Below are 41,383 nucleotides of genomic sequence, written 5' to 3' on the forward strand. Positions count from 1 at the left end.
GTCTCCCACCGGGTAGCATCCCACGCCAAGTGTCCGGTACTGGTGGTCTAAGAGCGCTCGTTGCTCCATGCACTGAAAAGCGGAGGCCGTGGCCTCCGCTTTTTAGTCAACCCGGACAATCACCGGCCGGACTTGAGCATTTCCCAATACCTGGCATAGATTTGCAATGCGTCGTCACCAATGTCTTCCTGGAACTCGGCGTTGACCATATCCTCTGCTGTCGGGTAACTGGACCGGTCGCTGGCTACCGCCTCGTCCAGAAGGTCACGACCGGCCAGATTCGGCGTTGCATAGCCGATATCCTCACTGATCAAGGCTGAAATTTCCGGCTGCAGTACAAAACGGATGAACTTGTGAGCCGCTTCCGGATTTCGGGCGTTTTTGGGGATCACAAAACTGTCGAGCCAGGCAATAACGCCTTCCTCTGGATACACATACTCAAGGCTTGGCATGCTGTCTTTGCCCATCACTGCCTCGCCGTTCCAGATCATGCCTACGTCGGTCTCACCTTCCAGGTACGGCATACGTGGCGCATCGGAATTGAACGTACGCACCGACGGCATCAATTCAGTCAGCTTTTCGTAGGCCTGTTCGATCTCCTGAGGATCGGTGCTGTTACCGGAGTATCCCAACACGCGCAGGCCCACATGGAACACTTCGCGCATGTCGTTGGTTAGCATGACACGGCCCACAAAGCGCTCGTCCCACAAATCTGCCCAGGCCGTCACTTCGCCTTCCACATCATCGGTGTCGACCGCCAGGCCGGTAGTGCCCCAAAGATACGGCACGCTGTACTGGTTACCGGGGTCGATGTCCAGGTTGACCAACTCAGGGTCCAGATTGTCGAAGCCTTCGATCTTGCTGCGATCAATCGGCATCAGCAGGTCTTCCTGGCGCATCTTGCTGACGTAATAAGTCGACGGCACCGCCAGGTCGTAGGCGGCACTTTCATCCAGCAACTTCAGGCGGGCATACATGGCCTCGTTGCTGTCGTACGTGGTGTAGACCACCCTAATGCCGGTTTCTTCGGTAAATCTGTCCAGAACTTCCTGGGGCATGTATTCAGACCAGTTATACAGGCTGAGAACCTGAGCGTCGTCTGAGCTGCAGCCGGTCAGGCCAATCGCCAGCAAGCCGGCCAGTGCCAGTTTTTTCATCGTTTGCTCCTTAACAATATCCATTGAGACAACATCAGCATGACCAGTGAGAACACCAGTAACAGTGTACCCAAGGCGTTTACCTCGGGCTTCAGACCCACCCGTACCATCGAATAGATACGCAGGGGCAGGATTTCATAACTTGGGCCACTGACGAAGGTGCTGACCACCACATCGTCCAGTGACAGGGTAAACCCCAGCAGCCATCCGGCCAGCAAGGCCGGCATGATCACCGGAAGCAGCACGGTACGGGTCATGATGAAATCGCTGGCACCCAAATCCCGCGCGGCTTCCGGTAAGGCTTCATCGAACCCGTTCAGCCGAGCCATCACGGTAATGACCACGAACGGCAGGCAAAACGTTACGTGGGCCAGCAACAACGAGACATAGCCCAATTGCAGCCCCACAAGCAGAAACAATCCAAGCAACGAAATGGCCAGTACGATCTCCGGCGACATCATCACCACGAACAGCATACCGTTCAGCACTCTTTTGCCACGAAACCGGTAACGATGCAGGGCCAACGCTGTGAGTGCGCCAATCACCGTAGACACGGTGGCCGCAGACAACGCCAGCCAGAGTGAATTCCACATCGCCTGCACCATAGCACGATTGTTGAACAGGGCTTCGTACCAGCGAAGACTAAAACCGCCCCACTCATAACCGGTGCGCGATTCGTTGAAGGAGAATACCACCAGCACCATTATGGGCACATACAGCAGCATATAGACCAGGGTCAGGTAAGTGCGCGGCAGCCAACGGCTCATACGCCGTCCTCCCCGATCCGGCGCTTACTGAGCCGGTGGGCCAACATCAAAAACGCCATCGCAAGGGTCAGCATGATGCTGGCCGCCGCACCGAACGGCCAATTACGGGCATCCAGGAACTGGTTCTTGATGACATTGCCGACCAGCAGATTGCGGGAACCGCCAAGAATATCCGGCACAAAAAACAGCCCCATGGCCGGCAGCAGCACCAGCATAATGCCGGCCAACACGCCCGGCAGGGTCAGTGGCACAATAACGTGGATAAAGGTAGACAGCCGGCCGGCCCCCAAATCATGGGAGGCCCGCAGCAAATCCTCACGAAGACCATCAAAGACGGCATACAGCGGAAGAATCATGAAGGGCAGTAACAGGTACACCAAGCCGATAATCACCGCGCCCTCGGTGTAGAGCATCTGCATGGGCGTATCAATAACACCCAACGACATCAAGGCATTGTTAAGTAGGCCATTAGTGGCCAGGATCAGCTTGAGCGCGTAGGTGCGTACCAGGGAGTTGGTCCAGAACGGCACAATCAACAAAAAAATCAGCAGCATCTGGCGCTGTTTGGGCACTTTCGATAACGCCCACGCAAACGGATAGCCGATCAACAGGCAAACCAGTGTGGTCATCGCCGCCATGTACAAGGAATGCAGAAACACATCGAGGTACAACGGGTTGAACAGCTGCCGGTAGGCATCCAGATTCAACGGCAAAGAAATGAACGTAGCCGAATCCCGGGTCATCACACTGGCACCCACGACCAACAGGTTTGGTGCCAGCACCAGCAACAACAGCCAGCCCCACACGAGCACCAGCACAGCGGTCCGGAAGGGCTGCTGCATGGTGCTACGCATCCGCCAGCGCTTCTTTTTCGGCTTTTGCGGCCTCTTGCGGCAACAGCCATTCCCAGCCGTCCACCCAGCTGACCTTGACCGGCTCGCCCAGGCGATAATCGAACGCGGGATCGTCTTCGTCAAAAAACTCCGAAGCCAGTACTTCGGTGCCGTCATCCAGGTGGATCACCGAATCCAGGGTACTGCCTTTGTAGTTCCGCTCCACCACTCTGCCGGCAACGCCGTCTTCGTCATCCGGCGCCAGCACGCGGATGTCTTCCGGGCGCAGCAATACATGCAATGGCTGACCTTCGAACACCTGAAAATCCGGTTTACGAAAGGTGCGCTTCAGGCCGAACACATCCACGGTAATGGTGTCGTCACCATTAACGGCATCGACACAACCCGCAAAGAAATTGGCCTCACCCACAAACTGTGCCGTAAAGAGGTTGGCGGGGCGTTCGTAGACTTCGCGCGGCGTGCCCAGCTGTTGAATGCGGCCATCTTTGAGCACCACCACGCGGTCTGACATAGACAAGGCTTCTTCCTGATCGTGGGTCACAAACACAAAAGTAATGCCCAGCTCACGCTGCAGACGCTTCAATTCCACCTGCATGGTGCGGCGCAGCTTGTAATCGAGTGCAGACAGCGGCTCATCCAGCAACAGCATTTTTGGCCGCTTGATCACCGCCCGGGCAATCGCAACCCGCTGCTGTTGACCACCGGATAACTGGTGAGGTTTACGCCTGGCATAATCGTCTAGCTGCACCATCGCCAAGGCGGCGTTCACCCGCTGCCGGATTTCATCCTTTGGGCGTTTTTCCATTTTCAATCCGTAAGCCACGTTGTCGAACACCGACATATGAGGAAACAGCGCGTAGTTCTGAAATACCGTATTAAGCGGGCGTCTTTCTGGCGGGGTGTGGGTCAGGTCCTGGCCACTTAGTGTGATGGTGCCCTGGTCAGGGTGCTCAAAACCGGCCATCAAACGCAGCAACGTGGTTTTGCCGCAACCCGAAGGCCCCAACAGAGTAATAAATTCGCCGTCGAGGATCTCAAGATCCAGCGAATCCAGTACCGTTTTGCCGTCAAATTGCTTGGAGAGATCGCTGAGGGATAGCAGTGTCTGTTTCATCGGCCCTGCCCAAAGAATGAGCGGCCTATTTTTCCAGAAACCGGGGTAAACAGAAAGGGGCGTCGGGATAATCCACAATCCCTGAGGCCCCCTGGTTTACAACCCGCTATGCATAGCGCAGGCGGGTGATCACGACAACCAAGGCAGGCTACACCTTAAACTGGCCTACCAGCTCTCTGAGCGTTTCACCCAGTCTGGCCAGTTCGTGACTGGCTTCATTGGTCTGGGTAACACCAGTGTGACTGCGTTGAGCGGCATCAACGATGCGCACCACGTTCTGATTGATTTCCTCAGCAACCTGGCTTTGCTGCTCTGCCGCTGTTGCAATCTGGGTCACCTGATCATGAATCTGAGTAATCGACGTTACGATGGTATTGAGTGCGCCGGTAGCATGATTGATGCGTTCAACGGTGGCCTCAGAACTCCTGCGCGAGTGATTCATTCGCTCAACCGACGCCTTCGATTCTGTGACAAAGCCATCAATCATCACACGAATCTGATCCGCAGACTCCGCCGAACGCTTGGCTAACTGACGAACTTCGTCGGCCACCACGGAGAATCCACGGCCATGCTCTCCGGCTCTCGCCGCTTCTATTGCGGCGTTCAGGGCCAACAAGTTGGTTTGTTCGGTGACAGCGTGAATCACGTCCAGTACCTGCTGGATGTCATCCGATTTTTCAGCCAAGGCGTTGATGCTGACCGCGGTTTCTTCCATTTCCCGAGACAGTTGGTTGACCGAACCCTGAGCATTCGTGATGGTCTCGCCACCCTCACGGGCCATACGGTCGGCATCCGATGCGGCACCCTCCACTTCGTTGGCGTTGCCGGAAATCTGCTGGATGGTTGCAGCCATTTCATTGATGGCAGAGGCAATTTGATCAGTCTCTGAACCCTGATCCTGCACCGATTGTCGGGTTTCGTTGGCGACACGACTCAGTTCTTCAGCGGCCGAGGCCACCTGATCGGTGGTGGCGCCCACTTCGCGCATGGTGTCCTGAATTTTAACCACAAAGTGATTGAACCGGCGGCCAAGTTCCGCCAGCTCATCCTTGCCATCCTCGGGCAGCCTCTGGCGCAGGTCGCCATCGCCATCCGCGATTTCCTGCATCATGTCGCTGACCTGGCGCAACGGCACGGTAACCGTTCGACCGATAACCAGGCCAATGACCAATGCAATCACCACCACAATCAGGGTGACCAGCAAAATAAACCCCATGGCAGCGGACATGGTATCGTCAATCTCTTGCCTGACCTCCGCCACGACTGCCTCAATGTCGGTCACGTAGACGCCGGCTCCAATCATCCAGTCCCAACCAGCAATGATGGTAGAGTAGGATATTTTCGGCTCCACCTTACCGGTGGCCGGGTTTGCCCAATCATAGCCATGAAAACCATCTTTCCCCGCTGCGGCAAACAGATCCCGCAACAGTTTCTGGGTACCCGCGTTTGTTGTCGGGCCTTCTCGGGAGGGATCCGGGGCGTAGGCCAGATTGTCCAGATTACGAGCATAGGCAAAGACATAGTTGTTCTGCCCGAAAGTAATCGAACGCAGGCGCTGGCGTGCCTCTTCCTGCGCCGCAGGGCTCGCCAGCCCTGCATTATCTTTAGCTTCCAGCACCACGGAGCGAGCGGTTTCTACAAGATCCTTCAAGCCCTGTTTACGGGCATCAAGCAACTCCTCCTGCAACCGCTCCAGTTCAGCCTCGCCATTAGCCTGAATCTGGCTGGCGGTGATCCACGCGATTGTTGCAGCCGTTATCAGTACCGGCACCAACACACCGATCAGCAGCCGGGTTCGAATTGTAAGATTACTCATAAATGACATGGTTCCGGCTCCGCAGCGGTTTATTAGCTGGCTCATTATCCAGAATTTCAGAACGCAGGCTGTTCCAGTTTGTAAACACCCATATACCTTTCCAATGGCCCTGTGATGTAAAAGAACAATAAAGTTCGATTAATCAGGCGCCTCACTTACATCAAGTAACGGCCGTCATGTAAACGACTTAAGTCTGTGTCAGACTAAAGTTTTATGTCCGCAAGGCTCAAAGGAAACAACATGAAAGACCTGTTTCTTATCCGCCACGCCAAATCCAGCTGGCAGGACGATCGGCTAAGTGACCAGGCTCGCCCTCTGAACCCAAGGGGCGAGCAGCAGCTGCAGCCACTCGCCCGCGCGCTGCAGCGTTACGGCGCCCTCACTGGGGAGATTTATGCCAGCCCTGCCGTGCGCGCCCAGCAAACGCTGCAAGGCATTTTGCCTACCACGTTCCCGAATGACAGGGTCCATACCGATCCTGAACTTTACACCTTTGATCACCAGCGCCTGATCCAATGGCTGCAGAGTCAGGACAATGAAGTACAGACACTGGCCATCGTCGGGCACAATCCGGCTTTACTGGAATTCGCCGCCAAACTGGCAAAGCAGGCCCCATTTGAACTGCCCACAGCCAGCTTTATCCACCTTCGCCTGCCAATCCAGCACTGGTGCAAGGTTGAAACATCCAAGGGGCGACTGGAGACTTTCCTGACGCCAAGAGATTTCAGCTTCGAGGCCTTCAATCGCAAAAGCCCGAAACGGCTGGACACCTCCCGCAAGGGTAGCAAAGAGCCTGGCCCAGACATTCCAACGGAGCTATTACACCAGACCGAACGCCTGAGGCATCTTGAACGAGGAGTCATGCTGGGGTTGGATGACGAGTTTTTGCATCAATACCGCATCGCCCTTCGGCGCAGCCGTGCCATCGTGGAGTCGGTTGCCGACGTTACCGGGAACACATCGCTCAAACACCACCTGTCGCAACTGAAGCGCCATGCCCAAGCCACCAGCCGCTTGCGTGACCTGCACGTCTTCCGGCAGGATCTTCCGGTGTTGTGCTGTGACAACACTGAGCTCCACCTGCAACTGCAACACTGGACCGAAAGGCGAACAGCAAAAGAACAGGCGCGCCTGGCCAAGCGGCTAGGCAGTCGGCGCTACCGTAACAGCCTGAGTGGCTGGGAGGATGAACTTCAGTCCCGACACTTCCGGAAACTGATCGAGCAACTCAGCCGCAAAGACATCCGTAACCGTGTTGAACGCCAATTGAGAGCCTTCAATCGTAAAACCGCCGAGCTGCTGCACAATGCCCCTGACGAGTCTATTCACCGGCTTCGCAAGCATCTCAAACGTATTCGATACCTGATGGAGCTGGACGCAAAAAACTGGAATTCTGCAATCAAGGTTCTCCGCCAACGTCAGGATCTTTACGGCCGCTTCCAGGATCTGCATGTTCAGATTGAACTGGTACAGAGCTTTACCCTAAATAATCCGGGGGTTGCCTCCACCGGTGCCCGGGAGCTGCTTGATAAACTGGCTCAGGACAAATCCGATGCCCGCCGGCTGATACTGTCTATCGGCGGCCTGAAATCCAGCTAGCAACGCTTCCCGCTCCAAGATCATCAGATCCTGACCAGCCTGGCTTCCAGCAACAAGTTAGGGCCTAACTTGGCCACTTTCACCCGATCGGGATTCAAGCCCAGGTCTTCCAGGGTTTCCTGGATGCCATTCATGGCATCGTCGCTGGGGGCTGCCAGCAACAGCTCTTTGACAGAATCCGTCACCATGCGCACCGGCACGGTCATGAAGTACACAGAAATCACCATCATCATCACTGGGTCGGCATAAACCGCCAACGATGACCACTGACTCCGCTCCAGCATCCAGGCACCGGCAAAACCCACCATGACCGCGGCACTCAAGGCGCTGTCCATCAACCATTGGCGCTGTTCCGCCAGCACCAGACCGGAGCTGTTGCGAACGCTGGACCAACGCAGATACCCCCACACCAGCAAGCAGCCGATCACGTTAACAGCGCCGAACAGCATGGCCATATCCGCTGCAACCGGCCGGCCGCCCTGCCACAGCGACACCACCGCAGAGGCCAGAGAAAGTACACACACCAAAGCAATCACCAGTCCCTTGACGGCAATGACCAGCGGTTCCACAGCACCAAGGCCAAACGGATAGTCCGCGTTAGCCGGCCGGCGTACAAGACGGGCCGCATAGAGTGACAACAGCGACAACCCCAGACTGACCAGCGAATAGGCGCCATCGAAAAGGATAACCATGGAGTCGACCCAAAGGCCCCAGCCAATGCCAGCCACCGCAAACAAGCCGGCACCGGCAGCAGATAATGTCAGCGCCATATTTTCCCGCGCCAGAGAAGTAAACATTTTGACCTCCTGAGAATTGCCGGCCATATTATCGGCACCATTCTGGAAGGGCGAGTCACTGAGCGACGGAAAACCCGGCGCAAAGAGTATCCAATGAAAACTTCGCAAATTAAAATGTTTCTATCTGTCGTACGCAACGGCAGCGTCGCAGCCGCCGCCAGAGAGCTGAACCGCAGCCGCACCACGGTCAGCACCGTGTTGGCGTCACTGGAAGATGAACTGGGTGTGGCGCTGTTTGAGCGTAGCGGTAACCAGCTGCATCTGACCTCCATTGGCCAGTCCATTCTCACCGACTGCCGCCGCTTCGATCAGGTGGCCGGGCAAATCCAGGCCCGCTGCCAGCACCATCTCAGTGGTGTGGTGCCGAGTCGGTACTAAGAATCGCCCGGGACGACGCCATACCGGAAGATGTGTGGCGGGAAATTCTAAAGCGCCTGAAAGAACGCTTTCCGCAAACCAGCCTGTCGATCTACCTGGCACCCCCGCGAGAACTGCCGTCGCTGGTGCGTAATCAATCGGTGGATGTCGCTTACGGGCTAATGCCGGAGCTGATGAACGAAGGCTACCAATGGTTCCGCGAACTGGCGGACGTACGCATGCTGACCGTTGCCGCGCCGGAACATCCACTTAGCCAACTCAAGCGGGTAACCCAGGACGATCTGATTAGCCATACCGAAATCACCATTGCCTACATGCAGGATTCGGTGTTGGTGGCCGACTCACCGGAAACCGCCAACTACCTGGCATTCACCCAATACGAGCTGATACGGGATGCGGTGATGGACGGCGCCGGCTGGGCTGATCTGCCGTTACCGTTAATTGCCGAGGCACTGCGAAAGGAACAACTGAAAACCATCCACCACCGCAGTGCACGCTGGTGGAAGGTGTTCAGCGCCCTGGAGTCGGAGCAAGCCCAGGGCGGCGCCGTGGTGGGCTGGCTGGCTGACGAACTTGAGGCCTATCTGGAAACCATGGCCTGAGACCAGTCGGTTGCACCGTTTTACAAAGATTTTTCGTGGTGGATAACAGAGCACACGTGACGGGTACACGTGAAATGACTTAACCTGACGTAGGCAAAGGATAACTCAAGGAGACACCATGAAAACTGCACACGACCTGGTCGCCGCAGCCAAGAAAGAAATTCAGGAAGTCGCACTCACCGAAGCAGACACAGCGATCAAAGCCGCGGATCTGCTACTGGATGTAAGGGATGCCGATGAATATCGCAACAGCCACATCCCCGGCGCGGTGAACGTGTCGCGCGGCATGCTGGAATTCAAGTTCACCAACGATCCGGCGTTCGAAAACCGGCAAATGAACATCGTGCTCTACTGCAAGAACTCCGGGCGTTCAGCCCTAAGCGCCAAGGCTCTGAAAGAGATGGGGTATCTACACGTGCAGTCGATTGAGGGCGGTTTCGACGCCTGGGTTGAAGCCGGCAAAGACATCGCTAAACCCGAGTTGCCAACTTTCGAGTAAAGGCATTCACTCGGTACTGAACAGCCGATGGCCGGCGGTCAGGCTTGCTTACAAACAACAGGCCTTGAACTTTCGGCCACTGCCACAGGGGCAGGGTTCATTGCGGCCAGGCTTAAGCATCCCTTCAGTTATCTCGCCCTCCAGGTAAAACCACCGGCCACGGTCTTTCACAAACTGCGAAACCTCCTCCAGATAACCCCAACCCGACCCTGCGCGATAGATCGCCCGGAAGTGGACCTTGCCCCGCCCCCCTTCATCCGTCGTGCTGATGATCCTCAAAGATACCCAAGAGGGTGAGCCATCAAGGTCCAGCTCTTTCGGTCGGGTGCTGGTGTGCCAGGTATCAAGCAGATAACCTTCATTTTTAAGCACAAACGCTGCGTAGCGTGAGCGCATCAACGCCTCGGGATCAGATGCGGGCGTACCGGAATGCCATCGCTGGCAACAAGTCGAATAGGCAATATTGCTGCCGCAGGGGCACTGCTCGGGGTGGCGCTCTGTGATCATGCAGGGGTCGTCTCTCTGGCGTTGCGAAGCCCGAATATATCAAGCATCCCCGGGTCGTGTCCCGGGATCAGGCCTACTGCGCCCACAGTCTCGCCCGAAAATCCCTGCGCCGCCACAGCAGTGCCAGCCACGGTGCGTGCAGGTTGATCAGCAAAGCCAACACCCACTCGAAAGCATCATCCTTCTGGCTGTACCAGTCAGGCACCAGAGCCGTCATCTGGCAGCGCACACCAAATCCGGACAGGTCGCCCGAGCCTAATGGCTCCCCCATGCTGATCATAGGCCTCGGCAGGCGCTTCTGGGGGCTAAGCCTTTAGCCTCGCTTGGTCACCGCCATGGTCAGCCGTGAAATACACGTAAGCTTACCTTGCTCATTCTCCAAACGGATTTCCCATACTTGCGTGGTGCCACCAATGTGCTGGGGGCGCGCTGTGCCGTATACCCATCCGCCGGTCACCGGCCGAATATGGTTGGCGTTGATGTCGAGGCCGACAGCCACAGTATTTTTGTCTCGCAGACAGCAGTTAGCCGCCATGCTGCCTAAGGTTTCTGCCAGCAATACCGAAGATCCGCCGTGCAGAATGCCAAAAGGCTGAACCGTACGCTGGTCTACAGGCATACGGCCTTTCACGTAATCGTCACCGATTTCAAGGTATTCGATGCCCATGTGGCCCACAGCTGTATTCTTGCTGGCTTCAGTCATTTGTTCGAGATTGGGGGTAACCGTCCAGATCGACATTTTGGAATTCTCCGAGTTTAGCTTTAGTCTGTTATAGCTATTTGCAACGAGTCTATACAGGTAGGATGCTCATAACCATGCCTTTATAGAACATATTGGTTACCAAACCAATTCGACCTAATGAGAGGGACCTGAAATGAAAAAAATCACTGTACTGACCGCTGCCCTGCTGGCCACCACTTTCACTCTACCCGCCGCCGCACAATTGAGCGTGGAAGACCAGATCACAGCCCGTAAAGCCGCCTATCAGTTCATGTCGTGGAACATGGGCAAGATCAAAGCGCAGGCGGTTGATGGCGATGTTGAGTTCAACGTGGATCAGATGAAAGCCGCAGCGAACGCCATTGCCGCCGTGGCCAACTCAGGCATGGGTGCGCTTTACAGCCCGGATTCCAGCCTGGATAAGGCCGACAATACCCGCTTGAAGCCGGACTTTTTTCAGAACCCGGACAGAGCCAGGGAAGTGGGCATGAACTTTGGCCGTGAAGCCAACAAGCTACAAGACGTTGCCGCCAGCGGTGACCGAGCCGCACTGGCGCGCCAGTTCTCCGCGTTAGGACAAGCGTGTAAGGCCTGCCACGACGACTTTCGCGCTGAAAAATAGGTATAGAGGCTACCAGCCCAAATCCTGAGGGGCGGGTTCGGGCGCCGGCGGTGGAGAAATCAGCTCACCGCTGGCAGCCCAGACCACCACCAGGGCCAGCACCAGCGACACCACAAAGGCCAACGCTCCGCCGCCTTCGGCGTCTTTCGCCTGACCGCTTTCAACCTTCTTGTTGCCGGTGACCATCGGCTTTAACAGATTGTCTTTCTTGACCCAGGTGTGAAAAAGAACTGCCGCCACATGTAAGGCCACCAGGCCATACAGATACCACTCTGTTTGCCGGTGCCAACCGCTCAGAGTGCCGCTCAGGCCTGATGATACCAACGGATACAGCGGGCCATAAAAGGCGATTTCATCGTTGGCAAACAAACCGGACACCGCCTGAAACCCGAACAGTCCAATCAAGGCCAGCACAGACAAAGCGCCCAGCGGATTGTGCCCAACGCCCTGCCAATGTCCTTTAAGGTAGGCAACGACCGCTCCCGGGCCACGCACGAACTGGCTGAATCTGGCATAACTGGAGCCCAAAAACCCCCAGATAATGCGAAACGAAAGCAGGCCAATGATCACCAGGCCAAAGCGCTCATGCCAAGCCATCCAACTTCCGCCAACCTTAATCGTTACCATGGATCCGATCACCGCCAGCACCAGCAGCCAGTGGAAAACTCTGACGGGCAAATCCCACAGTCGAATGGTTGTCATATCCATCCTCACTCTACACGCACCAGCGCCTGCTTTTGCCACCCCAACCGGCCGGTTTCGACCACCTGACGACGAATACCCGGTATCGGCTTCACCATAAACAAGTCCCCGTTGCGCCCCACCATGGCTCTGGGCACCCCGGTAGCCTTGGCCAGTTCGCCATGCACCTGCATATGCTCTTCTTCACCATGAACCGGTATCGCAATTCTCGGACGAACCCAACGATACATTGCCTTTAACTCGTCCTGAGCCGGATGACCCGAGGCATGAATCGGAGCGCCGGCCTGCTCGGCGGTCACCACGATCACGCCAAGGTTACGCAGTTGGGCAATCAGCGCATCAATAGACTCTTCGTTCCCCGGTATCGCCCGGGCACTGAAAATGACCGTATCGCCTGCTTCAAGTTCAAAATCGGGATGACTGCCCTGGGCCAGGCGACGCAAAGCGGTTCTGGGTTCGCCCTGACTGCCGGTCGCTACCGCAAGCACGTCCCGGCGAGGCAAGTAACCTAGATGGGAGGGGCTGATCAATTTATCCGACCCGGGCCAAAGGCCCGCAGCCTTGGCGGCGCCGCTCATATTGACCAGTGAGCGGCCCAGCAGGCCCATGTAACGACCGGTCTCCCGGGCGATCATTGCCAAGGTGTGTAACCGGGCGATGTTACTACCAAAACACGTCACCACCACCCGGCCCTGGGCGGCGCTGATCAGATCCAGCAAGCCCTGGTGCAGACTGCCCTCCGACAACGAATGCCCCGGGACAGTCGCATTGGTCGAGTCACACACCATGGCGTCCACCCCTTCGCCGGCCAGGTTCGTGAAAGTGGAAGCAGAATAGCCATGGCCTACCAGAGGCTCGTCGTCCAGCTTCCAGTCACCACTGTGAAAAACCTGCCCCACCGGGGTGCGGATCATCAACGCATTGGGGTCTGGAATGGAGTGTGTCAGCGCCAGCCACTGTACATTGAAAGGGCCTATCTGCCGACGTTCGCCGGTGCCCACTTCAATGATCGGCACCCGATGCAGCAGATCAAACTCCGCCAGTTTCCGGCGCAGGATCTCGGCGGTAAACCGGCTGGTGTAGATAGGGCACTGCAGCAGTGGCCACAGATATGGCACGGCCCCGACATGATCTTCATGGGCGTGGGTGATGATCAAACCGGCTAACCGATCCCGACGGTCCGCTATAAAGGCCGGATCGGCCATCTGCACCGGCGGCTCACCCCGATGATGCACGGTGCCGTCAGCCGAAATCCGGCCCGGTTTAGGGAAGGTAACGCCACAATCCACCATCAACCAATGACCATCGTGGCCATACAGGTTGAGGTTCATGCCAATTTCGCCGGTGCCACCCAATGGCAGAAACCATAAATCGTTATGTTCGGGGGTCATTTAAACGGTTGTTCCAGGTACAGGCCTGTTTCTCGGTCCCTGAGCATTCATGGGATTAGCCTTATCAGTATAGTCATACTGGGCATCCATAACGCCCGGTTCCCCGTAATCTCTGTTGAAATTTAGCCGAGTCGCCACAACCTCCATGAGTGAAGCGTCAAAAACTCTCCCGATTCCCGACAGGAGGATCGACCGATATGAAAATTTTAATGGTACTCACTTCCCATGACCAGATGGGTGACACTGGACACAAGACCGGCTTCTGGCTGGAAGAGTTCACCGCGCCGTTTTTCGTTTTCAAAGACGCTGGCGCAGACATTACGCTGGCATCCCCGAAAGGCGGACAACCGCCGGTCGACCCGAACAGCGAAACAGAAGACGCACTGACCGACTCCACTCGCCGTTTTATGGAAGACGCCCGCGCAAAAGAAATGCTGGCCAGCACCAAAAAACTGGCCGACGTGAACATGAACGAGTTTGACGCTATTTTCTACCCTGGCGGTCACGGCCCGCTATGGGATCTGACCAACGATGAGACATCGGTTGCACTGATCAAAGCCGCGTATGAACAGGACAAAGTGATCGGCGCCGTGTGCCACGCTCCGGCCGTGTTCAAGAACGTGTTTGTAAAACCGGACCAGAACATTGTTGGCGGGCGCAACGTCACCGGCTTTAGCAACTCCGAGGAAGATGCAGTACAACTCACTGACATCGTGCCTTTCCTGCTGGAAGACATGCTGAAGCAGAACAACGGTCGCTACAGCCGTGGTGACGACTGGGCCCCGCATATCGTCGTAGACGGCAACCTGATCACCGGTCAGAACCCGGCCTCATCCGAAGGCGCGGCGAAAGCCGTGTTACAAGCGCTACAGGACGACTGACTTTGCCGCGCAGTGGTCGGACACAAAAAAGGGGAGGCTGACAGCCTTCCCTTTTTTGTTTTTATTCTGGTTCGGTGCGTTTACCACATCTCAGAAGTGAATCACGGTCCGGATACTCTTGCCTTCGTGCATCAGATCAAACGCCTTGTTGATGTCTTCCAACGGCATTTCATGGGTGATGAACACATCCAGCGGAATCTCACCGGTTTTGGCTTTTTCGACATAAGACGGCAGCTCTGTGCGGCCTTTCACACCGCCGAACGCTGAGCCTTTCCAGACCCGGCCGGTCACCAGCTGGAACGGACGGGTGCTGATTTCCTCACCGGCACCGGCCACGCCGATGATGATGGATTCACCCCAGCCCTTGTGACAGCACTCCAGCGCGGCACGCATTACCTTGACGTTACCGATGCACTCGAACGAATAGTCCACACCGCCGTCGGTCATCTCAACAATGACTTCCTGAATGGGATTGTCGTAATCGTTTGGATTGACCACATCGGTAGCACCCAGCTGCTTGGCAATGTCGAACTTGCCGGGATTGATGTCAACGGCAATAATCCGGCTGGCCCTGGCCATGGTGGCGCCGATGATCGCGGCAAGCCCGATACCACCCAGACCAAACACGGCCACGGTAGCGCCCTCTTCAACCTTGGCGGTATTCAGCACCGCACCGATACCGGTGGTGACGCCGCAGCCCAACAGGCACACCTTGTCCAGAGGCGCTTCCTTGGGGATTTTGGCCAGGGAGATTTCCGGCAGCACCGTGTACTCGGAGAACGTAGAGCAGCCCATGTAGTGGTACAGCGGCTCGCCCTTGTATGAGAACCGGGAGGTACCATCAGGCATCACGCCCTTGCCCTGAGTGGCGCGCACCGCACCGCACAGGTTGGTCTTGCCCGAGGTACAGAACTTACACTCGCCACACTCGGCGGTATAAAGCGGAATCACGTGATCGCCCACTTGCAGATTCTTAACGCCAGGGCCCACGGCTTCAACAATGCCGCCGCCTTCGTGGCCAAGAATCGTGGGGAACAGGCCTTCGGGATCGGCGCCAGACAGGGTGTAAGCGTCGGTGTGACAAACGCCGGTAGCCACGATTTTGACCAGAACTTCGCCTTCCTGAGGCGGAGCCACATCCACTTCAACGATTTCCAGTGGCTTGTTGGCTGCAAAAGCCACGGCTGCGCGGGATTTAATCAACTTGAGTCTCCTCGTATCCGGTTGAGTCAATTTGCCAGAAGGCATTAGTCTTGAACTTTAGCACGTCATCGCTTCACAGATCCGAACAACCTACGATCCCATGAAGGATTACTCACGTATGTCAGAAAGCCAATATCCAGAAGGTTTGATACTTTGAAAACGCTTTACTGGTTTACCCGAGACCTCCGACTGCACGATAACGCTGCCCTGCTGGCCGCCGCCCGATCCGATATGCTGCTGTGCGTGTACGTGGTCGACCCCCGCTGGTTTGCCAACGGGCCCTTTCAGTGCCGTGGCATGGGAGAGCATCGGTGGCGGTTTCTTTGGCAAAGCCTGACGGATCTTGAGCGAAGTCTTCGCAACATTGGCCAGAGATTACACATTGCTTTTGGCGAGCCGGAACGAAAAATCCCGGAGCTCGTTCACCAGTACGGCATCAACCGGATGATACGTTCACGCTTACCGGGGACCATCGAAGCCCAACAGTGGCGAACAGTGCAACAAACCTTGCCGGACATTGTGATGCAGGAATTCGAAACATTGAGCCTGTTCACCGAGGGCACCTTACCGATGCCGCTGAGCGACTTGCCGGCAACCTTTTCCCAGTTTCGCAAACAGGTTGAGAAACTGGGCGAGCGTGGCCCGGACATGCTGCGCATCCGCACTCTGACCGCCCTGCCGCCACCCCCCGGTTTCCCGGAGGACAACCGTGGCGACTGTCCGCCCATCCCGGAACCGGCCTGCGCCATGAGCTTCCAGGGCGGAGAAGAGGCAGGCCTCCAGCGTGTTCGGGCATTCTCTTTTGGCAATCACGCCATTGCCACCTATAAAGAGACTCGAAACGCACTGGACGATTGGGAGTCATCCTCCAAGTTTTCGCCCTGGCTGGCCAACGGCAGCCTGTCGGCACGGGAGGTGGCCGCCACCATTGACGACTACGAGCAAAAAGAAACCAAAAACGAATCCACTTACTGGCTCTGGTTCGAGCTGCTCTGGCGAGAGTATTTTTACTGGTACGCCATGAAACACGCCGGCCGCCTGTTCTGCCGGGACGGCGTTCAACGCAAGCATCGGCAAGTGACGTTTTACGGCCACCGTTTCAAGGCCTGGTGTGAAGGCAACACTCATTATCCCATCGTCAACGCCGCCATGAACCAGCTCCGCGAAACCGGCTACATCAGCAACCGGGCCAGACAACTGGTGGCCAGCTGCCTGGTGCACGAGCTGGAACTGGACTGGCGCTACGGCGCTGCCTGGTTTGAGCAACAGCTGGTGGATTACGACGTGGCCAGCAACTACGGCAACTGGCAGTATCTGGCCGGGGTCGGCGCAGATCCCAGAGGACTCAGGCAATTCAATCTGGACAAGCAGGCACAACAGTACGATCCTGAAGGTCACTATATAGAGCGATGGCGGGGCACTTCCGGGCAACCGGTTGGCCTGCATACCGTAGACGCAGCAGACTGGCCTATTCTATGACCACACCGACCGACACGCCCGCCAAGGTTCTGGCCCGGATTATTGACATCAGCCAACCGGAAACACTGCTTTGCTGCGGTCAAACGGCCAATACAGTGGCCGGAGTCTGGAAGCAGCAGGCTGGCAGACAGTTGATGACGCTCGACACCACCGATCCGAATGCCCACATGCCGCCGGAAAAAGTTGCAGACCTGGCGCTCATCAGCGAGACCCTGGAGCATCTACCCTTTGCAGAGGGCGTCCTGTTGCTGGGCCAGCTTCGCAATTACGGCACCGGCCGGATCGCCGCGCTGGTCCCGCAGATGCCAGACTGGAGGTTTACTGACTTTATTGGCCTTGGCTTTCAACGCCACGCAGAACTGGAAACGGAGACCAACCCGCTCACGCTGTATACCTATAATCTGGACACTTACAACCACAAGCGGGCATGGAATAATCCCGATAACTGGGCCAATCCACATATGTGGGGGAAATCATGGTGGTAAAGGCAGCAGCTTCCAACGCACTGAAACCGAGCACCCTGCGCATCGGCACCCGTTACCGGGCGAACCGCCTGAACGGTCCCTATGATGCCATCGTGATCGGCTCTGGCATCGGCGGTCTTACCACGGCCGCCTGCCTGTCCAAAGCCGGCAAAAAAGTGCTGGTTCTGGAACAACATTATACCGCCGGCGGTTACACCCACAGCTACGCCCGCAACGGCTACGAATGGGATGTAGGCGTTCACTACATTGGCGATATGGGTGCACGCCGCACACTCGGCCGCCGGCTGTTCGATTACATCACCGACGGCCAGCTTGAATGGGCACCGATGGACGAAATTTACGACCGCTTTTATCTGGGTGACAAGGTCGTCAATCTGCGCGCAGGCAAAGAAGGCCTTCGGCACTCCCTGCTCGCATCGTTTCCTGATGAAGGCGAGGCCATCGACCGCTACCTGGCCCTGCTCGGCAAGGTAGCCGGTGGCATGCAGTGGTACACGCTCTCCAAGTTATCCCCCGCCCTGGTCAGCCCACTGATCAGCCGCGGGCTGAAAACGGTTTTGCCGGATTGCTTCAACCGCACCACCCGGGAAGTGCTGAGCGAATTAACAGACAACGAAGAACTGATCGGAGCGATTACCGGCCAGTGGGGTGATTGTGGCGTCACCCCGAAGCACTCCAGCTTTATGGTGCATGCGCTGATTGCCAAGCACTATATCTATGGCGGTTTCTATCCCGTGGGCGGCGCCTCCGAGATCGCCAAGACCATCATTCCAGTGATTCAGGCCGGCGGCGGTGATGTCTTCACTTACGCCGACGTCACTGACATCCTGATTGAAAAAGGCAAAGCCGTTGGCGTGCGCATGGCCGACGGCGAAGAAATCCGGGCAGCCAAGGTGATCAGCAATGCCGGCGTGATCAACACCTTTGAGCGACTGCTGCCAAAGGAGGTAACTGACAAGATTGGCTACCGCCAAGAGCGCGAGCACATCCGCCCCTCCATGCCTCACATTGGCCTTTACCTGGGCCTCAAGGGCACGCCCGAACAGCTGGGCCTGCCCCGCACCAACTTCTGGGTCTACCCCGGCGCCAATCACGACAGCAACGTTGAGAACTTTCTGAAAGACCCGCACAACGCGCCCTTCCCGGTGGTGTATATCTCCTTTCCGGCAGCCAAAGATCCGGACTACCAGAATCGTTGGCCCGGCACCTCGACCATCGAAGTTGTCGCGCCCACAACCTGGGAGATGTTCGAACCCTGGCAAGGCACCACCTGGGGCAAGCGCGGTGAAGACTATGAAGCGTTAAAGGCCCGGATCACCGAACAGCTTATGGAGGTGCTTTACGAAAAGCTGCCCCAGCTCCGTGATCAGGTGGACTATGTGGAAACCTCCACACCACTATCAACCGCCTGGTTCTGCCGGTACGAGCAGGGCGAATTGTATGGCCTTGACCACACCCCGGAGCGATTCGAGCAGCGCTGGCTGAGACCGAAAACCGATATTCCCGGCCTGTACCTCACCGGTCAGGATATCCTGACCTGCGGTGTGGTCGGCGCCATGATTGGCGGACTGGTTACCACACTGGCCATCCAGGGCCTTCGGGGTGCAGGCCTGGCCAAGCGTATTTTTGTTGGCTGAGGACGTTACATGAGTGATGACCTGACCCTTGAAGACGTATCCCGCATCATCGAAATGGCCTGGGAAGACCGCACACCCTTTGAGGCCATTGAAACCGGCTATGGCTTGCAGGAAAAAGACGTGATCGGCCTGATGCGCCGGCAGCTGAAGCCCGGCAGTTTCAGACTCTGGCGCAAACGTGTGACCGGCCGGACCACCAAACATGCCCGGTTACGACCGGAAGGGGTAACCCGGGCCTATTGCCCAACCCAGTACAAACACAGATAACTCAGTTACAACGTCTGGATACCTTTAACCGCCTCTGAACGACAATGGATAGCGTTATGGCCCTGTTTTCGGAAAAAGCTGCCAAGGCACAACTGAAGCGTGAAGCAGAAAACGTCCGCAAAGACGATTTGAAAGATTTGCTGGACCATCAGAAAACCGTAGAACAAAAAGTGAAAGGCAGCGGCCACTTGCGCCGTTTTACTACAGACATCCGGTTGATGTTTTCGCTGATTCGGGACTACTGGCGCGGCGATTACCGGGACATCCCGTGGAAATCAATCGCGGCGATCGCGGGGGCTCTGCTTTATGTACTGAACCCGATCGACCTGATTCCCGATTTCATTTTTATCATCGGCTTTCTGGACGACGCCGGTGTGGTCGCGCTCTGCCTGAAACTGGTGGAATCTGACCTGCATCGTTATGCCGCCTGGAAAGAACGCCGGCAGGCAGCTGGCACCGCCACCACGATTGATTAAAGAATACCCAACGGGTATTCTCACGCACCCTGACTTCAACCCTGAGCAGCTATCGGAGTTTTTGTGGATTTTGCCACCCTGATTGGCCTTGTCGGCGCCCTGATGCTCATCGCGTCGGCGGTCATACTGGGCGTATCGCCTGATGTATTCCTCAACCCCGCATCCCTGCTGATTGTGGTCGGCGGCAGCCTGCTGGTGGTGTTGGCCAAGTTCAGTTTTCCCCAGTTTCTCGACGCCTTCAAAGTGGCGGCCAGGGCGTTCAAATTCAAACTGCCCGAGACCCAGGCCAGCATTGAAGAGCTGGTCGAGATTGCACAGATCGCCCGTAAAGAGGGCGTACTGGGCCTGGAAGGCAGAGAACTCAGTTCGCCCTTTCTGGCTCAGGGCATCCAGATGCTGGTGGATGGCCAGACCGCCGATACCATCAAACAACTGCTCAACAAAGAGCGATTGATGACCCTGGACCATAACCGCTCTGGCGCCAAAGTGTTCAGCGCTCTGGCGGATGTGGCGCCAGCCATGGGCATGATCGGCACCCTGATTGGTCTGGTGCAGATGCTGTCCAACATGGAAGACCCGAAATCCATAGGGCCGGCCATGGCGGTGGCTCTGCTCACAACGCTCTATGGAGCCATGATTGCTACCATGATTGCCTCGCCGATTGCCGACAAACTGTCGTTGCGGATGACCGAAGAAGCCCGCATGCAGTCACTCTATATTGATGCCCTGGTGGCCATTCAGGAAGGCACCAACCCACGTATCATCGAACAGATGCTGTCCAGCTACCTGCCGCCAAAGGAACGCGCTAAAAACGGAGAGGCGGAAGCCGCCGGCGGATAATCATGGACGAGTTACCGGAAGAGGAAAAACGGGCAATCCCCGCCTGGGTCGTCACCTTCGCCGACCTGATGTCGTTGCTGATGTGCTTTTTTGTGCTGCTGCTGTCGTTCTCGGAAATCGACGCCCAGAAGTTCAAGCAGATCGCCGGTGAACTGTCCCAGGCATTCGGGGTGCAACGAGACATCCCTGCCCTGGAAATCCCCATGGGCACCAGCCCTGTTTTCGACCAGTTCTCGCCGGCACCGCCAGAACCAACCGTCATCAACGAAGTAAAACAAACCACCACCGATCAGCAGCCGCAGCTGCAAACTCTGAAGAGCCCCACTGACATTGCGGTGGAGTCGGCCATTCAGGAAGAAATGCAGGAAACCCTCGACCAGATACTGCAGGTTCTGGAGCCGGCCATTGCCGACGGACGCATCAACGTGAGCCAGGACCAGCGGCGCATTGTGATTCGCGTTGAGGAGAAAGGTTCGTTCCCATCGGGCTCGGCCCAGCTGACCTGGGAGTTCGAAGGCCTGCTACTGGACATGGCGAAGGTGCTCGCCGAGATTCCCGGCCGGCTGACCGTCGAAGGCCACACCGACAACCTGCCCATCCGTACCGAGCGCTTTTACAGCAACTGGGACCTGTCGGCGGCCCGGGCGGCAGCCGTCGCCAATGTCTTGCTGGCTCACGATCATGTTCAGCCCACCCGGCTCTCCGTGACTGGGCTGGCGGATACCGAACCCCGAGTCCCCAACACCTCGCCTGACAACCGGGCCAAAAACCGCCGGGTAGAAATCATCATTGATCTTTCCGAGCCCATGCAGGAGCAGGAAATTCGCCTGCGGGAGCTCATCGAGGCCCGTTCAGGCAACCGGGAAGCCATTATCGGCATTGAGTCGGACAGCCTTCCATCCGGTGAACTCACCTGGTAAACGCACCAGCATTGCCCACCATCACACCCTTCGCTTTATTTTGGTGCATTGCACCCGCAATGTCAGCTCACCACCCCAGCCTATAGACGCCAGAAACCTTGCAATAACAGGCTCTGCCAGCGAATTCAGCCCCTTCGTTGACGAGCATAGCGCTGACGGCCCGCGTTTTGCAGTTACTCCGTTTATTCCGCGCTGCTCTGAGCGCGCGTCTCAGGGAGTTGAACAACACCATGCTGATTCAAACGCCGGCCGAAGGCCTGTACGACGAGCTCTTTGACAAGAACAACCGGGTGAGACCCCAGTGCCGGATGCTGGAGCAATGGCTACTCAACTCCAACGAGGAGCTGATTGCCGAGAAACGCCGCGAGGCCGACGTGCTGTTCCAGCGATTGGGCATTACCTTCAACGTCTATGGCGAGGACCAGGGCACCGACCGGCTGATTCCATTCGACCTGATCCCCCGGGTGATCTCCGCCAGCGACTGGCACACCCTGCAAACCGGTTTGCGCCAACGGGTCCAGGCGCTGAACCGCTTCCTGTACGACATCTACCATGACTACGACATCGTCAAGGCCGGCGTGATCAGTGCCGAACAGGTGTTTGCCAACCCCCAGTACCAGCCGGGCATGCAAAACCTGAAGCTGCCCCGCAATCTGTATTGCCATATTGCCGGCATCGACCTGATACGCCACAACGACGGCAATTTCTATGTACTGGAAGACAACCTGCGTTGCCCGAGCGGGGTGTCCTACATGCTGGAAAACCGACGGATGATGATGCGGCTGTTCCCCGAGCTGTTTGCCCACTCCGCCGTGGCGCCGGTGGAACACTACCCCAACCTGCTGGGCGAGACCCTGCGGGCGGCGTCCCTGAAACCCGATCCGACGGTGGTGCTGCTAACCCCGGGCCGGTTCAACAGCGCCTACTTCGAACATGCCTTTCTGGCCCGGCAAATGGGCATTGAACTGGTCGAAGGCGCGGATCTGTTCGTGGCCCACAACAAGGTATACATGAAGACCACCACCGGCCCGCAGCAGGTGGACGTCATATACCGGCGAATTGATGATGACTTCCTCGACCCACTGGCCGGCAATCCGGACTCCATGCTGGGCGTGGCCGGACTCTATGCCGCCTATCGGACCGGCAACGTGGTGCTGACCAATGCCGTTGGTAACGGCGTGGCCGACGACAAATCTATCTATCCCTATGTGCCGGACATGATCCGGTTCTACCTGGACGAAGAACCCATCCTGAAAAACGTGCCCACCTGGCAATGCCGCAACCCCAAAGATCTCCGGTACGTGCTGGAACATCTGCAGGAGCTGGTGGTTAAAGAGGCACAGGGCGCCGGCGGTTACGGCATGCTGATTGGCCCCAAAGCCAGCAAGAAAGAACTCGACCTGTTCCGCAGCCTGCTCAAGGCAAGGCCTCAGGACTACATCGCCCAACCCACGCTGAGCCTGTCCACCTGCCCGACCTTTGTCGACGAAGGCGTTGCGCCCCGGCACCTGGACCTTCGCCCCTTTGTGTTGTCTGGCAAAAAAATCCAGATGGTGCCTGGTGGCCTGACCCGCGTTGCCCTCGAAAAAGGCTCGCTGGTGGTCAACTCGTCCCAGGGCGGCGGCACCAAAGATACCTGGGTACTGGAGGATGGCCAATGCTAAGCAGCGCCGCCTCAAGCCTTTTCTGGATGGCCCGTTATCTGGAGCGGGCCGAAAGCCAGGCCCGCCTCCTGGATGTCAGCCTGACCATGGCCCTGATCGACGTACCGGAGGATCGAATCGAACAGCTTTCCGTGCCCCTGCTGGTATCTGGAACCCGGGAGATTTTCTTCGATTACTATACCGAGATTACGCCCCAGAACCTGATCAACTTTTTGCTGCTGGACAGTCGGCATCCGACCAGTGTGTTCAACATTATTCAGAGCGCCCGGGACAATGCCCTGCACGTGCGGGGCAACCTGTCGTCGGATGTCTGGGAAAGCATTAACCAGGCCTGGCTGGAAATGCGAGAACTGCAGCACCGGGGCGTGACCGAATCCAATGCCAGCTCTGTGTTTGACTGGGTACGGGAGCGCTCCCACCTGTTCCGCGGGGCGGCTTACGGCACTCTGCTGCGAAACGATGCCTTCCATTTTCTGCGCCTGGGCACCTTTATCGAGCGTGCCGAAACCACCGCCCGGGTGCTCGATATTCGCCATGTCATGGCCATGAAAGCCGAGCAGGATCATGCCACCCAGGTGTTTTTCGAGTGGACCGCCGTCCTGCACTCGCTGGCCGCATTTGAAGCTTACCAGAACACCTACGGTCACAACCTGGATGCCATGAGCGTGGCGGAACTGCTGATCCTCGAGCCTGCTGTTCCGCGTTCCCTGCACGCTTGCCTGGGAGAAATTGCCGGCCTGCTGGAGCAGGTTGAGAGTGGCGAGGCCCAGGAATCACGACGACTGGCGTCCAGCCTGTTCGCCAACATACGTTTCGGCAACCGTGACTACATTGCCGAGCGTGGACTTCACAATTATCTGGTGGATTTTCTGGAGCGCATCCAGCTCATCGCCAACCAGATCCAGAAAGACTACATGGGGTGGCAGGGATGAGACTTCATATCCGGCACGAAACGCGCTACAGCTATGAAACACCGGTCAGCGACAGCATTCAGTACATCCGGCTGACGCCCCGCAACACACCCCAGCAGCGCATCCATGACTGGCATCTGCAGACCCCCGGCGAGACTAGCCAGATGGTTGACGGATTTGGCAACCAGGTGACGGTGATGACCCTCGACAAGGCGGTCAATGAGATCGTGCTGACCGCCGAAGGCATGGTTGATCTGACCGGAAAGCCTCTAACCAAAGACGACTCGCCTTTTCCGCCCGCCGTCTTTCTGCGCCAGACCCCGCTCACCGAAGCCGATGAGGCCCTGAAGGAACTGGCAGTGCAATATCCCGCCAACAAGCGCGGGCTGATCCGGCTGATGAAGCACCTGCGTGAGCACGTGGAATTCATGCCCGGTGCCACCACCGTCACCCACACCGCCAGTGAGGCGTTCAAACTGAAGGCAGGGGTTTGCCAGGACCACACTCACATGTTCCTGGCGTGCTGCCGGCACATTGGCGTCCCGGCCCGTTATGTCAGTGGTTATATACACTCCTCGAACGATGCTCACGTCGCCACCCACGCCTGGGCCGAAGCCTGGATTGGCCAGAACTGGCAAACCTTTGACGTCGTCAACACCCTGAACGTGGCGGAAAGCCACATTAAACTGGCGGTGGGGCTGGATTACCGGGATGCAGCCCCGGTGCGTGGGGTTCGTGCCGGTGGCGGCATGGAAAACATGGAGACCCGGGCCTGGGTGACCAACCCCTCCGGTGGCCAGTAACAAAAAGCCGGTAAAAGCCACAAGAAAGCACTCACACTTCGCCGGGGATGTGACTAGACTAGGCTCGAAATCAAAAGCCTTTCAGGAGAGCTTCGTGACCTATTGTGTAGCCATGCGACTGGCGGACGGCCTGGTGTTTGCCTCAGACTCCCGGACCAATGCCGGCTTTGACCAGATTTCTACCTACCGCAAGATGCATGTGTTTGAAAAGCCGGGCGAACGCGAATTGGTCCTGCTCTCTGCCGGCAATCTGGCCACCAGCCAGAGTGTGATCAGCCTCCTGGAGCGGCGCGCAGGCACCGACGTGCACAACGTACTGAGCACCACCTCCATGTTCGAGACCGCAGAGATTGTAGGCCAGACCATGCGCGAAGTAATTCGCCGCGATAACCCGGACGGCAAGCAGGGCCACGTGGATTTCAGCTGCTCTCTGATTCTGGGTGGCCAGATTCACGGCGAAGAACCCCGACTGTTCAACATCTACCCGGAAGGCAATTTCATCGAAGCCACCGAAGAAACGCCTTTCTTTCAGATTGGCGAGTCCAAATACGGCAAGCCGATTCTGGACCGGGTTGTTAACTACAAAACAGCGCTGGATCGGGCCTATCAATGCGCCCTGATTTCATTTGACTCCACCATGAAAAGCAATCTGTCGGTCGGGATGCCGATTGACGTCGCCATCTATCAGAGGGATGCCCTCAAGCCCTGCTTTACCGAGCAAGTCGGGGAAAACAGCGCCTATTTCCATGAGTTGCGTCAGCAATGGCACGAAGGCATTCAGGTGTTGTTTAACCAACTGACACCGCCGGTGCTCGGCAACCCTTAATCAACCACTAGTTGTTGTAGCCGGTCAGCTCCATATAACCTGCGCCAGAATGGCTGCCGGATACCGATACCGGACTTTCCCAATAGGGAAACAAACCGTCGTTGGTGTAGTTACCTTCCGGGGCCACCAGCTCTATGTCAACATCCTGTCCCGGCACTTGCAGACGCCAACGTGTGGGCACCGGACCAGATCCGGCTGTCGGTTTCAACTGCAACTGATCCGAAGACAAGGCCCGCGGTTCGCCTGATCGCGGAATCCAGGTACCGGAGCGGAAATGGCCGCCCTCTTCACGCAACCGGAACGCCATGAGTTTATCGCCACTGTCCAGGTGCAGGGCAAACCAGTCCCAGCCCTGTTGACCGGCCTTCAGAAACTGGCTGCTCCACTCCCGATCAAACCAGGCCTTGCCCTGCACGTTCAGGTCTTTATCCGCCAGTGTCACCGTGCCCGTCACCTCGATATCAACCAGACTGAAGTACATGGAGCCTTCGCCACTGGCGGATTTGGCGCTGAAACCCTGGTCACCATGGGCCACGGGCAGGCCCTTAACGCTCAGCTCCAGATCAAAGGCCCAATAACCCTGCTGGCCAGGCTGGCCCTGGCTGACGGTTAGCTGCCATTGGTTCGGATGATCACCTGCCGCCATCCGCCAGTGGTCCAACCAAACCTCGAACGGCTCCGCGATGGCACCGGCCTGGCCAAGGTCGCCCCGGGCCAGGCGTTCCTGAAACCAGTGCTGGCCCTGATGGCTAACCGCCGCGTGCGCCATCCAGGCGGCCTGCATGGGCCAGGCTGAGGGCTCTGGCGGGGTAGCGTCCGTCGAGCGCGGCTCAAGCGCCTGGCGGAACTGTGTCCATTGCAGTCCCAGCGGATCACCGGCCTCGGTTTCCAGGTTGGCGGTCAGATACCACCATTCAATGCGATGGGCCGGATGCGCACCAAAATCCTCCGGGAACACGAGAACGTCGCCAGGCGCTGGCTGTTCAAACCCCAGTGAGCCATCCCTGCTGTCCGCCAGCCCGGCAAATCCGGCTTCGCTGTCCGGTTTGGAACAACCGGTTACCAGCCACACCATCGCTACCATACTCAACCACCAGCATCTCATCGCTCGCCTCCCGTTATGGTGCCGGTGACTGACGGCCGCACGGCGGGCCGCCCCAGTTGCCGGCGCATCAACAATCCGATACAGAGGCCGATCAGCAAAGCCAATCCAAGCAATTCCAGCCAGAACCCCGGGTACAAATCCAGCGGCAATGACCAACCAAAGGCCAGCGGATTAATTCGCTGCACCAGCACCCAGGTCAATCCAATGCCCACCGGCAATGCCAGTGCCGCCGCCGACACCGAGACGGTTAACGCCAGTGTCAGCAGGCTCAGAAAGATCCCGGTCCGGGCCGTGCCCCACACGGCCAATAACCGGAAATACCAAAGCCGCGTCGACAGAAACACCCACCCCATCAGCAACAGCGCAACCGCTGCCAAAACAAGCGTCAGCATGGTCATGGCCCGGGTCAGCATAAAGGTTTGCTCAAATACCCGATTGGCGAGATCCCGGATCGAACGATTGTCCCTTAACGTGAGCGCGGGCTCCTGCCAAAGTGCAGACAGGGCCTCGGTAATCACCTCAATGTCGACCTCACCCGGAGAGATCGAAAAACTTTCAAACGACACCGAAAAGTCGTCGGGTAACTGATCCGCCGCCAGCAGTATCTCGCCCGCCGGGCGGCCATAATCCGGATAAACGCCCAACACCGGCAGGCGCAATGACTGGCCGGCCAGCGTTAACTGGACCGAATCACCGGCAGCCAACTCGTGCCGATAGGCCAGTTGCTCATTAACCATCACGCCTTGCCCTGCGGCGAGCCGCTGCCAGGGTTGCCCGGCGCTCTCGATCAGCCGCCAGTCCGACACGAGCGCACCCACCGGAGCCACCGCAAAGATATCAACAGACTGCTCGTGACCGCTCACGTCGAGCTGCCCTTGCCCACGCAATACCCGGTGCCAGATGGCACCGGATGACTCTGGAAGATTCTGCTCCAGCCAATCCACAGCCACCTGGCCGTCGGCATCGGTGGGCACTTCCAGGTAATAGTCGGCCGACAACCGCTGCCCCAACCAGTGATCAAAGGTGGCTTCAAACGTGGTCACCAGGGCTTGCACCGCCAGCACCATGGCCAGCGACAGTTGCAACGCCACCAGCGGTAAAGCCAGGCGACGACACAACACACCGAACTCCGCCCACCACCAGCGTCGGAAGGGCTGCTTGCTGGCCTGCGCCAATCGGGACGACAATACCGACAAGCACCAGGGCATCAGCAAGCCAGCGCCGGCCAACATCAAAGCCACCGAGCCAAACAGGAACAACAAGTTAGCCGCCAGCCATACGCCTGCGCCCCCTGCCACGAGCAACAGTAAAGAGAGCCCGCCAGACCGATTTGCGACAGCAAAGGCTTTGCGCAGTTTTTCAGGGATCAGCCAATCGACCGCACACACCAGCAACAACAAGGTGACCATCACCAAAGCAGGCATCAGCCAGGAATTGCCAGACGTCACAAACTGACGGCTGTCGAACAACCCCTCCATCACGCTGGCAAAGCCACCGGCCAGGGCGTTGGCAAGCAGTTGGCCCAGCAGAATGCCCGGCATCAGGGTAAGCGCGGCCAGGCCGACCAGTTCTGCCACCAGATGCCCGCGCACCCGCCTTGGTGACACACCAAACCGATGCAGCAGAGCAAAACTGTCACGCCGTTGAGACAGCGACAACAGGTACACACTGCGCAGTAACAAGCCGGTGATCAGCAACACCAGCACACTCAAAGCGTCTAGATTGAGCAGAAAACTGTCGCCCAATTGCCCGGTGTCCGGTGCCAGAGAAAAATCGGTTATGCGGTAGTCAGCAGAAAGCTCTCCGGTGTCTGGATCAACGATCAAAAACAACTGTGCTTGCCGGGCCGGCAGCGCGGCTGCGTCGGCAATGTCCATAAACGGATCACCACGCAGCGGCTGACCATCAAAACTGACCACATCGGCCTGTCCCTGAAAGCACAGCGCCGCCAATGGATCGACCCCGATTACCCGCCGCGATTCGCCCTCTGGCAACACCTCCAGCCAGGGCATCAGGCAAAGGCCCTGGCGCCTCAAGGTGACAAAATCCTCAACACTCAAGGCAGCGCCATCGACCCGTTGTACCTGATACCGGGCCTCGACCACACGTTCACTTTGGCTAAGGCTGGCTCTGGCCTGACTGGTGAGGTGATAAATACCGGTCCACAGTGCCGTGGCCATCAGCATCAACAACGCCAACGCAATGCCTTGCCAGGGGTGTCGCCGGTAGTGGCTCAACAAGGCAGAAAAGGCCGTCATAATCCAGACTGGCCGGTGTTCTGATCGGCTGCCTGGTGCGCAAGATCGAGGATCTTCTCGCAACGCGACGCCAACTCCGGATCGTGGGTGGCCAGGATCAAACCGCATCCGGTTTCCGCCTGCAGGCGGAACAGGCTATCGGCCACATCATCCGCGGTAACCCGATCCAGACTTCCTGTGGGTTCGTCCGCCAGAATCAGGCTTGGCGACATGGCAAACACCATCGCCAGAGCAGCGCGCTGGCGCTGACCGCCAGATACCTGATCCGGGAAACGCTGCGCCAGAGCGCCGATGTCCAGAACATCGAGCCAGTGCTGACAGCGAGATTCTGGCTGGCCAGCCAGAGACGCCCGGAGCCGCACGTTGTCCAATAACGACAGGGCCGGCATCAGATTGGCTTCCTGAAACACCACGCCGATGCGTTCACGGCGCAGCTGTTGCCAGTCGATTTGCCGATGATCCTGGCCGAACAGGGTCAGCTCGCCGGCATCCGGTTGCTCCAGGCCACACAGAATGTTCAACAGTGTGGATTTGCCCGAGCCAGATCGGCCCATCAGGGCCAGGGAGCCAGCCGAGTGCAGCTCGAATGACAGGTCTGCCAAGACCGGGACGGTGGCGTCACGATCGCCAAAGCTCTTGCGTAATCCACGGACCTTCAGCACGTTATCTTCCACCCTCGGGCTCCCTCTCTGGTTCAGCTCTGCAACGGTTCCGGACTTTCGCCCCGGCGCCTGGCCCGCCACTCTCGCCACTGCTCGAGCCACGACAACAGGGCCGGTATCACCAGTAACACCAGGAAGGTCGACAGCGCGAGACCGAAGGAAATGGACGTCGCCATCGGAATCAGGAACTGGGCCTGCAGTGACGTTTCAAACATCAGGGGCAACAAGCCGCCAATGGTGGTGAGCGACGTCAGCAGAACCGCCCGGACCCGTTGCACCACCGCTTCGTTAAGGGCATCGGTGATATCCAGCCCTTTCTGGCGCTGCTGATTGTAGAACGACACCAGAATGATGGCGTTGTTGACCACGATGCCAGACAGCCCGAACAGACCGAACAGCGACAAAATGGTCAGCTGCAAGCCCATCAGCCAATGCCCGATCAAACCGCCCACCAGGGCAAACGGAATGATCGCCATGACGATGAACGGCAGGCTCCAGGAGGCAAATACCCAGGCCAGCACCACGTACATCAGCACCACTCCGATCATCAGACCGGTTTTCATGTCGTCCATGGTTTCGCGCTGATCGGCCGAACGGCCTTCAAAGCTGTAACGCACGCCATAGCGACTGGCGATGTCGGGCAAGGCACCGGCCTGCAGGCTTTCGATTATGCGGTCAGTGGTGGCAATTCGGGTGTTCAGCGCCGAGGTGACTTCCACCGCCAGTTTGCCATCGGCATGGCGTAATGCCTGGAAACCCTGCCGGTGATCCAGGTTCATCACCTGGGCCAAGGGCACAAAACGGCCATCCGGCACCCGGACGGTCATCTGTTCCAGGGTCGAATATTGTTCGCGCTGATCCTCGGGCAACTGCACCCGGACTTCAATTTCATCGCGACCATCCTGATAGATCTGGGCGATGCGGCCGTCGAAAGCCGCTCGCAGCTGGCGACCCAACTCGACCGTGGTCAGGCCAAGGGCTTCACCGTAGGGGCTGACCTGATAGATCAGCTGCTCCCGGCCCCAGGGCATGTCATCTTCCACATCCAGAACGCCGGGCAGGGTTCTCAGTGCCTGAGCGACTTCGTCGGCGGCCTGCTTCAGGTTCTCCGCGCTGTCGCCGGTCAGCCGGACGTTAACGTCCCGCCCCGGCGGGCCAGCCTGGCGCTCGCTGATGTTAAGCGAATCCAGCCCCGCCGGCAGCTGCAGCCGGTCGCGCCACTGCTGAATGAATTCCGGATTACGGACGGAGCGACGATCCGACGGCACCAGCTCCACCAGCAGCGATCCCAACTCATCATCGTTGCGGGAGCTGCCCTCGGCGCCCTGAGTGGCCCCATAGGTGGTAACGGCATGCAAAATCAGATTGCCACCCAGAGCCTGTTCGGTCTCGTTCAGGGCCTGCTGCAAGTCACGCATGAAGGTTGCCACCGTGCGTTTGTCGGTGCCCGCCACAAACTGGGCATTGGCGTAGAACACCGACGGCTCCGGGGTCGGGAAGAAGTTGAAGCCCAGCCGCCCGCCTGCCAGCAGGCCGACGGTGACAATGGCCAGCGCCAGGGCTGTGGCGACGGTGACGCCCCGGTGCTTCAGGCTATAAAAAGACAGACGCCGGAACGGGCCTTCCCGGAAGGCATCAAAGCGCCGCTCAAAACCGTTACGCCACCGGGTGACCGGATTTGGCCGTTTCGGTACCTGAGCCGACCCATGGTTTTTTTCGGTCTTGCGCTCAAAGGCATGCCGCAGATGCGCCGGCAGCACCACAAAACACTCCAGCAACGAGGCGATCAACACACAGATCATCACCAGAGGAATGTCGCCCAGGATGTTACCGATCACACCCCCCACCACCAGCAAGGGCATAAAGGCGGCCACCGTGGTCAGGGATGACGCCAGAACCGGCCAAACCATCCGTTTCGCTGCACCCTCCGAGGCGTACCTGGGATCTTCCCCCATGCGGGCATGGGCGTCAGCGTCTTCCCCCACCACAATGGCGTCATCCACAATCACACCCAGCGCCATGATCAGCGCAAACAGCGAAATCATGTTGATGGAGCCACCAATCAGCCAAAGCACCGCCAGTGCCGCCAGGAAGGCGGTGGGTATTCCAACGGCCACCCACAGCGCAACCCGACCCGGCAGGAACAGATACAGCAGCCCGATAACCAGCACCAGACCACCCAGGCCGTTGGTGACCAGCAGCGAAATGCGGTCCTGCAGCAGTTGCCAGGTTTCGTCATAGACTTCCAGTTTGATGGACGCCGGCAACACCGGGCGGGTCTCTTCCAGCCAGGTCTCCAGCACTTTCGCCGCCGCCAGCGAGTTGCCGTTCTCCGAACGCTGCAGTTGCATCTCTACTGCGGGCAAGCCCTGATTTTCCATCACCGTCTGATTGTCCCGGGCTTCCTGGCGGATCACCGCGATGTCACCCAACTGAAGGCGCACACGGTCACTGCTCAGCACCGGGATGGTTTCGAAGGCCTGGGGACTGCGGCGCTGCTCTATCGAACGCAGCTCCCGGGTGGCATCCTGCTGAGCCATCATGCCGGCGGGCAGATCCCGCGACAGTGACGCTACCCGGTCGGCAATCTGCTCCAGCGACAGGCCCAGGGTTTCCAGGCGCTCCACCGGCACATCAATACTGACCTGTTGTTGCGGCAGGCCACGGATGGCGATGCGATCTATACCCCGGTCCAGCAACTCGTCTTCAAATCGGTACACCAGGTTGCGCAGCTCGCTGCGATCAACATCGCCATACACCAACAGGCGGGCAACCGGTTCGTAGCGTTCGATTCTCGACACCTGGGGTTCTTCGGCATCTGCCGGCAGATTATTGAACTCATCCACCTGTTGGCGCACATCGTCCACGGCCTGGATCGGATCGGTGCCTTCATGGAACTCCAGGGTGATTGAGGAAATACTCTGGGCTGAGGTGGAGGTCATCCGTTTCAGGCCATCAATACTGCGCAGGCGCTGCTCCAGCGGATCGGTGATACCCCGTTCAACGTCCTCCGCAGAAGCGCCACTCCAGACCACCCGCACGCTGACCACGTCCAGGGCAAAGGTGGGGAAAAACTGGATGTTCATCCGGCTCAGCGCCAGTACACCACCCAGGATCATCACCAGCATAACGAGATTGCCGGCGACCCGATGGTGAACAAAAAATCCGATCACGCCCTTTTTGCGCCTCACGATGACGGCTCCGCGTCATCGCTTGCCAGATCGACCTTCAAGCCAGTCATGGCGTTGGGCAGGTGGGTGATAATCAGCTGAGCACCCGGGGGCAAGTCGTCTCCGGCAATGAGCAGCCGACGTTCGCCGTTGCTGGCAATGGCCTCACCGACCCGTTCCACCTGCACCCGCCGCATACGGCGGTCATCGGTCATCAGATACACACTGTCGGCTCCGTACAGGGCACTGAAAGGTATTTCAACGGTCCTATCTCTGGCCGGTCGTTCCAGCACCAGAGGCAGCAAAGCGCCAGGCCGCAAACCTGCCGACTCACCCTGCAGCACCAACACCGCCTCGGTGCCGGCGGGATCAGACAGGCCGGCAAAGCGACTCAGCACAAACCGGTGCTCGCCGGCCCGGGAATGGGCACTCAGGATTTCGCCCCGATTCAACGCGGCCATCAACTCATCCTGGAACACTTGCGGAACCCGGGCCCGGACTTCCAGCCCCGTCACCGGGTACAGCGACAGCAATGCCTGATTGCGCGACACCTGATCACCCACGGCCACCTGAACCTGGGTCACAACACCGTCAAAGGGCGCCAGTACCCGAGCCCGGGCACTGTCTCTTTCGGTCGCAGCCAGATTGGCTTGCGCCTGAGACAACCTGGCTTGCAGGCTTTGCAGACGGGCCGGGTGCTCCTCAATGGCACGCTCGCGGGTGCTCACCGTTAATTCCGCGCGGGCGCGGGCATCCGTCGCGGTTTCCAGATTTTCCCGGGACGCCAGATTGCGCGCTACCAGAGACTCGATACGTTCAAACTGCCGGTTGGCGTTGTCGGCGATGGCTCGCTCACTGGCCAAGGCCTTCTGATCATTGCGGTGACGCACCTGCTCGGAACGGATCTGCGCCTGCAGATCGTCAACCTGGGACTGTGCCTGTGCCAGCACCGGCTCGATATCGGCAGCGTCCAGCGCCAGCAACAGGTCGCCCCGCGCGACCCGGGCACCTTCTGCCGCCGGGCGTTCTGCAATCCGTCCGGCCAGGGTCGCGGTGATGTTCTGTTGGTCCGGGGCCACAACCTCTCCATACAAGGGTAAAACCGGCACGCGGCTGGCCGGCTCTACTGGCTGAACCTCAACCCGCCAACTGCGCTCGGTTGCGGTTACCTCTGCGGGTTCCGGACGGGTTGCTTTCAGAATCATGAAACCGGCGATGCCAGCCGCGATAATGATCAAGGGTATCAAACGTTTCAACATAGCCAGGTTTCTTGTCCAAGGTGACAGGGGCGCGCCAACGCATCAAAACTACTATACAATTTTCCGGGTCGTCCGGATTACTCATGCCCTGCGGCCAATTCTCACAGGCATGCTCTGAAGGAACCCGATTCAATGCAGAACACCTACGACACGCTCTTGAACGTTACCCTGCTCAACTGCGCGTTGGTATGCATTGTGGTCGTCATCCACAACGAAACTCTGCTCCGGCTGAGCACCGTCCTGAGCAAGATGCGCAGAAGCCCGCATTTTCGGATGATCATCGCGGTGCTCGGATGCCTGGCTGCACACGCCCTTCAGGTCTGGATCTTCGCAACCGCCTTTTATTTTATGCACCACGCTGAGGGCTGGGGTCAGCTGGTGGGCAATTTCAATGGCAGCCTGCTGGACTGCGTGTACTTCTCGTTCACAACATTCACCACTCTGGGCTACGGAGATATCGAAGCCTTTGGTCAACTCCGTTATCTGACCGGCGTTGAAGCGCTCACCGGTTTTCTGATGATCACCTGGAGCGCCTCATTCCTGTTCCTGGAGATGCAACGTTACTGGCCAACCCGTTAGCCGGTCATACCCACTTGCAGCGGGCCAGGGTGTAGTAGAGCAGCGGCACGACGATCACCGTGAACAAGGTCGATATCGCCAGGCCAAAAATCAGCGAAATCGCCAGCCCGCTGAAGATCGGATCGCTGAGGATGAAATAGGCACCCACCAGTGCGGAGACCGCGGTCAGCGCAATCGGCTTGATCCGCACAGCCCCGGCCAGCACCACGGCTTTCTCCAGCGCCATACCCTCGTCCAGCAGTTGCTTGATGAACACCACCAGCAGGATGGAGTTGCGCACAATGATTCCGGCCAGCGCAATCATGCCGATCATGCTGGTGGCGGTGAACTCCTTACCCAGCAATGCATGGCCGGGCATGATGCCGATCAGGGTCAGTGGAATCGGCGCCATGATCACCAGCGGTACGATATAGGAGCGGAACTGGGCCACCAGCAGCACGAAGATCATAAACACCCCGACACTGTAGGCCGCCCCCATATCCCGGAAGGTTTCATAGGTAATCTGCCATTCGCCGTCCCATTTCAGGGTGCCTTTTTCCGGTAAGGGCGGCTGGCGGATAAAGAACTGCTCAGGGGCGCCCTCCCGCTGGTTGAGCAGGCTGACCATGCGGAACATGCCGTACAGGGGTGAATCGATGGCGCCGGCCATATCGGCGGTGACGTAGGTGACCGGCAGCAGGTTCTTGTGGTAGATCGCGCCCATCCAGTCGGCCTCCCGCACCTCTGCCACACTGGCCAGGGGTACCAGTTCACCGCTGCGGCTGCGCACCTTGATGGACAGCAGCGCCGGCGGTTGCGCCTTGTCGGCTTCGGAAAGCACGACCCGAATCGGCACCGGGTACTTGGCCTGTTCGTCGTGCAGGTAACTGACGTTCACGCCACCCAGGGTGGTCTGCAAGGTCGCCACCACCTGCGCCTGAGACACCCCCAGACGAGCGGCCCGGGCCCGGTCTACCACCACTTGCCACTGGCGGGTCGGGGCTTCCAGGGTGGTGTCGATATCCACCAGTCCTTCGATGCCGGCCATCTCATCGGCAAGCAGGTTCGCCAGTTCGGCCCGGCGGAAGCCATCGGAGGCATAGACTTCCGCCACCAACGGCGACAGCACCGGTGGTCCCGGCGGTACTTCCACCATTTTCACCTTGGCACCGTAGCGGTCGGCAATCTCGGTCAGCGGGCCGCGCATGGCCTGGGCGATATCGTGAGACGGCCGGCTGCGCTGCTCGGCGCTGGCCAGATTGACCTGGATATCGCCCTGATAGGGGTCGCCGCGCAGATAATACTGGCGCACCAGGCCGTTGAAATTGATCGGCGAGGCAGTGCCGGCATAGGCTTGCCAGTTATCGACTTCGTCCACGGTTTCCAGGTAATGGCCCATCTCGGTCAGCACCCGCTGGGTCTGCTCCATCGGGGTGCGTTCCGGCATGTCGAGTACCACCTGCAGTTCCGACTTGTTGTCGAACGGCAGCATTTTCAGGATGACCGCCTGAAACACCGGCAACGAGGCCGCCGCGAGCGTCAGCAGAACCACCGCCAGGGCCAGAAAACGGCGGCGCCAGACGTGGTCTCCGAGAAACGGCGTGAGCACGGTGCTGAACAGTTTCAGCGCCAGCGGGCTGACGCCATCGGCGGAACTGCCGGCCGCACCGTTCTGCTCCAGCGCATCGCCTTGCTTGTGCTTGAGCAGACGGAACGCCAGCCAGGGCGCCACTACAAACGCGACTACCTGAGACACCACCATGCCGGCAGACGCGTTGATCGGGATCGGGCTCATGTAGGGCCCCATCAGCCCGGTCACAAAGGCCATCGGCAGCAGCGCCGCCATGATGGTGAGACTGGCCATGATGGTGGGGGTACCCACCTCATCCACCGCCACCGGAATGATGTCCTTGATGGCCCGGCGGCTGTTCTGGATGCGGCGATTGATGTTCTCGGTAATAACGATGCCATCGTCCACCAGAATCCCGATGGAGAAGATCAGCGCAAACAGCGATACGCGGTTGAGGGTAAAGCCCCAGGCCCAGGAGAACACCAGCGTGAGCAACAAGGTGATGAACACCGAAATACCCACAATCAGGGCCTGCCGCCAGCCCATAAAGGCCAGCACCAGCAACATCACCCCCAAGGTGGCGGAGATCAGATCTGAAATCAGTTTCTGGGCCTTGTCGGAGGCGGTGACCCCGTAATCCCGGGTTACCAGCACTTCCACATCTGCCGGCAGGGCACGGTTACGCAACTGCTCCAGCCGTTGCTCAATGGCGGTGGTGATGTCGATGGCGTTCTCACCCGGTTTCTTGGCAATGGCCAGGGTCACCGCCGGGTAGACGTCACCCGCCTTGCCGGCCCGGCCTTCCGGGTGCGCCGGGCCAAAGCCCGCCAGCACACTCTGGTCCGGTACTGTGCCGCCCCGGCGCACTTCGGCCACATCATTCAGATGCACGGCAGCACCCTGATGCACGCCCACCACCAGGCGTTGTACGTCGGCCAGCGATTCCAGCAGCGTGCCGGCCTGCACCGGTATCGACAGGTTATCCCGGATGATCCGGGCCTCCTGACTGGAGGCGTTGGCGGACTGCAGGGCGCTTTCGATATCGGCTGTAGTCAGGCCGAAACCCGCCAGCAGGGCCGGGTTGAAGATGATGTCCACCCGGTCCGGTACTCCGCCCACCGTGTAAATATCCCGGGTACCGGGCACCCGCTTCAGCGCTACCTCCAGCATGTGGGCCAGCCGGGTCAGCTCCTCGCCGCTGTGGGTGCCGCTGGGGTCATAAAGCGTGAGCGTCATCACCGGCACATCGTCGATGCCCCGGGGTTTGATCACCGGCTGGGAGGCGCCCAGATTGTGCGGCAGCCAGTCCTGGTTCGAATACACCTGGTTGTACAGCCGCACCAGCGCTTCCTGGCGGGCAATGCCCACTTCAAACTGCACGGTAATCACCGCCTGACCCTGGCGAGACACGGAATAGACATGTTCCACGCCCTTGATTTCACTCATCACCTGTTCCGCCGGTGTGGCGATGGCGCTTTCCACTTCCAGGGCACTGGCGCCGGGCAGGGCAACCATGATGTCGGCCATGGTGACGTCAATCTGCGGTTCTTCTTCCTTGGGTGTCACCACCACTGACAGAACACCGAGAATGATCGCCAGAATCGCCAGCAACGGGGTCAGATGGTTGTTCTGGAACACCCGGGCGATGGCGCCGGACGGGCCAACCGGAGGCAATTGACCGGTCACGGCAACGACTCCCCTTCGGCCATGGAACGACGGGGCAGATTCAGGCGTTCGCTGCCGACCAGAACCGAGGGGTTAGCGACTACCCGCTCACCCGCCGACAGTCCCGCCAGAATTTCCAGGCGGTCATCATCGCGACTGCCCACCCGCACCTGTCGCAAGCGCGGCTGGTCCTGCGCATCCAACACAAACACCGCTCTCAGTTCGCTGCGCTGTATCAACGCGGATTCGGGCACCCACAGTGCGTCACGGCTGGCGACTGGCACCCCCACCTTCACCAGCATGCCCGGGAACAGGCTGCCATTGGGGTCGTTCAGGCGCAGTCGCACACGGAAGGTGTGGGTGTCCGGATTGGCGTAGGGATAGAAGGTCAGCTCACCGGTTGCCAGGACCCGGCCATCGGCCAGGGTAACCGTGGCCTGGCGCTCACTCCGGGCCAGACCGGCATATTGCTGGGGCAGATCCACCACCACCCGCAGCTGCTCCAGCGAAAGGCCACTCAGCAGCGGCTGGCCGGGAGTCACCGACTCACCCAACTCGACATGGCGCTCGGTCAGGATGCCGCCGTAAGGGGCCATAATGCGGGTGTAGTCCAGTTGCTTCTGGGCTTCGGCCACCGTGGCCTCGGCCCGCGCCACTCTGGCGTTGGCGGCACTGAGCGTGTTTCTGGCCTGATCAAATTCCTGCCGGGATACCAGTCCACGCTCGTGAATGCTCTCGATGCGGGTGTACTGTTGCCGGGCATCCTGCAGGCCCGAGCGGGCCTCCGCAAGACCAGCCTCGGCCTGTCTGAGCCTTGACTGCTGCTCGCTGTCTTCCAGGCGAACAATAAGATCACCCGCCGTCACCGAATCGTCCACATCAAACGGCAATTCCATGACCGTGCCGGTGGTCTGCGCCGACACCGTGCTCTGCTGAACCGCCTCAATCAGCCCGTCCAGATGGACAACTTCGGCTAAAGACGCCCGAACCACTTCGGAGACCATCAGCTCATCGGACTGACCCAAGGCCGGGAGCAGTAACCAGAGCACCAGACACCAACCCAACCGTACCCGCCTGACCATCCGCTTATTCCTTTAAGGTATTTGCTGATAACCACACTATAGCATCCAGGCGCGCCCTTTTGGTCAGGACTGACCACCCTTTTCCGGCCCTGGTAGCGGCTCGCCTGCTGACGCCTCGTCCGTGGCCTGATCATCCGGGCTCCCGAACCCCTCATCCCCCAGATGATCGTTCTCCGCTAATAAGCGTAGCAGCCGTTCCCGGGTCATGGCCTCATGCAACTCAATCTGACGCTGCTCGTTCCGCAATGACTTCAGCAATGCCACCGCCATGAAGATCATCAACACCATGAACGGGAAGGCTGCCAGTATCGAAATGGTTTGCAGAGCCTGCAAACCGCCGCTGAGCAGCAACACGCCGGCAACCGACACCTGCACCACGCCCCAGGTCACCCGCGACCAACGCTTGGGGTTCAGCACACCCTTGCTGGTAAACATGCCCAGCACAAAGGTGGCCGAGTTGGCGGAGGTGATCACGAACAGCACAATCAGCACCAGCATCAAGCCGCCAATGATGGTGGTGCCCGGCAGGTACTCCAGGGTCGCGAACAGCGCCGAGCTCATCTCGGTGATTACCGCATCCCCCAGGGCCGCGCCTTCAAACAACTCGAAATACAACGCCGAGCCGCCAAAGGTAGAAAACCAGACAATACTCAACAACACCGGCATGCCAATCACCCCGAACACAAACTCCCGGATGGTGCGGCCGCGTGAGATACGGGCAATAAAGCTGCCGACAAACGGCGCCCAGGACAGCCCCCAGGCCCAGTAAAAAATGGTCCAGCGCTCCACCCAGTCGTCACCGGTATAGGGCGTCATCACCAGACTCATGCCCACCATATTGGAAAAATAATCGCCGATGGCGTTGGTCATGGCGGCGGTAATGAAATCGGTGGGGCCAAAGAAAAATACAAACACCAACAAGCCGGCTGCCAGCAACATGTTGGCGTCACTGATGTAGCGAATGCCGCTTTCCAGCGGCGCCAGCGAGCACAGCAGGAACACCGCCGCCACACCCGCCAGGATGAACAGCTGCTGGCTGACGCCGAAGGCCATGCCTGCTACCGCACCCAGGCCACTGTTGATCTGGATGACCCCCAGGCCAAGGGTGGTTGCCACCCCAAACACGGTGGATACCACCGCCAGGATGTTGATGGAGTGACCGATGCCCGAGTCCACCTTGTCACCGATGGTTGACCGGAAGGCTTCACTGATCAGGCCGGGGCGCTGCAGGCGAAAGCGCACATAGGCAATGGCCAGGCCCACCACGGCAAAGTTGGCCCACTGGTGAAAACCCCAGTGAAACAGCGAATAGCGCATGGCCATGCTGGCTGCCTGCGGGCTGCGGGGATCGGCCGAATCAAACGGCGGCGCCACAAAATGACTCATCGGCTCCGCCACGGCCCAGAACACCAGGCCAACGCCCATGCCCGCCGAAAAGATCATGCCCAGCCAGGTCAGGTAGGAGAATTCCGGTGCCTCGCCGTCAGCGCCCAGGCGAATCTTGCCGTAGTTGCCCGCCGCCACGGCGATACAGAACACCAGAAAGCCGGAGGTGGCGAACAGGTACAGCCAACCAAAATGCAGAGTGGTGAATTCAAGGGCTTGGTGGGCATAGGACGACAGCTGCTCGGGCATCAACCCGCCAGCCACCACAAACAATGCCAGTAAAATAAACGAACAGTAAAACACCCAACCGGGCCGATGCGTCATAACAAACCTGTCTGTCTGATGGCTTTAATGCGTTTTAACTGCCCCATTCTAGCCACATTCGCCGGCCCTTCCGAGTGACCTGCCTGTTCCACAAAAAAGCCCCGGGCAGATTCCGCATCGGCCCGGGGCATAATGTCACCCGCCAGCTATGAGAAGCGGGCAACCGCCATAAACACGAATTACCAGCGCGCGGTCAGGGCCGCACGAACGGTGCGGCCGGGCTCGTTGACCCGGAACACGCCGCTGTCGGCGAGGTTGTCCTTGCTGACGTGGTAAGCCCAGGTCTTGTCGAACACGTTATCGACCGCCCAGGTGACGCTCAGGTTGGTCATCAGTGGATGGGTACCGGACAGGTTGAACACGCCATAGCCCGGCGAGGTACTCGGGTCCAGGCCCGACTCCAGATCGATCCGGTCCTGCCGACGA

Annotated in this window: 38 protein-coding genes and 1 pseudogene; 18 read left to right on the forward strand and 21 right to left on the reverse strand. The window is 58.6% G+C overall.

Annotated features, from left to right (window positions below; genetic code table 11):
• Nucleotides 1–119 precede the first annotated feature (119 nt).
• From IBX51_RS06540 to IBX51_RS06560, 5 genes are all read right to left on the reverse strand, one after another.
• Nucleotides 120–1,157 (reverse strand): extracellular solute-binding protein, encoded by a 1,038-nt coding sequence (locus tag IBX51_RS06540; protein ID WP_291829963.1) that lies wholly within the window; start codon nt 1,155–1,157, stop codon nt 120–122.
• Nucleotides 1,154–1,924, reverse strand: coding sequence for a spermidine/putrescine ABC transporter permease PotC (gene potC, locus IBX51_RS06545; protein WP_291829966.1), 771 nt, complete (start codon nt 1,922–1,924; stop codon nt 1,154–1,156). Before potC ends, IBX51_RS06540 begins: the two co-directional genes overlap by 4 nt.
• Nucleotides 1,921–2,778, reverse strand: coding sequence for a spermidine/putrescine ABC transporter permease PotB (gene potB, locus IBX51_RS06550; protein WP_291829968.1), 858 nt, complete (start codon nt 2,776–2,778; stop codon nt 1,921–1,923). Before potB ends, potC begins: the two co-directional genes overlap by 4 nt.
• Nucleotides 2,771–3,892, reverse strand: a complete 1,122-nt coding sequence (gene potA, locus IBX51_RS06555) for a spermidine/putrescine ABC transporter ATP-binding protein PotA (protein ID WP_291829970.1) — start codon at nt 3,890–3,892, stop codon at nt 2,771–2,773. Before potA ends, potB begins: the two co-directional genes overlap by 8 nt.
• A gap of 148 nt (nt 3,893–4,040) precedes the next feature.
• Complete coding sequence (locus tag IBX51_RS06560) at nt 4,041–5,717, reverse strand: methyl-accepting chemotaxis protein (protein WP_291829972.1); 1,677 nt, start codon at nt 5,715–5,717, stop codon at nt 4,041–4,043.
• Nucleotides 5,718–5,948: 231 nt separating this feature from the next.
• Between IBX51_RS06560 and IBX51_RS06565 the strand changes: the two genes are divergently transcribed.
• Complete coding sequence (locus tag IBX51_RS06565) at nt 5,949–7,307, forward strand: CHAD domain-containing protein (RefSeq protein ID WP_291829974.1); 1,359 nt, start codon at nt 5,949–5,951, stop codon at nt 7,305–7,307.
• Between the two features lie 23 nt (nt 7,308–7,330).
• Here IBX51_RS06565 and IBX51_RS06570 read toward each other — a convergent pair whose 3' ends face one another.
• Nucleotides 7,331–8,104, reverse strand: coding sequence for a cation diffusion facilitator family transporter (locus IBX51_RS06570; RefSeq protein WP_291829976.1), 774 nt, complete (start codon nt 8,102–8,104; stop codon nt 7,331–7,333).
• A 93-nt stretch (nt 8,105–8,197) separates the two neighbouring features.
• Between IBX51_RS06570 and IBX51_RS06575 the strand changes: the two genes are divergently transcribed.
• The 3 genes from IBX51_RS06575 to IBX51_RS06585 all read left to right on the forward strand — a co-directional run bounded on the left by IBX51_RS06575 (nt 8,198) and on the right by IBX51_RS06585 (nt 9,583).
• Nucleotides 8,198–8,482: a LysR family transcriptional regulator gene (locus IBX51_RS06575; protein WP_291829977.1), complete on the forward strand. Its 285-nt coding sequence runs from the start codon at nt 8,198–8,200 to the stop codon at nt 8,480–8,482.
• Nucleotides 8,483–8,514: 32 nt separating this feature from the next.
• Nucleotides 8,515–9,084, forward strand: a complete 570-nt coding sequence (locus IBX51_RS06580; RefSeq protein WP_291829979.1) for a substrate-binding domain-containing protein — start codon at nt 8,515–8,517, stop codon at nt 9,082–9,084.
• 118 nt (nt 9,085–9,202) lie between these two features.
• Entirely contained in the window at nt 9,203–9,583 is a 381-nt protein-coding gene (locus tag IBX51_RS06585) for a rhodanese-like domain-containing protein (protein ID WP_291829980.1), read from the forward strand.
• A gap of 48 nt (nt 9,584–9,631) precedes the next feature.
• Here IBX51_RS06585 and IBX51_RS06590 read toward each other — a convergent pair whose 3' ends face one another.
• The 3 genes from IBX51_RS06590 to IBX51_RS06600 form a co-directional block, all read right to left on the reverse strand.
• Entirely contained in the window at nt 9,632–10,090 is a 459-nt protein-coding gene (locus IBX51_RS06590) for a YchJ family protein (RefSeq protein ID WP_291829982.1), read from the reverse strand.
• Between the two features lie 73 nt (nt 10,091–10,163).
• Nucleotides 10,164–10,361 carry a hypothetical protein gene (locus IBX51_RS06595; protein ID WP_291829983.1) on the reverse strand — a complete coding sequence of 66 codons (198 nt, stop codon included), beginning with the start codon at nt 10,359–10,361 and terminating at the stop codon, nt 10,164–10,166.
• Between the two features lie 42 nt (nt 10,362–10,403).
• Nucleotides 10,404–10,829 (reverse strand): hotdog fold thioesterase, encoded by a 426-nt coding sequence (locus tag IBX51_RS06600; protein WP_291829985.1) that lies wholly within the window; start codon nt 10,827–10,829, stop codon nt 10,404–10,406.
• A 136-nt stretch (nt 10,830–10,965) separates the two neighbouring features.
• Here IBX51_RS06600 and IBX51_RS06605 point away from each other — a divergent pair, with 136 nt between their 5' ends.
• Nucleotides 10,966–11,433 (forward strand): cytochrome c, encoded by a 468-nt coding sequence (locus IBX51_RS06605; protein WP_291829987.1) that lies wholly within the window; start codon nt 10,966–10,968, stop codon nt 11,431–11,433.
• A gap of 9 nt (nt 11,434–11,442) precedes the next feature.
• Here IBX51_RS06605 and IBX51_RS06610 read toward each other — a convergent pair whose 3' ends face one another.
• Nucleotides 11,443–12,135, reverse strand: a complete 693-nt coding sequence (locus IBX51_RS06610; protein ID WP_291829989.1) for a cytochrome b/b6 domain-containing protein — start codon at nt 12,133–12,135, stop codon at nt 11,443–11,445.
• 8 nt (nt 12,136–12,143) lie between these two features.
• Nucleotides 12,144–13,526: a ribonuclease J gene (locus tag IBX51_RS06615; RefSeq protein ID WP_291829991.1), complete on the reverse strand. Its 1,383-nt coding sequence runs from the start codon at nt 13,524–13,526 to the stop codon at nt 12,144–12,146.
• A gap of 197 nt (nt 13,527–13,723) precedes the next feature.
• Here IBX51_RS06615 and IBX51_RS06620 point away from each other — a divergent pair, with 197 nt between their 5' ends.
• Nucleotides 13,724–14,407, forward strand: coding sequence for a type 1 glutamine amidotransferase domain-containing protein (locus IBX51_RS06620; protein ID WP_291829992.1), 684 nt, complete (start codon nt 13,724–13,726; stop codon nt 14,405–14,407).
• A gap of 90 nt (nt 14,408–14,497) precedes the next feature.
• Here IBX51_RS06620 and IBX51_RS06625 read toward each other — a convergent pair whose 3' ends face one another.
• A complete protein-coding gene (locus IBX51_RS06625; RefSeq protein WP_291829995.1) occupies nt 14,498–15,610 on the reverse strand; it encodes an S-(hydroxymethyl)glutathione dehydrogenase/class III alcohol dehydrogenase in 1,113 nt (370 codons plus the stop codon).
• Nucleotides 15,611–15,763: 153 nt separating this feature from the next.
• On the opposite strand from IBX51_RS06625, the gene IBX51_RS06630 reads away from it, so the two are divergent.
• The 11 genes from IBX51_RS06630 to IBX51_RS06680 all read left to right on the forward strand — a co-directional run bounded on the left by IBX51_RS06630 (nt 15,764) and on the right by IBX51_RS06680 (nt 25,918).
• Nucleotides 15,764–17,089, forward strand: a complete 1,326-nt coding sequence (locus tag IBX51_RS06630) for a DASH family cryptochrome (protein WP_291829997.1) — start codon at nt 15,764–15,766, stop codon at nt 17,087–17,089.
• Nucleotides 17,086–17,574 (forward strand): DUF6231 family protein, encoded by a 489-nt coding sequence (locus IBX51_RS06635; RefSeq protein WP_291829998.1) that lies wholly within the window; start codon nt 17,086–17,088, stop codon nt 17,572–17,574. The genes IBX51_RS06630 and IBX51_RS06635 overlap by 4 nt, the downstream gene beginning before the upstream one ends.
• Complete coding sequence (locus tag IBX51_RS06640; RefSeq protein WP_291829999.1) at nt 17,565–19,211, forward strand: NAD(P)/FAD-dependent oxidoreductase; 1,647 nt, start codon at nt 17,565–17,567, stop codon at nt 19,209–19,211. The genes IBX51_RS06635 and IBX51_RS06640 overlap by 10 nt, the downstream gene beginning before the upstream one ends.
• Before the next feature lie 9 nt (nt 19,212–19,220).
• Complete coding sequence (locus IBX51_RS06645; RefSeq protein WP_291830001.1) at nt 19,221–19,478, forward strand: TIGR03643 family protein; 258 nt, start codon at nt 19,221–19,223, stop codon at nt 19,476–19,478.
• Between the two features lie 56 nt (nt 19,479–19,534).
• Nucleotides 19,535–19,954: a YkvA family protein gene (locus IBX51_RS06650; protein WP_291830003.1), complete on the forward strand. Its 420-nt coding sequence runs from the start codon at nt 19,535–19,537 to the stop codon at nt 19,952–19,954.
• A gap of 63 nt (nt 19,955–20,017) precedes the next feature.
• Nucleotides 20,018–20,794: a flagellar motor protein PomA gene (gene pomA, locus IBX51_RS06655; RefSeq protein WP_291830004.1), complete on the forward strand. Its 777-nt coding sequence runs from the start codon at nt 20,018–20,020 to the stop codon at nt 20,792–20,794.
• A 2-nt stretch (nt 20,795–20,796) separates the two neighbouring features.
• Complete coding sequence (locus IBX51_RS06660) at nt 20,797–21,714, forward strand: flagellar motor protein MotB (protein ID WP_291830006.1); 918 nt, start codon at nt 20,797–20,799, stop codon at nt 21,712–21,714.
• 230 nt (nt 21,715–21,944) lie between these two features.
• Entirely contained in the window at nt 21,945–23,378 is a 1,434-nt protein-coding gene (locus IBX51_RS06665) for a circularly permuted type 2 ATP-grasp protein (protein ID WP_291830008.1), read from the forward strand.
• Nucleotides 23,372–24,310 carry an alpha-E domain-containing protein gene (locus IBX51_RS06670; RefSeq protein WP_291830010.1) on the forward strand — a complete coding sequence of 313 codons (939 nt, stop codon included), beginning with the start codon at nt 23,372–23,374 and terminating at the stop codon, nt 24,308–24,310. Before IBX51_RS06665 ends, IBX51_RS06670 begins: the two co-directional genes overlap by 7 nt.
• Complete coding sequence (locus IBX51_RS06675) at nt 24,307–25,092, forward strand: transglutaminase family protein (protein ID WP_291830011.1); 786 nt, start codon at nt 24,307–24,309, stop codon at nt 25,090–25,092. Before IBX51_RS06670 ends, IBX51_RS06675 begins: the two co-directional genes overlap by 4 nt.
• 94 nt (nt 25,093–25,186) lie before the next feature.
• Complete coding sequence (locus tag IBX51_RS06680) at nt 25,187–25,918, forward strand: proteasome-type protease (protein WP_291830013.1); 732 nt, start codon at nt 25,187–25,189, stop codon at nt 25,916–25,918.
• Between the two features lie 7 nt (nt 25,919–25,925).
• On the opposite strand, the gene IBX51_RS06685 is transcribed toward IBX51_RS06680, so the two are convergent.
• The 5 genes from IBX51_RS06685 to IBX51_RS06705 are packed head-to-tail and all read right to left on the reverse strand — an operon-like array spanning nt 25,926 to nt 34,372.
• Nucleotides 25,926–27,002, reverse strand: a complete 1,077-nt coding sequence (locus IBX51_RS06685; protein ID WP_291830015.1) for a lipocalin-like domain-containing protein — start codon at nt 27,000–27,002, stop codon at nt 25,926–25,928.
• A gap of 17 nt (nt 27,003–27,019) precedes the next feature.
• Entirely contained in the window at nt 27,020–29,281 is a 2,262-nt protein-coding gene (locus tag IBX51_RS06690) for an FtsX-like permease family protein (protein ID WP_291830017.1), read from the reverse strand.
• On the reverse strand, nt 29,278–29,955 hold the full coding sequence (locus IBX51_RS06695) for an ABC transporter ATP-binding protein (protein WP_291830020.1): 678 nt from the start codon (nt 29,953–29,955) through the stop codon (nt 29,278–29,280). The genes IBX51_RS06690 and IBX51_RS06695 overlap by 4 nt, the downstream gene beginning before the upstream one ends.
• A 20-nt stretch (nt 29,956–29,975) precedes the next feature.
• Complete coding sequence (locus tag IBX51_RS06700) at nt 29,976–33,134, reverse strand: efflux RND transporter permease subunit (RefSeq protein WP_291830022.1); 3,159 nt, start codon at nt 33,132–33,134, stop codon at nt 29,976–29,978.
• Entirely contained in the window at nt 33,131–34,372 is a 1,242-nt protein-coding gene (locus tag IBX51_RS06705) for an HlyD family efflux transporter periplasmic adaptor subunit (protein WP_291830024.1), read from the reverse strand. Before IBX51_RS06705 ends, IBX51_RS06700 begins: the two co-directional genes overlap by 4 nt.
• Before the next feature lie 132 nt (nt 34,373–34,504).
• Between IBX51_RS06705 and IBX51_RS06710 the strand changes: the two genes are divergently transcribed.
• Nucleotides 34,505–34,951 (forward strand): potassium channel family protein, encoded by a 447-nt coding sequence (locus tag IBX51_RS06710; RefSeq protein WP_291830025.1) that lies wholly within the window; start codon nt 34,505–34,507, stop codon nt 34,949–34,951.
• 4 nt (nt 34,952–34,955) lie between these two features.
• On the opposite strand, the gene IBX51_RS06715 is transcribed toward IBX51_RS06710, so the two are convergent.
• The 4 genes and pseudogenes from IBX51_RS06715 to IBX51_RS06730 form a co-directional block, all read right to left on the reverse strand.
• Nucleotides 34,956–38,186 carry an efflux RND transporter permease subunit gene (locus tag IBX51_RS06715; protein ID WP_291830026.1) on the reverse strand — a complete coding sequence of 1,077 codons (3,231 nt, stop codon included), beginning with the start codon at nt 38,184–38,186 and terminating at the stop codon, nt 34,956–34,958.
• Nucleotides 38,183–39,247 (reverse strand): efflux RND transporter periplasmic adaptor subunit, encoded by a 1,065-nt coding sequence (locus tag IBX51_RS06720; RefSeq protein ID WP_291830028.1) that lies wholly within the window; start codon nt 39,245–39,247, stop codon nt 38,183–38,185. The genes IBX51_RS06715 and IBX51_RS06720 overlap by 4 nt, the downstream gene beginning before the upstream one ends.
• A gap of 63 nt (nt 39,248–39,310) precedes the next feature.
• Nucleotides 39,311–40,957 carry a BCCT family transporter gene (locus IBX51_RS06725; RefSeq protein WP_291830030.1) on the reverse strand — a complete coding sequence of 549 codons (1,647 nt, stop codon included), beginning with the start codon at nt 40,955–40,957 and terminating at the stop codon, nt 39,311–39,313.
• Nucleotides 40,958–41,136: 179 nt separating this feature from the next.
• Nucleotides 41,137–41,383: pseudogene (locus IBX51_RS06730) on the reverse strand (TonB-dependent receptor); the annotation flags it as partial.

This window comes from Marinobacter sp., from assembly GCF_014859525.1.
Classification (GTDB): Bacteria; Pseudomonadota; Gammaproteobacteria; order Pseudomonadales; family Oleiphilaceae; genus Marinobacter.

Bases quoted from the DNA above. Each gene is read 5' to 3' on its own strand.
- IBX51_RS06710 (WP_291830025.1), top strand. From the start codon at position 34,505: ATGCAGAACACCTACGACACGCTCTTGAACGTTACCCTGCTCAACTGC.
- IBX51_RS06720 (WP_291830028.1), bottom strand. From the start codon at position 39,247: ATGGTCAGGCGGGTACGGTTGGGTTGGTGTCTGGTGCTCTGGTTACTG.
- IBX51_RS06665 (WP_291830008.1), top strand. From the start codon at position 21,945: ATGCTGATTCAAACGCCGGCCGAAGGCCTGTACGACGAGCTCTTTGAC.
- IBX51_RS06585 (WP_291829980.1), top strand. From the start codon at position 9,203: ATGAAAACTGCACACGACCTGGTCGCCGCAGCCAAGAAAGAAATTCAG.
- IBX51_RS06590 (WP_291829982.1), bottom strand. From the start codon at position 10,090: ATGATCACAGAGCGCCACCCCGAGCAGTGCCCCTGCGGCAGCAATATT.
- IBX51_RS06575 (WP_291829977.1), top strand. From the start codon at position 8,198: ATGAAAACTTCGCAAATTAAAATGTTTCTATCTGTCGTACGCAACGGC.
- IBX51_RS06615 (WP_291829991.1), bottom strand. From the start codon at position 13,526: ATGACCCCCGAACATAACGATTTATGGTTTCTGCCATTGGGTGGCACC.
- IBX51_RS06595 (WP_291829983.1), bottom strand. From the start codon at position 10,361: ATGGGGGAGCCATTAGGCTCGGGCGACCTGTCCGGATTTGGTGTGCGC.
- IBX51_RS06600 (WP_291829985.1), bottom strand. From the start codon at position 10,829: ATGTCGATCTGGACGGTTACCCCCAATCTCGAACAAATGACTGAAGCC.
- IBX51_RS06560 (WP_291829972.1), bottom strand. From the start codon at position 5,717: ATGTCATTTATGAGTAATCTTACAATTCGAACCCGGCTGCTGATCGGT.
- IBX51_RS06620 (WP_291829992.1), top strand. From the start codon at position 13,724: ATGAAAATTTTAATGGTACTCACTTCCCATGACCAGATGGGTGACACT.
- IBX51_RS06685 (WP_291830015.1), bottom strand. From the start codon at position 27,002: ATGGTAGCGATGGTGTGGCTGGTAACCGGTTGTTCCAAACCGGACAGC.
- IBX51_RS06565 (WP_291829974.1), top strand. From the start codon at position 5,949: ATGAAAGACCTGTTTCTTATCCGCCACGCCAAATCCAGCTGGCAGGAC.
- IBX51_RS06635 (WP_291829998.1), top strand. From the start codon at position 17,086: ATGACCACACCGACCGACACGCCCGCCAAGGTTCTGGCCCGGATTATT.
- IBX51_RS06540 (WP_291829963.1), bottom strand. From the start codon at position 1,157: ATGAAAAAACTGGCACTGGCCGGCTTGCTGGCGATTGGCCTGACCGGC.
- IBX51_RS06675 (WP_291830011.1), top strand. From the start codon at position 24,307: ATGAGACTTCATATCCGGCACGAAACGCGCTACAGCTATGAAACACCG.
- IBX51_RS06660 (WP_291830006.1), top strand. From the start codon at position 20,797: ATGGACGAGTTACCGGAAGAGGAAAAACGGGCAATCCCCGCCTGGGTC.
- IBX51_RS06605 (WP_291829987.1), top strand. From the start codon at position 10,966: ATGAAAAAAATCACTGTACTGACCGCTGCCCTGCTGGCCACCACTTTC.
- potB (WP_291829968.1), bottom strand. From the start codon at position 2,778: ATGCGTAGCACCATGCAGCAGCCCTTCCGGACCGCTGTGCTGGTGCTC.
- IBX51_RS06690 (WP_291830017.1), bottom strand. From the start codon at position 29,281: ATGACGGCCTTTTCTGCCTTGTTGAGCCACTACCGGCGACACCCCTGG.
- potA (WP_291829970.1), bottom strand. From the start codon at position 3,892: ATGAAACAGACACTGCTATCCCTCAGCGATCTCTCCAAGCAATTTGAC.
- IBX51_RS06705 (WP_291830024.1), bottom strand. From the start codon at position 34,372: ATGTTGAAACGTTTGATACCCTTGATCATTATCGCGGCTGGCATCGCC.
- potC (WP_291829966.1), bottom strand. From the start codon at position 1,924: ATGAGCCGTTGGCTGCCGCGCACTTACCTGACCCTGGTCTATATGCTG.
- IBX51_RS06670 (WP_291830010.1), top strand. From the start codon at position 23,372: ATGCTAAGCAGCGCCGCCTCAAGCCTTTTCTGGATGGCCCGTTATCTG.
- IBX51_RS06640 (WP_291829999.1), top strand. From the start codon at position 17,565: ATGGTGGTAAAGGCAGCAGCTTCCAACGCACTGAAACCGAGCACCCTG.
- IBX51_RS06725 (WP_291830030.1), bottom strand. From the start codon at position 40,957: ATGACGCATCGGCCCGGTTGGGTGTTTTACTGTTCGTTTATTTTACTG.
- IBX51_RS06570 (WP_291829976.1), bottom strand. From the start codon at position 8,104: ATGTTTACTTCTCTGGCGCGGGAAAATATGGCGCTGACATTATCTGCT.
- IBX51_RS06650 (WP_291830003.1), top strand. From the start codon at position 19,535: ATGGCCCTGTTTTCGGAAAAAGCTGCCAAGGCACAACTGAAGCGTGAA.
- IBX51_RS06610 (WP_291829989.1), bottom strand. From the start codon at position 12,135: ATGACAACCATTCGACTGTGGGATTTGCCCGTCAGAGTTTTCCACTGG.
- IBX51_RS06645 (WP_291830001.1), top strand. From the start codon at position 19,221: ATGAGTGATGACCTGACCCTTGAAGACGTATCCCGCATCATCGAAATG.